The organism is Streptomyces europaeiscabiei (assembly GCF_001550375.1).
Classification (GTDB): Bacteria; Actinomycetota; Actinomycetes; order Streptomycetales; family Streptomycetaceae; genus Streptomyces; species Streptomyces europaeiscabiei.
The window spans coordinates 1-57,149 of the sequence record NZ_LRTR01000877.1 but is presented as its reverse complement, the minus strand read 5'-3'; the positions used below and the strand labels follow the sequence as shown (position 1 = coordinate 57,149).

The 57,149-nt window shown below is 69.7% G+C and carries 49 protein-coding genes and 2 pseudogenes (1 of these 51 running past the window's edge); 20 read left to right on the top strand and 31 right to left on the bottom strand.

The genetic code is table 11. From position 1 onward, the window contains the following. From kdpB to AWZ10_RS44775, 7 genes are all read right to left on the bottom strand, one after another. Positions 1–1,808, bottom strand: partial view of a potassium-transporting ATPase subunit KdpB gene (gene kdpB / locus AWZ10_RS44805; RefSeq protein ID WP_060894086.1) — the 5' portion only. Its footprint begins 331 nt before the window's first position; only the first 1,808 of its 2,139 coding nucleotides appear in the window; the start codon lies at positions 1,806–1,808; its stop codon lies off the left edge, out of view. Then, positions 1,805–3,469: a potassium-transporting ATPase subunit KdpA gene (gene kdpA / locus AWZ10_RS44800; protein ID WP_060894085.1), complete on the bottom strand. Its 1,665-nt coding sequence runs from the start codon at positions 3,467–3,469 to the stop codon at positions 1,805–1,807. Before kdpA ends, kdpB begins: the two co-directional genes overlap by 4 nt. 8 nt (positions 3,470–3,477) lie before the next feature. Next, entirely contained in the window at positions 3,478–3,567 is a 90-nt protein-coding gene (gene kdpF, locus AWZ10_RS44795) for a K(+)-transporting ATPase subunit F (RefSeq protein ID WP_060894084.1), read from the bottom strand. Positions 3,568–3,840: 273 nt separating this feature from the next. Continuing rightward, a complete protein-coding gene (locus AWZ10_RS44790) occupies positions 3,841–4,563 on the bottom strand; it encodes a potassium channel family protein (RefSeq protein ID WP_079104707.1) in 723 nt (240 codons plus the stop codon). Next, entirely contained in the window at positions 4,556–5,929 is a 1,374-nt protein-coding gene (locus tag AWZ10_RS44785) for a TrkH family potassium uptake protein (RefSeq protein WP_060894083.1), read from the bottom strand. The genes AWZ10_RS44790 and AWZ10_RS44785 overlap by 8 nt, the downstream gene beginning before the upstream one ends. A 153-nt stretch (positions 5,930–6,082) precedes the next feature. Beyond that, on the bottom strand, positions 6,083–6,853 hold the full coding sequence (locus AWZ10_RS44780) for an ABC transporter permease (protein ID WP_060894082.1): 771 nt from the start codon (positions 6,851–6,853) through the stop codon (positions 6,083–6,085). Positions 6,854–6,908: 55 nt separating this feature from the next. Next, a complete protein-coding gene (locus tag AWZ10_RS44775) occupies positions 6,909–7,832 on the bottom strand; it encodes an ABC transporter ATP-binding protein (protein ID WP_060894081.1) in 924 nt (307 codons plus the stop codon). Positions 7,833–7,915: 83 nt separating this feature from the next. Between AWZ10_RS44775 and AWZ10_RS44770 the strand changes: the two genes are divergently transcribed. The 3 genes from AWZ10_RS44770 to AWZ10_RS44760 all read left to right on the top strand — a co-directional run bounded on the left by AWZ10_RS44770 (position 7,916) and on the right by AWZ10_RS44760 (position 9,955). Next, on the top strand, positions 7,916–8,431 hold the full coding sequence (locus AWZ10_RS44770) for a GbsR/MarR family transcriptional regulator (protein WP_244172777.1): 516 nt from the start codon (positions 7,916–7,918) through the stop codon (positions 8,429–8,431). A 163-nt stretch (positions 8,432–8,594) separates the two neighbouring features. Beyond that, entirely contained in the window at positions 8,595–9,074 is a 480-nt protein-coding gene (locus AWZ10_RS44765) for a GbsR/MarR family transcriptional regulator (protein ID WP_060894080.1), read from the top strand. Next, positions 9,071–9,955: an SAM-dependent methyltransferase gene (locus AWZ10_RS44760; RefSeq protein ID WP_060894079.1), complete on the top strand. Its 885-nt coding sequence runs from the start codon at positions 9,071–9,073 to the stop codon at positions 9,953–9,955. Before AWZ10_RS44765 ends, AWZ10_RS44760 begins: the two co-directional genes overlap by 4 nt. A 366-nt stretch (positions 9,956–10,321) precedes the next feature. Here the strand turns inward: AWZ10_RS44760 and nhaA are convergent, their stop codons facing one another. Next, positions 10,322–11,644: a Na+/H+ antiporter NhaA gene (gene nhaA / locus AWZ10_RS44755; RefSeq protein WP_060894078.1), complete on the bottom strand. Its 1,323-nt coding sequence runs from the start codon at positions 11,642–11,644 to the stop codon at positions 10,322–10,324. 235 nt (positions 11,645–11,879) lie between these two features. Next, positions 11,880–12,950: a PucR family transcriptional regulator gene (locus AWZ10_RS44750; protein ID WP_060894077.1), complete on the bottom strand. Its 1,071-nt coding sequence runs from the start codon at positions 12,948–12,950 to the stop codon at positions 11,880–11,882. Between the two features lie 317 nt (positions 12,951–13,267). Between AWZ10_RS44750 and AWZ10_RS44745 the strand changes: the two genes are divergently transcribed. The 4 genes from AWZ10_RS44745 to AWZ10_RS44730 all read left to right on the top strand — a co-directional run bounded on the left by AWZ10_RS44745 (position 13,268) and on the right by AWZ10_RS44730 (position 16,358). Further along, positions 13,268–13,549 carry an STAS domain-containing protein gene (locus AWZ10_RS44745; protein ID WP_060894076.1) on the top strand — a complete coding sequence of 94 codons (282 nt, stop codon included), beginning with the start codon at positions 13,268–13,270 and terminating at the stop codon, positions 13,547–13,549. A gap of 173 nt (positions 13,550–13,722) precedes the next feature. Further along, positions 13,723–14,964, top strand: coding sequence for a cation:proton antiporter (locus AWZ10_RS44740; protein ID WP_060894075.1), 1,242 nt, complete (start codon positions 13,723–13,725; stop codon positions 14,962–14,964). Positions 14,965–15,123: 159 nt separating this feature from the next. Next, positions 15,124–15,537 (top strand): GNAT family N-acetyltransferase, encoded by a 414-nt coding sequence (locus AWZ10_RS52075; protein ID WP_063809860.1) that lies wholly within the window; start codon positions 15,124–15,126, stop codon positions 15,535–15,537. Between the two features lie 227 nt (positions 15,538–15,764). Then, a complete protein-coding gene (locus tag AWZ10_RS44730; protein WP_060894073.1) occupies positions 15,765–16,358 on the top strand; it encodes an Rv1733c family protein in 594 nt (197 codons plus the stop codon). Positions 16,359–16,420: 62 nt separating this feature from the next. On the opposite strand, the gene AWZ10_RS44725 is transcribed toward AWZ10_RS44730, so the two are convergent. The 7 genes from AWZ10_RS44725 to AWZ10_RS44695 form a co-directional block, all read right to left on the bottom strand. Then, positions 16,421–16,774, bottom strand: a complete 354-nt coding sequence (locus AWZ10_RS44725; RefSeq protein WP_060894072.1) for a hypothetical protein — start codon at positions 16,772–16,774, stop codon at positions 16,421–16,423. Positions 16,775–16,901: 127 nt separating this feature from the next. Beyond that, entirely contained in the window at positions 16,902–18,335 is a 1,434-nt protein-coding gene (locus tag AWZ10_RS44720) for a flotillin family protein (protein WP_060894071.1), read from the bottom strand. 110 nt (positions 18,336–18,445) lie between these two features. Beyond that, a complete protein-coding gene (locus AWZ10_RS44715; RefSeq protein WP_060894070.1) occupies positions 18,446–18,961 on the bottom strand; it encodes a hypothetical protein in 516 nt (171 codons plus the stop codon). A gap of 263 nt (positions 18,962–19,224) precedes the next feature. Next, the gene (locus AWZ10_RS44710; RefSeq protein WP_060894069.1) at positions 19,225–21,135 is read right to left on the bottom strand and encodes a potassium channel family protein; all 1,911 of its coding nucleotides are present in this window, start codon (positions 21,133–21,135) and stop codon (positions 19,225–19,227) included. A gap of 535 nt (positions 21,136–21,670) precedes the next feature. Beyond that, positions 21,671–26,611, bottom strand: a complete 4,941-nt coding sequence (locus tag AWZ10_RS44705) for a DNA repair ATPase (RefSeq protein ID WP_060894068.1) — start codon at positions 26,609–26,611, stop codon at positions 21,671–21,673. A gap of 86 nt (positions 26,612–26,697) precedes the next feature. Beyond that, positions 26,698–28,734 carry a flotillin family protein gene (locus tag AWZ10_RS44700; RefSeq protein ID WP_060894067.1) on the bottom strand — a complete coding sequence of 679 codons (2,037 nt, stop codon included), beginning with the start codon at positions 28,732–28,734 and terminating at the stop codon, positions 26,698–26,700. A 94-nt stretch (positions 28,735–28,828) separates the two neighbouring features. Next, on the bottom strand, positions 28,829–29,383 hold the full coding sequence (locus AWZ10_RS44695; protein ID WP_240439371.1) for a hypothetical protein: 555 nt from the start codon (positions 29,381–29,383) through the stop codon (positions 28,829–28,831). Positions 29,384–30,431: 1,048 nt separating this feature from the next. Here AWZ10_RS44695 and AWZ10_RS44690 point away from each other — a divergent pair. Next, positions 30,432–31,190, top strand: a complete 759-nt coding sequence (locus AWZ10_RS44690) for a DUF4142 domain-containing protein (protein WP_060894065.1) — start codon at positions 30,432–30,434, stop codon at positions 31,188–31,190. 574 nt (positions 31,191–31,764) lie between these two features. Here AWZ10_RS44690 and AWZ10_RS44685 read toward each other — a convergent pair. Together AWZ10_RS44685 and AWZ10_RS44680 are read right to left on the bottom strand one after the other, a co-directional pair. Beyond that, complete coding sequence (locus tag AWZ10_RS44685) at positions 31,765–32,298, bottom strand: MarR family winged helix-turn-helix transcriptional regulator (protein ID WP_060894064.1); 534 nt, start codon at positions 32,296–32,298, stop codon at positions 31,765–31,767. Positions 32,299–32,332: 34 nt separating this feature from the next. Next, positions 32,333–33,421 (bottom strand): PP2C family protein-serine/threonine phosphatase, encoded by a 1,089-nt coding sequence (locus AWZ10_RS44680; protein ID WP_060894063.1) that lies wholly within the window; start codon positions 33,419–33,421, stop codon positions 32,333–32,335. A gap of 162 nt (positions 33,422–33,583) precedes the next feature. On the opposite strand from AWZ10_RS44680, the gene AWZ10_RS44675 reads away from it, so the two are divergent. The 6 genes from AWZ10_RS44675 to AWZ10_RS44655 all read left to right on the top strand — a co-directional run bounded on the left by AWZ10_RS44675 (position 33,584) and on the right by AWZ10_RS44655 (position 39,512). Continuing rightward, positions 33,584–34,090 carry a nitroreductase family deazaflavin-dependent oxidoreductase gene (locus AWZ10_RS44675; RefSeq protein ID WP_060894062.1) on the top strand — a complete coding sequence of 169 codons (507 nt, stop codon included), beginning with the start codon at positions 33,584–33,586 and terminating at the stop codon, positions 34,088–34,090. Between the two features lie 92 nt (positions 34,091–34,182). After that, positions 34,183–34,623: a hypothetical protein gene (locus AWZ10_RS53310; protein WP_208618668.1), complete on the top strand. Its 441-nt coding sequence runs from the start codon at positions 34,183–34,185 to the stop codon at positions 34,621–34,623. Further along, positions 34,613–35,227, top strand: coding sequence for a uracil-DNA glycosylase (locus tag AWZ10_RS44670; protein ID WP_060894061.1), 615 nt, complete (start codon positions 34,613–34,615; stop codon positions 35,225–35,227). Before AWZ10_RS53310 ends, AWZ10_RS44670 begins: the two co-directional genes overlap by 11 nt. A 247-nt stretch (positions 35,228–35,474) precedes the next feature. Next, positions 35,475–35,780, top strand: coding sequence for an FAD-dependent monooxygenase (locus AWZ10_RS55400; RefSeq protein WP_319071753.1), 306 nt, complete (start codon positions 35,475–35,477; stop codon positions 35,778–35,780). A gap of 840 nt (positions 35,781–36,620) precedes the next feature. Further along, the gene (locus tag AWZ10_RS44660; protein WP_079104705.1) at positions 36,621–38,195 is read left to right on the top strand and encodes an AMP-binding protein; all 1,575 of its coding nucleotides are present in this window, start codon (positions 36,621–36,623) and stop codon (positions 38,193–38,195) included. Positions 38,196–38,297: 102 nt separating this feature from the next. Next, the gene (locus AWZ10_RS44655) at positions 38,298–39,512 is read left to right on the top strand and encodes an alpha/beta hydrolase (RefSeq protein ID WP_060894059.1); all 1,215 of its coding nucleotides are present in this window, start codon (positions 38,298–38,300) and stop codon (positions 39,510–39,512) included. Positions 39,513–39,753: 241 nt separating this feature from the next. On the opposite strand, the gene AWZ10_RS44650 is transcribed toward AWZ10_RS44655, so the two are convergent. The 7 genes and pseudogenes from AWZ10_RS44650 to AWZ10_RS44630 form a co-directional block, all read right to left on the bottom strand. Further along, entirely contained in the window at positions 39,754–40,218 is a 465-nt protein-coding gene (locus tag AWZ10_RS44650; protein ID WP_060894058.1) for a hypothetical protein, read from the bottom strand. A gap of 665 nt (positions 40,219–40,883) precedes the next feature. Beyond that, the gene (locus AWZ10_RS44645) at positions 40,884–42,116 is read right to left on the bottom strand and encodes an alpha/beta hydrolase (RefSeq protein WP_060894057.1); all 1,233 of its coding nucleotides are present in this window, start codon (positions 42,114–42,116) and stop codon (positions 40,884–40,886) included. A gap of 104 nt (positions 42,117–42,220) precedes the next feature. Further along, a pseudogene (locus AWZ10_RS56200) lies at positions 42,221–42,433 on the bottom strand (class I SAM-dependent methyltransferase); the annotation flags it as partial. 264 nt (positions 42,434–42,697) lie between these two features. Continuing rightward, positions 42,698–42,877 (bottom strand): hypothetical protein, encoded by a 180-nt coding sequence (locus AWZ10_RS44640; RefSeq protein WP_060894056.1) that lies wholly within the window; start codon positions 42,875–42,877, stop codon positions 42,698–42,700. 583 nt (positions 42,878–43,460) lie between these two features. Then, positions 43,461–43,604 carry a hypothetical protein gene (locus AWZ10_RS51265; protein WP_205576271.1) on the bottom strand — a complete coding sequence of 48 codons (144 nt, stop codon included), beginning with the start codon at positions 43,602–43,604 and terminating at the stop codon, positions 43,461–43,463. Between the two features lie 22 nt (positions 43,605–43,626). Further along, a complete protein-coding gene (locus AWZ10_RS44635) occupies positions 43,627–44,661 on the bottom strand; it encodes an SPFH domain-containing protein (protein WP_060894055.1) in 1,035 nt (344 codons plus the stop codon). A 4-nt stretch (positions 44,662–44,665) separates the two neighbouring features. Then, the gene (locus AWZ10_RS44630; protein ID WP_060894054.1) at positions 44,666–45,097 is read right to left on the bottom strand and encodes an NfeD family protein; all 432 of its coding nucleotides are present in this window, start codon (positions 45,095–45,097) and stop codon (positions 44,666–44,668) included. 375 nt (positions 45,098–45,472) lie between these two features. On the opposite strand from AWZ10_RS44630, the gene AWZ10_RS44625 reads away from it, so the two are divergent. Continuing rightward, entirely contained in the window at positions 45,473–46,603 is a 1,131-nt protein-coding gene (locus AWZ10_RS44625; protein ID WP_060894053.1) for a sulfite oxidase, read from the top strand. Positions 46,604–46,921: 318 nt separating this feature from the next. Here the strand turns inward: AWZ10_RS44625 and AWZ10_RS44620 are convergent, their stop codons facing one another. After that, positions 46,922–47,659: a flavodoxin family protein gene (locus AWZ10_RS44620; RefSeq protein WP_060894052.1), complete on the bottom strand. Its 738-nt coding sequence runs from the start codon at positions 47,657–47,659 to the stop codon at positions 46,922–46,924. A 1,659-nt stretch (positions 47,660–49,318) separates the two neighbouring features. Further along, positions 49,319–50,284 (bottom strand): pirin family protein, encoded by a 966-nt coding sequence (locus tag AWZ10_RS44610; RefSeq protein WP_060894051.1) that lies wholly within the window; start codon positions 50,282–50,284, stop codon positions 49,319–49,321. Positions 50,285–50,608: 324 nt separating this feature from the next. Here AWZ10_RS44610 and AWZ10_RS44605 point away from each other — a divergent pair, with 324 nt between their 5' ends. From AWZ10_RS44605 to AWZ10_RS44595, 3 genes are all read left to right on the top strand, one after another. Next, positions 50,609–51,097, top strand: a complete 489-nt coding sequence (locus tag AWZ10_RS44605; protein ID WP_060894050.1) for a MarR family winged helix-turn-helix transcriptional regulator — start codon at positions 50,609–50,611, stop codon at positions 51,095–51,097. Further along, positions 51,094–51,546, top strand: a complete 453-nt coding sequence (locus tag AWZ10_RS44600) for a MarR family winged helix-turn-helix transcriptional regulator (protein WP_060894049.1) — start codon at positions 51,094–51,096, stop codon at positions 51,544–51,546. Before AWZ10_RS44605 ends, AWZ10_RS44600 begins: the two co-directional genes overlap by 4 nt. Positions 51,547–51,627: 81 nt before the next feature. Continuing rightward, positions 51,628–51,975 carry a tetratricopeptide repeat protein gene (locus tag AWZ10_RS44595; RefSeq protein ID WP_037698938.1) on the top strand — a complete coding sequence of 116 codons (348 nt, stop codon included), beginning with the start codon at positions 51,628–51,630 and terminating at the stop codon, positions 51,973–51,975. A 187-nt stretch (positions 51,976–52,162) separates the two neighbouring features. Here AWZ10_RS44595 and AWZ10_RS53300 read toward each other — a convergent pair. Both AWZ10_RS53300 and AWZ10_RS44590 read right to left on the bottom strand, forming a co-directional pair. Continuing rightward, positions 52,163–52,354, bottom strand: a pseudogene (locus tag AWZ10_RS53300) (hypothetical protein); the annotation flags it as partial. A gap of 169 nt (positions 52,355–52,523) precedes the next feature. Then, a complete protein-coding gene (locus tag AWZ10_RS44590; RefSeq protein ID WP_046707191.1) occupies positions 52,524–53,933 on the bottom strand; it encodes a PepSY-associated TM helix domain-containing protein in 1,410 nt (469 codons plus the stop codon). A gap of 183 nt (positions 53,934–54,116) precedes the next feature. On the opposite strand from AWZ10_RS44590, the gene AWZ10_RS44585 reads away from it, so the two are divergent. Beyond that, complete coding sequence (locus AWZ10_RS44585; protein ID WP_046707190.1) at positions 54,117–54,773, top strand: peptide deformylase; 657 nt, start codon at positions 54,117–54,119, stop codon at positions 54,771–54,773. A gap of 42 nt (positions 54,774–54,815) precedes the next feature. Here the strand turns inward: AWZ10_RS44585 and AWZ10_RS44580 are convergent, their stop codons facing one another. After that, positions 54,816–56,276 carry a dihydrolipoyl dehydrogenase family protein gene (locus AWZ10_RS44580; RefSeq protein WP_060894048.1) on the bottom strand — a complete coding sequence of 487 codons (1,461 nt, stop codon included), beginning with the start codon at positions 56,274–56,276 and terminating at the stop codon, positions 54,816–54,818. Between the two features lie 127 nt (positions 56,277–56,403). Here AWZ10_RS44580 and trxA point away from each other — a divergent pair, with 127 nt between their 5' ends. Then, positions 56,404–56,790 carry a thioredoxin gene (gene trxA, locus AWZ10_RS44575; protein WP_063769872.1) on the top strand — a complete coding sequence of 129 codons (387 nt, stop codon included), beginning with the start codon at positions 56,404–56,406 and terminating at the stop codon, positions 56,788–56,790. Here trxA and AWZ10_RS44570 read toward each other — a convergent pair. Next, a partial coding sequence (locus tag AWZ10_RS44570; RefSeq protein WP_244172776.1) for an FAD-dependent monooxygenase occupies positions 56,784–57,149 on the bottom strand: 366 nt, incomplete at its 5' end. The genes trxA and AWZ10_RS44570 overlap by 7 nt on opposite strands.

Genomic DNA, 57,149 nt, shown 5'->3' with positions numbered 1-57,149 from the left:
GCGCCCCGGGTGATGAGGAGTTGCTTGCCGATCTCCACGATCTCGATGAGCTTGGTGGGGTTGGAGTCGAGGTCGACCATGTTGCCGGCCTCCTTGGCGGCCGACGTGCCCGTGTTCATCGCGACGCCGACGTCCGCCTGGGCGAGGGCCGGGGCGTCGTTGGTGCCGTCGCCGGTCATCGCGACGAGTTTGCCGCCGGCCTGTTCGCGCTTGATGAGGGCCATCTTGTCCTCGGGGGTGGCCTCGGCGAGGAAGTCGTCGACGCCCGCCTCCTCGGCGATGGCCTTGGCGGTCAGCGGGTTGTCACCCGTGATCATGATCGTCTTGATGCCCATGCGGCGCAGTTCGTCGAACCGCTCCCGCATGCCGTCCTTGACGACGTCCTTGAGGTGGATGACACCGAGTACACGGGCGCCCCGGTCGTCCTGGACGGCGACGAGCAGCGGGGTGCCGCCCGCCTCGGAGATGCGGTTGGCGAGGATGTCGGCATCCTCGGCAACCGTGCCGCCCTGATCCAGCACCCAGGTGATGACCGAGCCGGCCGCGCCCTTGCGGACCTTGCGGCCGTCGACGTCCACCCCCGACATGCGCGTCTGCGCGGTGAAGGTGATCCACTCGGCCTGGGCCAGTTCGCCCTGGTGCCGTTCGCGCAGCCCGTACGTCTGCTTCGCCAGTACAACGATGGAGCGGCCTTCGGGTGTCTCGTCGGCCAGTGAGGAGAGTTGGGCGGCGTCCGCGACCTCGGCCTCGGTCGTCCCGCGCACCGGCACGAACTCCGACGCCTGCCGGTTGCCCAGGGTGATCGTGCCCGTCTTGTCCAGCAGAAGGGTGGAGACGTCACCGGCGGCCTCGACCGCGCGGCCCGACATGGCGAGCACATTGCGCTGCACCAGCCGGTCCATGCCCGCGATCCCGATGGCCGACAGCAGCGCGCCGATGGTGGTCGGGATCAGACAGACCAGCAGCGCGGTGAGCACGATCATCGAGGTCTGCTTGTCCGCGCCCGCGTAGATCGCGAAGGGCTTCAGTGTCACCACCGCGAGGAGGAACACGATCGTCAGCGAGGCGAGCAGGATGTTGAGCGCGATCTCGTTCGGCGTCTTCTGCCGAGCCGCACCTTCGACCAGGTTGATCATCCGGTCGATGAAGGTCTCGCCGGGCTTCGTCGTGATCTTGATGACGATGCGGTCGGAGAGCACCTTGGTCCCACCGGTGACGGCGGACCGGTCACCACCGGACTCCCGGATGACCGGCGCGGACTCACCGGTGATGGCCGACTCGTCCACGGACGCGACGCCCTCGACGACGTCCCCGTCGCCGGGGATGACGTCGCCAGCCTCGCATACGACCAGGTCACCGATCCGCAATTCGGTACCGGGTACCTGCTCCTCACCCGTGCCGTCCTTGACGAGCCGGCGGGCGACGGTGTCGGTCTTGGCCTTGCGCAGGGTGTCGGCCTGCGCCTTGCCCCGGCCCTCGGCGACCGCCTCCGCCAGGTTGGCGAAGACGACGGTCAGCCACAGCCACACGGTGATGACCCAGCCAAACCAGTCGCCCGGGGTCGTGACGGCCAGCACGGTGGTGACCACCGAGCCGACCAGCACCACGAACATGACGGGCGCCTTGACCATCACCCGCGGGTCGAGCTTGCGGAAGGCGTCCGGCAACGACTTCACCAACTGCTGCGGGTCGAAGAGGCCGACACCGACGCGGCCCTCCTGGTGACTGGTCGGGACGTCCTGGTGCGGGGCCTGGGTGGGAGTGGCTGTGGACATCGCGTCCTCGTGCTTCTCGGTGTCGGTGGTCATGTCGCCAGCCCCTCGGCGAGCGGGCCCAGTGCGAGGGCCGGGAAGAACGTCAGACCGGTGATGATCATGATGGCGCCCACCAGCAGGCCGGTGAACAGCGGCTTCTCCGTGCGGAGCGTGCCCGCTGTCTCCGGGACGGGCTTCTGCTCGGCCAGTGAGCCCGCCAGGGCGAGGACGAACACCATCGGCAGGAACCGGCCCAGGGCCATGCACAGGCCCAGCGTCGTGTTGAAGAACGGCGTGTTGGCGCCGAAGCCCCCGAAGGCGGAGCCGTTGTTGTTGGAGGCGGAGGTGTAGGCGTACAGGACCTCGGAGAAGCCGTGCGCGCCGATGTTGGTCATGGCTTCCTTTCCGTCCGGCAGGGCCATGGCCACCGCAGTGCCGATCAGCACCAGGGCCGGGGTGACGAGGATGTAGCAGGCGGCCAGCTTGATCTCGCGGGTGCCGATCTTCTTGCCCAGGTACTCGGGCGTACGGCCGACCATCAGCCCGGCGATGAACACCGCGATGATCGCCATGATCAGCATGCCGTACAGGCCGGAGCCGACACCGCCGGGCGCGAGCTCGCCCAGCATCATGCCGAGCAGCAGCACACCGCCGGACAGCCCTTGGAAGGAGTCGTGGAAGGAGTTGACCGACCCGGTTGATGTCATGGTGGTCGAGACCGCGAAGAGGGACGACGGGCCCTCGCCGAAGCGCTGCTCCTTGCCCTCCATCGAACCGCCCGCGATCTGCGAGGCGGCGCCCGGGTGGGCGTACTCGATCCACGTCACCGCGACCACGCCCAGGAACCAGATGATGCCCATGGCCGCGACGATCGCGTAGCCCTGCTTGACGTTGCCGACCATCTTGCCGAAGGTGCGCGGCAGGGAGAACGGGATCAGCAGCAGGAGGAAGATCTCCAGCAGGTTGGTGAAGCCGTTGGGGTTCTCGAAGGGGTGGGCGGAGTTGGCGTTGAAGAAGCCGCCTCCGTTCGTCCCCACGTCTTTGATGGCCTCCTGGGAGGCGACCGCGCCGGGGCTGATGGCCTGTTTATCGCCGGTCAGGGTGGTGATGGTGTGGATGTCGCCGAAGTTCTGGATGGCGCCGGCAGCGATCAGGAGCACGGCGGCGACGAGGGAGAGCGGCAGCAGGATGCGGACGACGCCGCGTACCAGGTCCGTCCAGAAGTTGCCGAGGTCGCCGGTGCGGGAGCGGGCGAAGCCGCGTACCAATGCCACGGCGACGGCGATGCCGACGGCCGCCGACACGAAGTTCTGCACGGCAAGCCCGGCGGTCTGGGTGACATGGCTCATCGCCGTCTCACCCGAGTACGACTGCCAGTTGGTGTTCGACACGAACGAGACGGCCGTGTTGAACGCCTGGTCCGGGGTGATCGCCTTGAAGCCGAGCGACAGCGGCAGCTTGTCCTGGACGCGCTGGAGCACGTACAGGAAGATCACGCCCACCGCGGAGAAGGCCAGTACACCGCGCAGATAGGCAGGCCAGCGCATTTCCGCGTCCGGGTTCGCACCCACCGAGCGGTAGATCCACTTCTCGACGCGCAGGTGCTTCTCGGAGCTGTAGACGGCGGCCATGTAGTCGCCGAGGGGGCGGTGCACCAGGGCGAGCGCGCCGATCAGCGCGGTCACCAGGAGCACGTCGGCAAGGACTGGGCTCATGGGCGTGCTCAGAACCTCTCCGGGAAGATCAGGGCGAGGACGAGGTAACCCAGCAGGGAGACGGCCACGACCAGCCCTGCGATGTTCTCGGCGGTCACAGCTTCGTCACCCCCTTGGCGACGAGAGCCACCAGCGCGAACACCGCGATCGTGGCGACGACGAAGGCCACATCGGCCATCGTGAGCTCCTGGATGAGGTGCGGGAAATCCCCGTGAGGATTCGGACCGCTTCAGGAAACCCGACCGGCCGGCCGACGTCAGGAGCCCTTAACGCCTCCCTTACGGCGGCCCGCCCACTCTTGACGCGATCCATACGCCCGGCCATCTCTCAGAGACTGCCGGCCTGCCCGTCGCTTCCCGGCCTCACGCGGCTCAGCCGAGCTCGGCGAAGGTCTCCACCGCGTGGGTCTTGCCGGTGACGACGATGACGTCACCCTTCTGCACGACCGTTTCGGCCGTGGCGTAGGTGAAGTCCTCGCCGGGGCGTTTGATGCCGACGACCGTGATGCCGTACTTGGTGCGCACCTGGCTCTGGCCGAGCGGGACGCCGGTGGCGATGTCCGGGGCGACTGTCTTGACCAGGGCGTAGTCGTCGTCGAACTCGATGAAGTCCAGCATCCGGCCGGTGACGAGGTGGGCGACGCGTTCGCCCATCTCGTGCTCGGGCAGGACGACGTGGTGGACGCCGAGGCGTTCGAGGATCTGGCCGTGCTGACGGCTGATGGCCTTGGCCCAGATGTTGGGGACTTCGGCCTCCAGCAGATTGGAGGCGATGAGGATGCTGGCTTCGATGTCGGTGCCGATGCCGACGACGGCGCTGGTGAACTCGTGGACGCCGAGCTGGTGCAGTACCTCGGGGTCGGTGCAGTCGGCGACCGCCGAGTGGGTCAGGCCGTCGCTCATCCGCTGGACGAGGCGGGCGTCGGTGTCAATGCCGAGGACGTCCCAGCCGCGCCGCATCAGCTCGTTGGCGAGGGAGGAACCGAAGCGGCCGAGGCCGATGACCGCGACCCGCTGGTCGCCGACGGTCTGGGCGTGCTGGTCGGCCAGGCGCTTGCTGCGGCGCCGGCGCAGGGAGTGGAGGTAGTTAACCAATGACGGGTCGCTCCTCGGGCAGTTCGTAGCGGCGTTTGCGCTCGCGCAGGGCCAGTGCCGAGACCAGGGTGACCGGGCCCAGGCGGCCGATGAACATCAGCAGGATCAGGATCAGTTGCCCGGCGGCCGGGAAGTCGGCGGTGATGCCGGTGGACAGGCCGACGGTGGCGAAGGCGGAGACGACTTCGAAGAGGACTTGTTCGAAGGGCAGGTCGGTGGTGCTCAGCAGGGCGAGCGTGGCGGTCATGACCAGTCCGACGCCGAGCAGCGCCACGGTCAGGGCCTGGCGCAGGACATGCGGGGCGAGGCGGCGGCCGAGCACCGAGGAGTTGGGTTCGCCCCGCACCTCGGCGATGATCGCGACGGCCAGTACCGCGAAGGTGGTGACCTTGATTCCGCCGGCTGTGCCCGCGCTGCCGCCGCCGACGAACATGAGCATGCAGGTCATCAGAAGCGTGGAGGCGTGCATCGCTCCGATGTCGAGGGAGTTGAAGCCGGCGGTCCGGGTCATCGCGGAGTGGAAGAACCCGTTCAGAAGCTTCTCGGGCCAGTCGTACGCCCCCAGGGTGCCGGAGTTGGTCCACTCCAGCAGACACGTCAGCAACGTGCCGACGGCAAGCAGGACGACGGTGGCGGCCAGCGTCAGCTTCGTGTGCAGGGTCCAGTTGCGGCGGCCGGTGGTGCGGCGCCGGTGCCGGTGGCGCAGCAGCTCCAGCAGGACGGGGAAGCCGAGACCGCCGAGGATCACGGCGACAGCGATGGGCAGGGTGACCCACGGATCATCGGCATAGCGGGTGAGGCTGTCGGCGTGCAGGCCGAAGCCAGCGTTGTTGAAGGCCGACACGGCATGGAAGTACCCGAGATACACGGCCTCGCCGATGGAGTTGCCGTAGCCGAAGCGGAAACGCAAAGAGAGGACGGCGCCGACCCCGAGTTCCACGATCAGCGTCGTGCCGGCCACACCGAGCAGCACCCGGCGGACATCGCCGATGCCCAGGCTCTTGGTCTCCGCCTGCGCGGTGAGCTGCATCCGCAGCCGCAGTCTGCCGGAGACCAGCAGGGCGAGCAGGGAGGCCATGGTCATGATGCCGAAGCCGCCGACCTGGATCAGCGCGAGGATCACGCCCTCGCCGAAGCCGCTCCAGTACGTGCCCGTGTCCACCACCGCCAGACCCGTCACGCACACCGCCGAGGTGGAGGTGAACAGAGCGGTGACCAGCCCGGTGGCCGTACCGTCCTCGGCGGCGACCGGCAGCGCGAGCAGCGCGGTCCCGAGCACGATCACAGCGGCGAAGGCCAACACGACCGTACGGGCCGGATGGGCTGCGAACAGCGACCGGCCCACCCGCGCGGAACGTCCTGCCACCGACTGCCTTCCCCTGTACGTCCAGTCCGTCAAGGATTGGTATGGACTTCGTACGGAGCCCGTCAAACCCCGCGCGGCCGTCACCCTACCCCGCCGTGGCTCACACAGACCGTCCAGCCGAGACTCATTCCGGCCGTCGCCCGGAGCCGGATGTCAGGTGTTGATGTCACGGCGCGTGAATCGCCACGCGCCCAGGCCCACAAGGGCGCTCGCCGTCGCGGTGAGGATGCCCGTGTCGACCCACTGGAAGCCGTTCCGCAACGGCTGGCCGCCGATGTAGTGGTGGAAGGGCGAGAGGTAGGCGAGCTGGTCCGCGCCGATCTGCGCGGCGAAGGTGTGCGCGCTGTAGGCCAGGACCCCGATGGCGGCGGTACCGGCGAGGACGACGACACGGCGGCCGAAGGCTGCCCCGAGCCCGAGAGCGAGAGCTCCGAAGACGATGCCGAGCAGGGCCAGGTTCGCGCACTGGGCGAACAGTTCGCCCGGGGTGACGCTGGTGAGTTCGGCGCTGTCGCGGATGGCGAGCAGGGCGAGCCAGACCAGGAGGGAGATCGCGCCTGCTCCGGTGGCCAGCGCGGCGAACCGCTGGAGGACGAGCTGGGTGCGGGTGAGGGGGTGGGCAAGGACGAGGTCGAGCTGCCCCGACTCCTCCTCGCCCGCGACGGCCCGGGATCCGGTGGCGGCACCGTAGATCATGGCCAGCAGGGGCAGGATCAGGCCGAACACGCTGGCCTGAAGGTAGCCGGCGGCGGTGGCGTCGATGTGCAGGGACTCGCGCAGGACCTCGGGCAGGCTCGCGGTGTTGTCCTTCTGCGAGGGGTACGTGGAGGCGTACATCATGCCGACGGCGGCGGTGCCGAGCATCCAGCCGATGAGGCCGCGTCGGCTGTCGGAGAGGAACTTCGTGTAGACGGCCAGGTTCATGGCGGGGCCTTCCGGTGGGAGCGCAAGGGGCGGGGCAGCAGGCGGCCGACTCCGGTCAGGCGACCTGGGCGGTCGTGGAACGCGGGGCGGCTTCCGCACCCTCGTAGTAGGAGTAAAAGAGCTCTTCGAGCGCGGGTTCGGTGGCGCGCAGGCCGGTGACGGTGTGTGCGGCGAGAGCCTTGACGAGGGTGTCGGGGCTGCCGGTGATCTGGCCAGTGAGGGTGGTGCCGTCCGCGTCGAGGCGGAGCCGTCCGTCAATTCGCGCGAAGGCGGCTGCGGTTACGGGGTGCGCGAAGGTGACCTCGATGTCGCGGACAGCTCCGGCGCGCAGGGCGGCGACGGTGTCCAGGGCGACGAGGCGGCCGTCGCGGATGATGCCGACCCGGTCGGCGACGGCCTCGACCTCGCTCATGATGTGGCTGGACATGAACACGGTCTGACCGCCCGCGGCGGCCTCCGCAACCAGGTCGAGGAAGGTCTGCTGGACCAGCGGGTCGAGTCCGGAGGTGGGTTCGTCCAGGACCAGCAGCTCCGGGGTGTGCATGAACGCCTGCACCAGGCCGACCTTCTGCCGGTTGCCCTTGGACAGCTTCTTGATCCTCGTACTCTGGTCGAGGCCGAGCCGGTCGGCCAGGGCGTCGATGCGCTCCTGCGGCACGCCACCGCGCAGGGCGGCGAGGAAGCGCAGGTAGCCACGCACGTTCTGCCGCCCGTCACAGACGAAGTCGCCGGCCAGGTAACCGACCCGGGAACGCAACCGCAGGCCGTCGGCACGCGGGTCCAGGCCGAGCACAACGGCGCGCCCCGAGGTGGGGCGGATCAGGTCGAGCAGGAGCCGGATGGTGGTGGACTTGCCCGCACCGTTGGGGCCGAGGAAGCCGAAGACCTCACCGACGCGGACGTCCAGGGTGAGTCCGCTCAGGCCACGTCGGGTGCCGTACCTCTTGGTGAGCTCCCGGAGCTCGATCGCGTTATCCATGACTCGGAACGTACAGAACTTTCAGAGATATGTAAACGTACGGAGATATCTGAGCATTGAGAACTCTCGGTACGATGCAAGGCATGGACAGCGAGCAAACCCGCGAGACGGCACAGACCAGGGCCATGGACGACGAGCAGGGCAGGCAGCTGCGCGAGGCGGCGGAGCGGCTCGCGCTCACCCTGGCCCAGGGTGGGATGCAGAAGACCACCGCGCGCGTGATGACCGCGCTCCTCTTCAGTCGCCGGGAGACCATGACGGCCAACGACCTGTGCGACGAGCTGCAGATCAGCTCCGGGGCGGTGTCGGGAGCGGTAAAGCAACTCCTACCCATCGGCATGATCGAGCGGGTCCCTGCACCCGGCAGCCGACGCGACCACTACCGCTTCCGTGAATACGCCTGGGCCAGACTGATGAGCAACCAGAACGCGATGCTCGCCGTCATGGGTGACGCCGCCACCGAGGGCATCAAGGCTGCGGGCGAGGGCAGCGTCGCGGGACGGCGCCTGCACGAGATGCGGGACTTCTACGCCTTCTTCCAGCGCGAGATGGCCACCCTCGTCGACCGGTGGCGGGAAGAGTACGACGCGGGGCGCTGACCACGCCCCTTTCCCATGCAGGCCAGTTGCCGTCCATGCCATCGGCCTGCGGGAATCGGGCACGGTTCCAGCCACGGTCTTGCCGCAGGACAGCGCCAGCCCTAGTTTCAGTGGAAAGTGAAGTAGCTAGGCACTAATGAATCAGTTGAAGAGCGGTGCGCCTATGGCGGAGTCGAGCAACGAGGACGTGCTGGAGTGGGTCGAGCGGATCGCGAAGTACTGCGCGGATCAGGACGGTGTACCGCTGATCGCCGGCCGGGTGTTGGGCTGGTTGATGATCTGCGACCCGCCTGAGCAGTCCGCGGAGGAGATCGCCGCCGCGATCGGGGCGAGCCGGGCTTCGCTGTCGACCAACCTGCGGTTGCTGAGCTCAGTCGGCTTCCTGCGCCGGCTCACCAAGCCGGGAAGCCGCACGGTGTACTACCGGGTCGACGACGACGCCTGGGAGAAGGTCGTACAACGGCAGATCGCCTCGCTCGCTTCGCTCGGCCAGATCATGCGCGACGGCATGACGTTGGCTGGCCCCTCCACCACCCACGGCGCCCGGATCGGCGCCGCCCACGAGGTTTTCCTCTGGATGGAGCAGGTCTTCGCCGACGCGCCACCAACACCTTCCGCAGCCCGTTCGGCCAAGGAGAGATGACTGTGACGAAACGGCCCCCCGCAGCACAGACCGCATTAGGCCCGATGGTGATCGCGGCGTGCGAACAGCACCTTCCAGAGTCCCAGCGCGTGCTCAGCGACGAACTGGCCGTCCAGTTCCTGCCGCCCGGCCTGCGGCTCGTGACCGGGGCCTGCAGGTGGCGCCCCGTGCGCGATCTCCTGACCGGCGCGACGGACAAGAAGGCCCTTGGTCTTTGGGCGAGCGTCCTGTCCCGCAAACGGTATGCCGACGACAAGGTCTCCGAAGCCGTACGGGCAGGGATCGAGCAGTTCGTGTTCCTCGGCGCGGGCCTGGACACCCGGGCGTACCGTCTGGTGCCGCCGACGGGCGCGCGGGCGTTCGAAATCGATCTACCCGCCAACATCGCCCACAAGCGGCAGCGGCTGAACGCGGTCTTCGGCCGGGTACCCGATCACGTGTTTCTGGTCCCGGTCGATTTCCAAACCGATGACCTCGCCGACGTACTGCACGCCCACGGCTTCGCTCCGGAGATTCCGACGATGTTCGTCTGGGAGGCCGTGACGCAGTACCTGACGGAGGACGGCGTACGCAGAACCCTCGCCTTCCTCGCCAAGGCCGCCATCGGCAGTCGGTTGATCTTCACGTACGTCCGCAAGGACTTCCTCGACGGAATCGACTTCTACGGCGCCGCGCAGGCCCACCAGGACTTCGTCGTGGAGCATGCGATGTGGCACTTCGGTCTTGCCCCCGAGGACACCCGGAGTCTGCTTCAGGAGTACGGCTGGGCCGAGCGGGAACAGGTCGGCAGCCGGGAGTACCTCGCACGCTATGTCCGGCCGACCGGGCGTGACCTGCCCGTCTCCGAGATCGAGCGGTTCGTCAGCGGCGAGAAGGTGTGAGCCGGCCCGTGGCCGACATGGCCCGCGAGGGGGATGCCACGGCCAGTCGGCAAAGGGCACTCACAGCCTGCTCCGGGGACTGTCCCGGCGGATCCGATACAGGCTGAGTACGACCATCGCGCCTGCGATCATCGGCCACGAAGGCGAGGCGCCATGTCTGGTCAGCTCTATCGCCTTCAACAGCAGAGAACGAAGCCAGCACACCGAGCCATCCCATCGCGACGTCTACCGCACCACCTCGCCTGAATGGATTCCGCACCTTTGGCCCCATTTGCTCTGCGACTCGCGTCGCCAAAGTGTTGTCGAACGTAGTGGTGACCCCGCAGGAGCTATCACCCAAGTACGAGCTGAGTAGCAGGCACCGTTTCAGCTCGTGCCCTCGACCCCATCCCGGCCGGACACGGTGCGCTGGTAGATGTCGGGGATTCCGTCGGCGTCCTCGTCCCGGGTCTCGGCCTCCCACAGGCGGCGGTAGATCCCGTTGCGGCGTTTGATCAGCAATGCCGCGACGGCCGCAGCGATCAGGGAGCCGAGCAGGACGGCGGCCTTGATGTGCTCGACGTCGGCCGGGTCGGTGAAGGCGAGTTCACCGATCAGCAGGGCGACGGTGAAGCCGATCCCGGCCAGGACCGCCAGGGCGAACACGTCCGCCCACGCCAGGTCGGGGTTGAGGCGGGCCCTGGTGAACCGGGCCGCCAGGTAGGTACCGGCGAAGATCCCCACGGTCTTGCCCACGACCAACCCCAGCACCACGCCCAGCGGCTCCGGGCGCGTGAACACCTCGCCCACAGCGCCGGCCGACACGCTCACCCCGGCGGCGAACAGCGCGAACAGCGGCACCGCCACACCGGCCGACACCGGTCGCAGCAGATGCTCGGTCCCCTCCCCCGGGGAGGCGTCCTCGTCCTCGTCCTCGTCCCGGACGGTCCGCAGGATCAGGCCCATCGCCACACCGGCGACCGTGGCGTGCACGCCGCCGTTGTACATCAGCGCCCAGATCACCACGCCCAGCGGCACGTACCACCACCAGCCACGCACCCGGAACCGCTGCAACAGATAAAACACGACCAGCCCGGCCACGGCTCCGGCCAACGCGGCCGGGTTCAGATCGCTGGTGAAGAAGACCGCGATCACCAGAATCGCGCCCAGGTCGTCAACTACCGCCAGGGTCAGCAGGAAGGCTCGTAGGGCGGAGGGAAGGTGGGTGGAGAGGACGGCGAGAACGGCGAGCGCGAAGGCGATGTCGGTGGCCATCGGCACCGCCCAGCCCTGTGCGCTGCCGCCGCCGATCGTGGCGGTGGCCAGGTAGACGGCGGCGGGGACCGCCATGCCGCACAGGGCGGCGACCACGGGCAGGGCGGCCGTGGCAGGGGTCCGCAGCTCGCCGACGACGAGCTCACGTTTCAGTTCGATTCCGGCGACCAGGAAGAAGACGGTCAGCAGCCCGTCCGAGGTCCAGTGCCCGACCGACAGGTCCAGGCCGAGCGCGGGAATCCCGAAGTGGAAATCGCGGATCTCCTCGTAGGTGCCGCTCCACGGAGTGTTCGCCCACACCAGCGCCACCACGGCCGCCGCCAGCAGCACCAGCCCGCCGACCGTCTCCGTCCGCAGGGCCCGGGCCACCCGCACCCGCTCCGGCCAGGGCAGCAGGCCGAGGAACACAGAACGCTCACGCTGACCATCACGCATCCGGGAGAACCTCCACAGCATCGGATTTCGGGCACACGTGCCCCTTCGACGCCGACCAGACTTCCCGGCACACCCCGCGTCCCTTGACGCGTTCTTTACACACTATCCGCCGCTGCCGCCGGTATGCGTCCTGAGCACTCCCGTGTGCAGCGTCCCGCTGTGACTGTTGTCACGGCCGATGTCCGGACGACGAAGCCGCACGTAAGCGGGCGAGGTCACGTCCTCGTCACGGACCTCAACCGGGCTTCGTCGGCCAGTCCAGCAACCGGGCCCCGATCACCGCGGTCTGCAGGGTGTAGCGGTGGACGGGGTCGGAGGGGTCCGCGCCGGTGAGCTTGTGGATGCGTTCCAGACGGTAGGTGAAGGCGCGCACGCTCAGCGAGAGCCGCCGCGCCGCCTCCGCGGACACACAGCCGGAATCGAAGTAGGCGGTGAGGGTGTCCAGCATCGGCTGGGCGCCGCCTCGGGCTCCGCGCAGCGGACCGAGGGCGCTTTCCACCAGGTCGGCCATGGCCTGGCGGTCGCGGGTGAGGACCGGGTAGACGAGGAGGTCAGCTGCGTGCAGCACGGGTTCGTCGAGTTCGAGGCGTTCGCCCAGGTCGAGGGCGTTGAGGGCCTCTTCGTAGGACTGGACGACGCCGGCGGCGCCAGGTTGTGGGCGGCCGATTCCTACCTGGCCGCCGCCGGTGGCGGCGAACGCCTGCTTGGCGAAGTGGGCGAGTACCTCGCTCTGGTCACCCGGGGCGATGCACACCAGTCGGCCGTCCTTGGTCGTAAGCAGGATGCTGCGGTCACCGAACCGGCCGATCAGCGCACGCTCCACCTCCCGCAGAACCGCGTCCCCCTCTTCGTACGCGACCGTGCCACGGGCCACCGCGACCGCGTGCTCGTACGACAGCCGCAGCCCGTACCGTTCCGCGCGCTGGGCCAGCCGACCCAGGTCGCTGCGGCCGTACAGCAGGTCGTCGATGAACTCCCGGCGAGCGGCTTCCTCCTGGCGTACAGCGAGCCGCTGCGCCCGCTCATAGCCCTCGGCGAACGCGTCCACGGCCTGGGCCGCAGCGCCCAGCGCGTCGTCAACGGAAACACTCTCCCCGGTCGGCCAGTGCGCCCGGGTGGCCGCCATATAGGCGCTGACCAGGGCTCGCAGTCCGAGGCCGGCCTCCGCGGCCTGCTCACCCAGCGCACGGCGAGAGTCGAGTTCGTCCCTGGTCAGTCGGCGACCGGTCGCCGAGGCGTCCGCGAGGATGCGGGCATACCCCTCCAGGTACTCCTCGTAGTCCTCGGACACGTCCCGCCCCGCCATATGGGTCCCCCTGAAGTTGATGCGTCGTTGACGTCTTTCTAGCGCATGGCCGCGGGAATGACCCGGTCCGAGCCGGGTCATTGCCTGTCTCCGGCAGTTGTCCGAGGCGCTGCCATGCCGACCACTGGCAAGGTGTCAGCGCCGCGCCGAGGCAGAGACTCCGGCTGATCAGCGCATGCGCGCGATGGCCACCACCCGTACCCTGCTCACAGGTGTGCCGGGAAGTCTGGTCGGCGGACATATCCGTCTGCCTGGAGGCTCTGATGCACCTCTTCCGCCGCCGCCGCTCCGGTCCAATACCACCGTCCGGTCATAAGGTGGTCCGGCTGCGCGGTGACCTCGACGCCCGCAGTGCCGGACAAACGGGTCAGCGCCTCCTGCGGGTGATCGGGACAGGGCCGGAGGTCCTGGAGGTGGATCTGACGGAGTTGCGACACCTCAGCCCGGTCGGTTGTGCCGCGTTCTTCAATGCCCTCCGGGCCGCGCGGGTACAGGGCACACGGCTGATCATCACCCATCCCAGCGACCAGGCTGAGAAAGTCATGCGGCAGATCGGCCTGACCTACGCGTTGACACATGGGGACACGGAAACCACGTGAAGCGCGTGCCGAGCAGCGCACCATGCCCGATCACGGCAGTGTCGGACGAGCCAGAGTGCGCGAAAAGAGCCTGTCGGCACGACGTAAGAAACGTGTAAGGTTCCCCGCGGTGTGCCGGGAAGCCTGGTCGGCGGTTGTGGGAGAACTCTCTTCGCCGATCGGGGGTCGTGGTCATGGTGCTCGTCGTGGTTTTCGGGGTGGCGCTGCTCATCGCGGTGCTGCTGTCGGGGCTCGCCGCCCGGACCGTTCTGTCGACATCGCTTCTCTTCCTGGTCGGTGGCGCTCTCGTCAGTGACGGTTTCCTGGGGCTGATCCACATCACGCCGGACAGCGAGATCGTGTCGGTGACGGCCGATCTGGCGCTGTTCGCGGTGCTGTTCACCGACGGCATGCACGTCTCCTTCCCCAAGCTGCGTGCCAACTGGCGCAACCCCGCCCGAGCACTCGGCCTTGGAATGCCCTTGGCGTTCGTCGGCATGGCGCTGATCACGCACTACCTGGTGGGCCTGGACTGGACGACCTCGTTCCTGGTCGGTGCCGTACTGGCGCCCACCGACCCGGTGTTCGCCTCCGCGATCGTCGGCCGCAAGGAAGTCCCGGCGAAACTGCGGCAGTTGCTGAATGTGGAGAGCGGCATCAACGACGGGCTCGCGCTGCCCGTCGTGCTCATCCTGATCGCCGCGGCCGGGCCGAACTCCGGGCACGCCGAGGCGTCCCTGGGGAAAATCGCGCTGGAGCTGGTCCTCGGACTGGTCTTCGGTGTCGTCCTGCCGTTCGTGGTGGTCGAGCTCGTACGGTTCAGGCTGTTGGGCGCCGAGCCCAAGCTGCAGCCGCTGCTGCCGCTGGCGATCGGCGTGATCCTTTACGGGGTCTGCCACCTCACGCACGCCAACCCCTACCTCGCCGCGTTCTCGGCCGGTGCCGTGCTCACCGCCCGGTCGCTGGAGGCGAAGGAGGCGTTCGAGCCGCTCGGCGAGGCACTGGCGGAGCTGGCCAAGTTCGCGGCGCTGCTGGTGTTCGGCGCGCTGCTGACACCTCAACTGTTCGGTGATCTGTCCTTCGGTGGATACGTCGCCGTCATCCTCGCCATCGTGCTGATCCGCCCGGCCTCCCTGCTTATCTCCCTGGTCGGCACGCGGTTCACCCGCCAGGAGAAGCTGGTCGCGGCATGGTTCGGGCCGAAGGGTTTCGCGTCGGTGGTGTACGGGCTCCTCGTGCTGCAGGCCGGGATCCCGCAGGGCGAGGAGGCGTTCACCCTCATCGCCGTGTGCATCGCCTTCTCGATCATCGCGCACAGCTCCACCGACGTGCCGATCGCCCGCCTCTTCCACGTCGACGACCTCGCCGGAATCCCGGCCGGACGCAAGGACGTCGGCACACACTCCGAGGAGACCGTCGCAGATGCGCGCGCGTGAACGCCGTCGCGTCGGCCACTCGTGGGAGCGCCGTGCCGTGCGCTACGGCACGGACCGGCGCTGAGGGAGCCGGGAGACCTGACACGGAGGCATCGGGAACATGACGCCGGAGCCTGACCAGACCTGCTCACCCGGCGGAGACAGCGGGAGGTCCCCTCGGTGACCGGATTCTGGAACGTCGACGCCCCCGACGGTCAGCCGGTTCGACTGACCTACGTCACCACCGCTGCTCCGGGCGGTCCGGCCGAGCTCATCCTGCATGGTCCCTGCGGCCGTGTCGTCGGTCGGCTTCGTTTCCGTGCCTGCAGAACATGCCGTACGGGGCGCATCCTGGATCTCTGGGTCTGCGATACGTGGCAGCGCCAAGGACTGGGGCGAGGACTCGTGTGTTCCCTGTTCGCCCACCGTCGCGACTACCGGTGGACCACCACCTTGCAGAGCCGCCTGGGGCGGGCCTTCTTCGCTGCGATGACACGGGAAACGACGGTGATCCTGCCCCACGGCGGCCCGCTATGCCCCCACCTCATGGGCCGGTTCCGGCGCGCCTGGCGCCGCCTGCTGCACGCCCGCTGACGGCTTCGCTCAGCGCGGGCCGGGCTCGGTCACCACCTTCCGCGACGGGGTGCAGGCGGGATTCCTGTCAGGAACCGGCATGCGGAACGTGGGGAACACTGCCGGAACCTGGCAGTGCGACTGCCAGGGTTGTATGCGCAGGATGAAGGACGGGGACGGGGCAGCGATCCTCTCTCCGTAGCAGGCTGGGGAAGCGTGCTGCCGGTGCTCAGTAGGGGGTGTCGGCGATGGCGACGGCACGGTGTGCCAGGGTGCGGTGGTGGCGGTGGCGGCGTAATCCGTTGCGGCGGCTCAGCGACGTCATCGAAGCCTGGGTCATCCTCGTTGGATGGGTGCTGGCCCTGGTGGGCGGCCTGTTCGCGGGGCTGGCGGCGGCAGACGCGATCGAGCGGTCCGCCGATCGGCAGCGGGTGGAGCGCCGCGAGGTGTCGGCCGTACTCGTCGAGGATGCCAAGGGCAAGGTGCCAGCCCGGGCAGCGGGAGATCCCCGGGTGTGGGCGACGGTCCGCTGGACCGCGCCGGACGGTTCGACACGCACCGGTGAGGCCAGGGTGTCGGCCACGAGCCCCGCCGGCAACCGGGTGACCATCTGGATCGACGAGGACGGCCACCTCACCGCCGAACCCCTGACCGACGGGGAGGCACGATCCCATGCGGCCACTGGAGGAGTACTGGTCGCGTCAGGTGCGGGCGGCATCGCCCTGGCCGCTGTCTCCGTCACACGCAGGTACCTGAACCAGTGGCGTATGACGCAGTGGGCCGTGGAGTGGGAGCGGATCGACACGCGGTGGGGAGGAAGGCCGGCCGACCCGACGAGTTGATCAGCGAGGCCGAGCCGGGCGGCGGAGCCCGACCCCGCCCCCCATCCGGTCGGCCAGGATCATCACGGCCGTCCGCTGATGCCCTGTGCCTGATCGACAGTCTGTGCTCGTAGTGCCCGCCTGTAGAACCACTCGCTCAGCTGCGATCCGGCTACGAGCCCTCCCGCGAAGACAAGGAACCCGCCCTGCACCACGGAGGCGAAGAAGGTGGCGTCCTGGGAGTCCAGGTGGCTCCATCGCAGGAGCGGGCCGGTCAGACCGCCGATCCAGATCACCAGCAGTGCGACGCCCCGGACGCGGAGGCCCCACGGACTCGTACGGCTGCGGACTCGCTTCGGCGCCCAGCCCCGCAGCGAGGCGATGGCCAGGGGCAGTGCGAAGGCCGACCAGCCGATCAGCCAGAGCCACAGAAACACCGCTCGTACCTCCGTATGGAAAGCCGCCCCCAGTGGCGGGAAAAGCCTTCATGGGCAAAGCGCCTTCACGCACAGGCCCGGGCGGTTCCGGGCCGCCCGGGCTCGCTCCTCTGGTCGATTGTCGGCGTCAGCCGGTGATCTCGACCTTCCCGTTGGCCTCGGTGGGCGCCGTCGTCGCGGGCTGCGCACCGCCGACCCGGCCGGTGATGCCCTTCAGCAGCTCGGCGAGGTCGACTCCGGTGGTGGAACCGAGCAGTTCGAGGCCCTGGGCCACGTTGTCGGCGACCGTGCGCGAGAGCTGGCTCGCGCCGTCGGTGGAGATCACCGTCATCTTGTCGATCGCGCTGAGCGGCTCAGACGCCTTGGCGACGACCTGCGGCAGCACCTCCACCAGCATCTGCAGCACGGCGGCATCGCCGTACTGGGCAAAGGCGTCGGCCTTCTTGCGCATTGCCTCGGCTTCGGCGGAGCCCTTCGCGCCGATCGCGGCGGCCTCGGCCTCGCCCTCGATACGGACCGCGTCGGCGAGCGCGGCGCGGTGCGCCTTCTCGCCCTCACCGGTCAGCCGGGACCGCTGGGCGTCCGCCTCGGCCTCCTTGACCAGGGCGATACGGCGGGCCTCGGCCTCCTGCTCGGCCTGGTAGCGGGCCGCGTCGGCGGGCTTGCGGACCTTGGTGTCCAGCTCACGGTCGGTCAGCGCGGCCTGCCGCTCGGCCACCTTCTCCTGCTCTGCCAGGACCTCCTGCGACCGGGCGGCCTCGGCGAGCGGGCCGGCCGCGGCGGCGCGGGCGGCTGCCTCGTCGGTCTCGGCCTTGATCTCCGCGGTCTTGAGAGCGAAGGTCCGCTGGGCGATCGCGATCTCCTCCTCGGCCTTCAGCCGCGCCTGCTCGGCGGCGCGCCGGGCCACGGCCTCGGCGATGTCGGCCTCCTGCTTGGCACGCGCGGCCTCCGGACGGCCCAGGTCCTCCAGATAGGAACCCTCAGTGGTGATGTCCTGGATCTGGAAGGCGTCCAGCACCAGCCCCTGACCGGACAGGCTCGCCTCCGCCTCCTCCGCGACCTGACCGGCGAACGCGGCCCGGTCGCGGATGATGTCCTCCACTGACATCCGGCCCACGATGGAACGCAGCGCGCCGGACAGCACCTCTTGCGTGAAGCCGACGATGCCGTCCTGCTGCATCAGGAACCGCTGCGCGGCGGCCCGGATCGAGTCCTCGGTACCGCCCACCTTGACGATGGCGACACCTTCGAGGTTCGCCTTCACACCCCGCAGCGTGACCGCGCCGCGCACCGAGATCGGGATGTGCCGGCTGGACAGGTCGAGGGTGAACTTCTGCTGCACGAACGGCACGACGAACACGCCGCCGCCGACCACGACCTTCTGCCCGCTGTTGTCGGTGAACACCCGGCCGGTCTCCGGGTCGGTGGCCTGCTTGCCACGCCGGCCGGTGACGATGAACGCCTCGCTCGGGCCCGCCACCTTGTAGCGGGTGACCACGACGAGGCCGAGCAGGACAAGGAGTACGACGACTCCTATCACCGCGATGACAACTGGACTCATGACGTCCTTCCCCTCAGCCCTCCCAGGGGACGGCAGATCGATACGGGTTCATGTGGATGAAAGGGCGGCGCCGATGCGGCGGCGCCCGATGTGCGGAGCGGCGCGGCGGGTCAGCGCTCGACCGGGCGTACGGAGACCGCTGTCTGCGACAGCGTCTCCTCCACCCAGATCTCGGCGCCTCGCGGCACCGGGCTCGGACTCTTCGCCGCGAGCTTCACCGGCTGCCCGGCCCGGTGGACCAGCACCTCGCCGTAGCCGCCCGCCGGAATGGCCGTCACCACCGAGCCCGATACGCCGATCAGATCGTCGCCGCGCGGGGCGGCACCGGACCGGTCGTTCAACAGCGCACGGCTGAGACGGTAGGCGAGCCAGCCCGTGGCGGCTCCGGCGGGCACGCCGACCGCGGCGGCGCCGACCGCGCCGAGCCCGGTGGTGCCCATGACGATCGCGCCGGAAAAGCCGAGCATGGACACAAACCCTGCGATGACCGGAAGCGACAGCCAGCCGTCGAAGAGACCGTCGAGCGCGTCGACGCCGTCGAAAAGGCCCTCAAGGACACCGTCGAGGACGAGGGACAGGACGAGGAGTACGACTCCTGCGATGCCGAGACCCAGAAACCAGGTCATCCGCGTCCACCCGCCTTTCCCCCACTGTCACCGCGCTGGTGACGCAATACTCACACGTGCACCCCGACGAAGACACTGCCTGGTTCCGGCAGTCTTTACGCTCTCTTGATGCCGTACTCCGCACCAGTCCGGCCATCGCGCGGCAAGGCCCCGGGCCGGCGGCGGCCTCGATGGGCGGCCGTGTCCGCACCGGTCGCTCGCGTACCGCCACACCTGTCCATCCGAGCAACCGCGCCGACCGAGTCGAGCGCCATGAAGTGGTTCTACGGCGTGGCGGGATCGGCTGGCCGGGGATGGCGGCCGAGGAGTTCGGCGAGCCCCTGCCGGGTCGTCGCCAGCACAACCCGGTCCTCAGGCCGCAGGACGTACCCGGGGTGCAGCTCCCAGACCAGCCCGGGAAGCCGGTCGTCACCGTCGGCCGGATGGGCCTGAGCAAGGTCGGGGCGGCGGTCGGCGGGCGCGGCGGCGTCCAGGGCCAGAACACGCCAGGCCCCGGGGCGGAAGGCTTCGGCGACCGTACGGCCCTCCAGCTGCGGATGCCCTGCGACGACGAGGGCGGCGAAGAGGAGCACCTTGCGTTCGACGGGGATGGCGCCGAGGATCTGGCGGCCCATCATCGCGCCGGCGAACGCGGGGGCCGCGAGGCTGGAGACGCTGCGGCTGCGGGTGAGGGCCTGTGGGTGGGCGGCGCGCAGGGTGCGGTAGACAGCGGTGGCGAAGTCGTCGTCGTACAGCCGCAGCGCGACACGGAGGTCGGGCTTGACGGAGCGGGCGTACAGGGCGGCTTCGAGGTTGGTGGTGTCGGAGCTGGTCAGGGCGAGCAGGGCGTGCGCACGGTGGATCTTGGCGGACTCCAGGACGCCCTCCTCGGTGACGTCCCCGATCACGGTGGGGACGCGCAGCCGGCGGGCCAGCGGGACACCGCGCGCCTCGGGGTCCGACTCCACGCAGACGACGGGGATGTCGAGCTCCTTCAGCCGGGCCAGCACGCGAGTACCGATCTTGCCCAGGCCGAGCAGCACGACGTGCCCGGACAGGCCACGCGGCGGGCGGCGCAGGGCGGAAGCGCTGCGGAAGGTGCCCAGGCCCTCCAGCACGGCCGCGGTCATCACCGGCAGCAGCAACAACCCGGCCAGTCCGGAAAGGAGTTGGATGATCTGACGGCTCAGCGGCTCGCCCAGCGCCGGGTCGTCGATGGCGAACAGGTCGAGCAGGGTGAGGTAGGTGGCGTGCACCAGACTGTCGCCGGTGGTCAGCCAGGAGGCGACCGCGAGGCCGCAGACGCAGGCGATCAGGCCGAACAGCGACCAGCGCAGCCGACGCGAGAACAACTGTCCAAGCGAGGCACCCCGGTCGGCCAGCCGCCCGGTGGGCAGTACCGATCCGCTGTACGAGACCGCTTCCAGCACCACCGTGCCGTGTCCGTTGGCCGCGCTCACCGCCCCCTCGTCCGGCAGGAGTTGGGGCGCTTCTCTGCCACTGCGGTCCGAACCCTCCGCGCCGGCTGGATCGTTGGCGGTCGCCGACAGCAGGGCCAGGATGCACAGGCCGGGGTCGGCGGCCTCGCCGCGGCGCGGCGGCGTGCGCTCCACCGCCCGCAGCAGCAGGCCGTCCGCCTGCACCACTTTGCTGGTGCCGGCGACAGCGGTGGCGGCCAGCGCCGGTGCGGCGGTGTCCGCGTCGGACAGGACCGTGGTGGACGTGTCCAGAGCCACTGGGTCCAGCCCTGGGGAGGCGACGACGGCGGCCTGGTCCAGCAGCTCCTCCAGCTGCTGGCCGAGCTTGCGGTTGTACAGCCGGATCACCAGCCGCACCTGCGGATTGAGGCGGCGGGCGATCAATGCGGCGCGGATGTTCACCTCGTCGTCCTCGTACACCAGAGCGACCGCGGCTGCCCGTGCCACACCGGCCGCCGCCAGCGCCTCGTCGGTGAGCTCCGACGCCTCCAGCACCTGGCCGCCATCGGTGGCATCCGGCGCGGCGCCGGCAACCCGCGTCATCGCCGAGGACACCCGCCCGATGAGCGCCGTCGCCCGGGCCCGACCGGTGGGCACCGTGCCCGTCGCGACAACACCGCTTCGGGTGGGAGCGACGAGCGTGACATGTTCGCGGTAGACCTCTCGCAGCTCGCCGGACAGCCGATGGGCCAGCCCGTCATCGCCGCAGACGATCATGTGCCCGCTGGGGGCCGCAGTTGGCGCGGGAGGGTAGACATGAAAGATCACTTTGCCGCAGCCTGGCAGTTGTTTCCATGCCTACAGGACGGATGACGGCACTCGCTCAGCCTCGGCGTCCGGTCGAGCCGTACCGCTCCCGCAGCCACCAGGCACAGGACGCCGAGCAGCAGAACAGGAAGACCGGGCCCCGGCAGCACCCACATCACGGCGCCGCAAAGAGTGAGCACCACACCGGCAACCGCGAGCAACCGCACGGCTGTGCGGCTGGTGAAGGGTCTGAACATCAGGCGACTCCAGGAAAGGTGGCACTCCAGCCGACCAGATGTCCCGGCTCACCTGCAGCGGAGTGTAGCCACGTCAGGCAGGAACACGACAACCAGCCAGTGAGAGAACGAGCCGGACGGCACAGGGATCCAGCCGCTGCTGCACCCGTCACCCGTTCACGGGAGCGACGCGGACCCGGACCCACTCCCGTCGCGAACACGGCCGCCTCCGGCCGCAGCCTGGGTCGTGGCCCCCGGACGGCCTCGCGTCATTCCTCCCCTGCCCCCGGGAGCGAGCGGGCCGCGTGGCGGGCTGTGGGATCGGCGATGAGGTGGCGTGGGTCGGCGGCACGGTTGATCGCTGACTCGACTGCGGCGATCCGATCGGCAAGGAGACCGAGGGCGGCCACCGCTCGGGCGAGCGTGGCGAGATGGGGGTTTCCCCGGCCGAAGGCTGGGGGGTGGTCGTCCTCGGGGCCGCCGAGCGCCTGGGTGCGGACGTACGCTGCCTTCAGCTCGGTCCAGCGGGCCGCCTGTTCGGCCGTGAGTGTGCCGCGTAGTTCGGCGAGTTTGAGCAGGTTGGCCTCGGCGCCGGTGGTGAGGGTCTGGGCCTCGGCCCGGTAGTGGTCGTCGATCAGCGCCGACAGTTCGGTGGTGTTCATGACCGGCTGGACGCGCTGGGCGATCTTGTTCATGTTGCGGTACGAGCCCTGGAGCTGGAAGGGCGGCTCCGTGCGGGTGGCGTCGGTCTGCGCGGCGGAGGCGATGTACGCGGCGTTCACCGCGAGGACAGTCGCCCGGGCCGTCAGCAGGTGACGCAGGACGGCCAGGATCCGCTCCAGCTCGACGGGCTCATAGGGGTGGGTGAGCCGGTCGGCGCGGGCCGTGGCGTCGCCCTCGGCGAGGCGGATGAGCAGGTCGAGGTCAGCGCGGTCGCGGCCGGCGAGCGGGGCAAGGACCGGGTTGGCGGTGAGGGCGTTCTCGACGAAGCTGAGCGCGAAGGCGTCCACTTTTCCGGTGAGGACGTCGCCGAGGTTCCACACGTCGGCGCGGTTGGCGAGCATGTCGGGGACGTGGAAGCGGCTGCCGGACTCGGTGTAGGGGTTGCCGGCCATGCAGACCGCGAATCGCTTGCCGCGCAGGTCGTAGGTGCGCGGCTCGCCGTCCCGTACGCCCTCGATACGGCGCGTGGCGTCGCAGAGTGAAATGAACTTCTGCAGCAGTTCGGGTGAGGTGTGCTGGATGTCGTCCAGGTAGAGGAGGGTGTTGTTGCCCGCCTCCAGCGCGAAGTTGATTTTCTGGACCTCCTGGCGGGAGGTGACGTTCGGCGCCTCGGCCGGGTCGAGGGAGGTCACGGCGTGGCCGAGGGCGGGTCCGTCGACCTTGACGAGGAGCATCCCGAGCCGGTCGGCGACGTACTCCATGAGGGTCGTCTTGCCGTAGCCGGGCGGGGAGATGAGCAGCAGTAGGCCACCGGTATCGGTGCGCTTCGCTTGGCCCGTGGTGCCGAGCTGCTTGGCGAGGTTGTCACCGATGAGCGGGAGGTAGACCTCGTCGATGAGCCGGTTACGGACGAACGCGGACATGATCCGCGGCCGGTACTCGTCGAGGCGGAGGCGGGTGCGCTCGGCGGCCACCAACGCCGTACGGCGGCGCTGGTACGCGCGGTGGGCGGGAGCCTGGTGGGCGCGGAACTCGGCGGTGCGGGCAAGGAGTTCGTCGACGCGGATGGTGAGTGTGCGGCCGGTGATGCGCGGGTGGGTGCCGAGCAGCCCCTCGACGGTCTCGGTCAGGGACGCGTCGGACTCGTAGCGGGCCAGGTCTGGGCAGAGCTCGGCGGCGACCGCCTCCGCCAGGTCGCCGGGGGTGGTGTCCGACCCGGTCGCGGCTGTGTACGACGTCAGCCATGTCTCGACGAGCTGCTTGCGGGCAGCCGGGTCGATGAGGCTGGCGAGGTCGTCGTCGTAGGCCGATGTGCCCACCGTTCGGCGGAACTTGTCGAGCAGGGTACGGGTGCCGGCGCTGATGACGAAGCCGTCGGAGCCGCTGGTCAGCTCCTCGAAGAGGTAGACGGCTGCCGCTTCCGTGCCGATCGCCTCCGCCAGTTCGGCCACGAGGTCGTCGATGGCGGGCGTGCGACCGAAGGTGTCACGGGCCCTGGCCATCGACACCGCACGCCTGGTCCAGCTGTCGCGCTCCTCGGCCGTCGTGCCGTGCGCCCAGAAGAGCTGGGCGGCGGCGCGGGCGGCCGGCTCGTGGCGGAGCAGGCCGGCGTCCTCGTGCAGGCGCACGAGCGCGGTGAGGATCAGGGTCGCGTCGTGGTCGTGGACGCCGCGCTCGTATCCCTCGTCGTACGCCGCCTCCGCCGCCCGCCGGACCAGTGCGGGGAGGTCATCGGCCTCCGCGAGTGCGGCTGGTCCGTGCTCGTCGAGCAGGCGGGCGGCGAGGTGCTCGGCCCGGTAGACCTCGGGCGACTCCGAGGGCAGGGGGCGGTCCCAGTACGGGCGGGTGGTGCCGAAGTCGGGGTCGGTGACGGGAGAGCGGTAGTCGGTGCCGGTCAGCGCGAAGGCCAGGCCCTCGCCGTGCGGGACAAGGGTGAGGTCGAGGGGCTGGGTGTTGACGGCGAAGCGGTGGGTGCCGAGGCGGAGGGTGCGGCCGTGGTCGGCGTAGAGGTCAGTGCGGTCGCGGAGGGTACGCAGTGCTTCCTGGCGGGCGGACTTCAGGCGGCCGTCCAGCTCCTCCGCGCGGACCTGGTCGCCGAGTTCGCGCAGTTCGTCGGCGATGTGGCGGACCTTGCGAGGCATCGGGTCGGAGGTGAAGTACGTGGCGACGGCGTCCGTGTCGGTGAGCGTGGCAGCGCGACGGGTGACCGACTGAAGGACGCGGGTCGCGGAGTCGAAGAGGCGTTCGGCGCGGCGGGCTCGGGTGTCGGTGACGGTTTGCCTGCGGGCGGAGAACACCTCGTGGATCTCGTCGCGTTTGTCCGCCAGCTTGTCGAGGAAGTCGTCGAAGTCGGCGAACCGGGCCTCCAGGTTCTCCACCTGCACGAGCAGGCGGGCGAGCTGCTCATCGCATGCCTCGGGGCTGTCGGTCGCCGCGAGGGCACCGGCGATCGCCTGGGCGAGCAGGGCGGACTCGGCGGCGAACTCAGCCCGTCCCTCGCGGTCCTGGAGTTCGCGGCGGCGGCCGTCGAGGGTGGCGCGGGCGCGGTTGACGCCGCCGAGGACCTCGGCGATGCGCTCCAGGACGGACGTACGGACGGTGGCGTCGCCGATGTCGAGCCCGGCGACGACCTCGGTCACCGTGCGCAGTTGGTCCGTGAGGTCGTCGAGGCGGGCGGCGAGGGGTGCGGCCTCGGCGACAGTGGTGATCGCCCGGCCGTCGATGGCGAGTTGCTCGATGTCGGCTCGGTGGTCCGCGAAAGCGTCCTCGCGGGCGAGGTGGGTGACAGTCCGCTGCCCGAAGACGGCGAGGTCGGCTTCGACGTCCTCGGCGAGCTCGTCGAGGCGGGCGGTGTCGGCGTAGCGCATGTCCTTGAGGGTGAGCAGGTGGCCTTGCGCGTGCCGGAGTTCGGTCAGGCCCTCTACCCATGCTGCGGCGTCTCTCGGGGCCTCGCCGCGCAGTCGGCGCACCACGGTGGCGAGGCGCGTCGCTGCCTCGTCGAGCGCGTCGGCTGCCTGTCGCGTGAGTGCCTGGACGGTCTCGAACTCGGCCAGCACCTGCTCGGCGGTGGCCCGGACCTGCGCGAGCGGCTCGTTCAGATCGCCAAGTTCGGGCTCGCGCAGCCAGTGGTAGGAGTCGGCGGCCCGGACGCAGGCGGCGGCCAGGGCCTCGTACACGGCGCTCGTCGGGGTCGTCTCGGCGACGGCGCCCGTGATGGACAGGCAGTCGGAGATACCACGGACAAGATCGGCGTTGCCGACCCGGGCCAGCGGGCCGGTGCCCACGGGCCGGGCAGCGGCGTAGGTGTCGGAGACGTACGGGGAGTGCCAGAGCTGAAGCGGGTGGACGCGTTGCGGCTCGTCGCTGTCGGCGCGCAGCACCATGAGCCTGCCGTCGTCGAAGAGGGCCCAGCCGTGGCAGGACAGCGGGGTCGCGACCTCCTTGCGGATCATGTTGTACGGCAGCAGCAGGCTGCGGCCTTCCACACGCGCGTGGAAGGCGAAGAGGACGTCCTCGCCGTTGGGCGAGCGGACCACCCGCTCGAACTCCAGGCCGTCGGTGTCGAGGCCGTCGAACGTCTTGTACGCCCCCGTCGCCAGGCAGTACCCGCCGGGGAAGACGATGCCCTGGTCCTCGGGCAGGCGGCGGCACGCCTGCCCGATGCCGTCGAGGCGGACGACCGTCCTGGTGAGCGTGTTGAAGACCAGGTAGCGATGGGCCTCCTCCTTGTAAGGGAGGACATCCAGCAGGATGAGGGCGCCCACGCGCGCGTACGCGATGTAGGCGTCGGCGAGGGACTGCAGCGGCTCGGCGACCGGCTCGGCGTAGATGCCCTCGCCTGTCTCGGGGTCGTCCTCGATCTTGACCGTCAGAGTCCCGCCGATCGTCTCGACGAAGACCTCGCCCTCGATGGAGACGTGCGGGTGACGGCCCAGGACGTGGTCCTCGCGGGTCGTCTCCGTCCACACGAAGTCGTGGGAGGCCGGGAGGACGTGATCGCGTTCGCCGCGCGCGTCCAGGAAGGCCGCCCCGCCGTCCTCCGTCATGGCCCAGCGCAGGACGCGGATGTCGCCGACCTTCTCGCCGGTCTGGAAGACGGCCAGCACCTTGCCGTCGACGCTGCGGAGCTGGAGGAGGTGTGCCTGGCGGTAGTAGCGGTAGAGGGCGGTGAACTCCCGTACGAAGGCGGGGTCGTCGAGGAGGCCGGGAACGGCGTCGTCGGGCAGCCGGTTCAAGTCGCGGTCGTACAGGGCGAAGACGTCGCGGACGGTCGTCTCCGGCTTGAGGCCGAGGAAGACGTTGTGACCGAAGAGCAGTGTGTCGCCGACGGAGACGATGTCGCGCGGCACGCGGCTGTGCTGAGTGCGCAGCCGCTGGGTGACGGCTAGTTCCAGCCGGGTGCCGCCAAACTCCTCGGTACGGCGGACGTTGAGCGCCCCGGCGCGGCGGGAGAGCTCGGCGGCCTGGGCGGTCAGCCGGTCGCGCAGCACCTCGTACGTACCGGCGTCGAGCGCCTCCTGTGTACCGGTGTCCGGGCCGGTCATCATGGGATCCCTCTCAGGAAGTCGGGTGGAACACGGTCCGGAGCTGCTGTCCCCTGTGCGGCAGCTCCGGACCGTGGATCATGGGCCGGTCAGACCTTGGCGACGCTGCCGTTCAGAGCGGTGAGCGAGGTGTCGGCGAGGCCCAGCTCGCCAGCCCTGTCGAGCAGCTGCCGCAGCGCGGCCGAGTCGACACCGCCCGTCTTCATCAGCTTCATCAGCAGGGCGGAGACGGTCAGGTCCCGCACGTCGGCCGTGGACACCGAGCCGAGAACGCGGCCCAGGTCGTCGGTGAAGCTGGAGGTGCCGTCCAGCCAGGGCTTCGCGAGAGCCTGGGCGGTCTCGGAGTGCTGGACGAAGCCGTCGAAGCCCTTGCCGAGCGCGATCGAGGACACCAGACGGTCGAGGAAGACCGACTCCCCGCCGACGATGCTGATGTCGGCGTTCTCCAGCCCGGTGGCCAGCACCGTGGCCTGCGCCTCGGCGACCTGCCGCTGCACGTCCAGCCCGGCCAGCCGTACGTCCTTCTCCGCCGCCAGCCGCAGCCGGAACTCCTCGTGGCCCCGGGACGCCTCGTCCAGCGCGGCCATCGCCGCCGCCTTCTCCGTCAGCCCGGCCGCCTCCGCCTTCAGCTTCTCGCCGATGGCCTCCGCCTCGGCGAGCGCCTGCGCCTTGACTCCCGCGGCCTCCGCCAGCATGCGCGCCTGCGTCGCCTCGGCCTCCGCGCGGCCGGCCTTCTCGATGACCTCGGCCTCCTTGTCGCGGACCTGGACGCCGGCCAGCCCTTCGGCCGCGGCCTCCGCCTGGACGCCCTCGGCGAGCCGCAGCTTGGCCCGGGCGTCGAGGTCGGCCGTCTTCAACCTCGCCTCGGCCAGGGTCAGTTCCTCGGCGGCGCGGTGGGTGGCGGCCTGCTCGGCGGCTTCGGCGGCCTTGATGTCCTTGACCAGCTTCTCCTGCGCCTGAGCCTCGGCGGCGATGATCACGGTCTGGCGCTGCCGCTCCGCCTCCTCCACGGCCCGCAGCTTCTTGATGGACTCCTCCTGCTCGGCGACCGTGCGGTCCACGGCGACCCGCTCGCGGATGACCTCGGCGATGTCCCGCTTCTCCGCCTCGACCTCCTTGGAGGCGGCGATCCGTGTCAGCTCGGTCTCCCGCTCCCGTGCGATGACTTCGAGGAGACGGTCCTTCTCAATGCGCTCGCTCTCGATGGCGATGACCCGCTCGCGGTTCTTGGCGGCGACCGCGACCTCACGGGCCTGGTTCTCCCGCTGCACCCCGAGCTGTTCCTCGGTCTTCAGGAACGCGGACTGCGCCCGCAGCCGCTCCTCCTCCACCACCCGAGCCGTCTCGGCCTCCTCACGAGCCCGTACGGTGCCGATCTCCCGCCGCTGTTTGATCTCAGCGTCCGTCTGCCGCCGCTCCAGCTCCAGAATGGCCTCGCGGGCGTCGACGTTCTGCCGTGTGATCTCCTTCTCCTCGTGGCGCTGCGCCTCGTTGGTGCGCACGTGCTCCACGGCCGTCAGCTCGGTGATCTTCCGAATGCCCTGCGCGTCGAGCACGTTGGCGGGGTCGAGCTGGGTGAGCGGCGTCTGCTCCAGGTAGTCGATCGCCGCGTCCTCCAGGTGGTAGCCGTTGAGGTCGACACCGATGACCTCGATGATCCGGTACCGCAATTCTTCGCGCTTGGTGTACAGGTCGGTGAAGTCCAGCTGCTTGCCGACGGTCTTCAGCGCCTCGGAGAACTTCGCGTGGAACAGCTCCTGCAGCGTGTCCCGGTCACTCGCCCTCGCGGTACCGACAGCCTGGGCCACCTTGATGACGTCCTCGACGGTCTTGTTGACCTTCACGAAGAACGAGATCCGGATGTCCGCACGGATGTTGTCCTGGCAGATCAGCCCCTCCTTGCCGGCCCGCGTGATCTCGATGGTCTTCACCGAGATGTCCATCACCTCGGCCTTGTGCAGCACCGGCAGCACGACCTGCCCGGTGAAGGTCACATCGACCTTCCGCATCTTGGAGACGATCAGCGCCTTGCCCTGCTCCACCTTGCGGAACAGCTGGGAGACGACGAGTACGGCGAGCAGGCAGACGGCGACGAGCACGCCGACACCCACGGTGATGACATCCATGAGAAACGTCCTTGGGAGTTAAGGAGATCGGAGCCACGCAGAGCCCCGGAAGTCGAAAGGCCGAAGTGGGCCTTGAAAAGTCGAGCCGCGCCGCTCAGGCGGCTCGACCGTGCGGATGGAGTTCCGCCTCGCGGCGGGCGATCCAGAAGAAGCCGTTGGTCTCGTCGTAGGCGCAGAGCAACTCCGCACCCTCGCAGGCGAGATCGTCGGTACCGCGTCGGCGGACCTTGACCACTGCGGTGGAGCCGTCCCGGGCCACGACTTCGGCCCGACCGAAACCGTCGTCCGCCCGCTCCGAACGGACAGTGCAGGTCAGCCCGACGAAGTCCGGCCAGGACGGCCCGGGTTCATCGGGGTGGAGGCGGCGCAGCAGTCGTACGAGCACTCGGGTCACTCGCCATGAGGCCAAGGCGGCGGCGACGAACGCAGTGAGTCCGGTCAGTGCGCGTGTCGGCCCCGAGAAGGCGACCGGATCCAGCAGGACGGTCAGGCCGAGGCTGCCGGACCAGGCGAACCCCGTCCAGAGAGAGATGGCGACCGCCACCGGTACCCCGCCCATCCCCCAGGCATCAAGGTTCGCGTCCCTGTCGAAGGTGTCGGAATCGGCCGCGCCCACCGCGACCATCAGCCAGAAGCCCAGGGCCGCCAAGAGGGAAACCGTGAACAGGAAGGTCGGAAATCCTGTGGCAGCCTCGAAGAACGTCCGCATCCCCAACCCCCGATCACACCCGTCCCGCGACGGCTTCTGCGCAAGCTCAGAAGTCGGATGCCGGACACCTGCCGGTGTCCGGCATCGAGACCTCCTTCGCGTGCTCCCCTCAACCCCTATCCTGCCTCCGTCGGCTCTCCCGCGCATTGCCGACTTCCGGCAGTCTTCGCCAGGTCGTGCATGCCGGTCCCCCGCTATGAACGCGTCAACGGGTCAACGGGATCAAGGGACTGGTCCTCAGCTGGGCCGCGACAGGCGGCTGGTGCGTGCCGGTTCCGCCCGGCAGGGTTCGAGCAGCTGGGCCAAGTGCCGCCAACGCCTCACAGTTGCCAGGAGGCGCTCCCCATGTGGGCCACGGCCCGCCGCTGATACCGCCCGGCCCGTGCGGCTGAAGCCGGCGAATGCGTGCGTAGCAGACAACGCCCCCAGGGCAAGGCCAGGTTGCGCACACCAGACAGCGGGCGGCGCGGACGGAATCCACAGCGGCGCGAACCCCCTCCCGCAGCCGGTGCGCCGTGGGGCCGGGTCAGCCGATGGAGATCTCCAGCGGCCGCGGCTCTTCGCGCGGGACAGCCGGCTTCATACAGCGCATCCGACCGGAATCAGCCACCCTCACAAGGGACTTCGCCCAGCGCTCCGTCGCCCTCGTCATCGAGGAACGGGGAAGCGGTTCGCTCACCGTACGCGTGTCGGATGACGCGGTGCCCCTACCCGTCGAACTGGTGCATGACTCCGCCACCGACGCACGGCGCGCCTCTCTCCCAGGCCGACCGGATCCAGCGAAAGAGCGTCGCCTACTACATTCTCGCAGGTCAGCGCGGACCGCACTGAATCACCGAGGCACCCCTCCCGGGCACACTGCAAATTTTACCCAGCGCAATGATTGATTCGCCGTTCTCATCCGTACCCCCTGGCGACCCAGCCGCACGGCGAGTCCGGCGCACCACGTCGGACTCGCCGGTACGGCCACCCGCTGCCAGGAGTTGCCATGAGTCGTACGTGGAGCATCGGAACGATCTTCGTGAGTGGCGGTCTGCTGCTGACCGTCGCCGCGCTCGCCTACCCCGCCCTGCTGGGCGTCGAGAAGGCGGCCACAGGCACGGAGCGGATCATCGCCAACACCCAGTACGGCCCCCTGACGGAGGCCGACCGGGACTTCGTCATCAAGGTCCGCTCCGCCGGACTGTGGGAGTACCCGCTCGGCGAGATGGCCATGGAACGCGGCACGACACCGGAGATGAAGGAGGCCGGAGAACACCTGGTCGTCGGGCACGCCGGCCTCGACGAGATGTGCCGCAAGATCGCTCCAGAGCTGAACATCACGCTCAACAACCAGGCGAGCCCGCAACAGCAGCAGTTCGTGGCGACCGTCGACGCGGCGACCGGCAAGGAGTTCGACTCCACCGCGGTACAGATCATGCGCGTCACGCACGGCCAGATCTTCCCGGCCATCGCCAAGATCCGCGCCAGCACGAGGAACACCCTCGTGCGCCAGCTGGCCGACCTCGCCAACGACACCGTGCTCGACCACATCACCGTGCTGGAGAAGACCGGCCTGGTCAACCACGACCAGGTCAACTACCAGCAGACCAACCCGCCTAAACTCCCCAGCGAGCAGGCCACCCCGCCCGTGCCCCAGCAGGGAGCCCCGATGGTCGTCCTGACCCCTCGCCCGGACCTGAACGTGCAGACCGCCGCCCCGACGGCCAGCCCGACAGCCGGCGCGTCGCCGTCGCCGTCGGAGTGACACGGCCACCGGTTCACCGCGCCGGCCTCGTCCTCAATCGGCGTGAGGACGAGGCCGGGTCTCGGTCGCCGTAGGGGCGGGGGCCAGCTGGAAGGAGCGCACGACCGCGAGCGCGCACCCGGCGACCAGGGCGCACGCCAGGGCCGCCAAGTCGGCCAAGCGGCCCCGCGGAGGCCAGAAGCCCCGCGACCAGCCCCTCGGCGAGAAGCCACCGCGGCGGCAGGCCGACGAACTCCGCGGGCCCCCACGCGGATGTCCTCAGATGGGACATCAGTCCCGCTTCCGCCACGGGCGGTTGCCGACGCAGCCTGGGCACCCGCTACTCCACTCCCGGTTGTCCCCTGTCCGCGAGTCGCAACGCCCCCATGGCGGCACCACGCCCCACAGCCGCACCACCTTCACCCGCATATGGGGAAACGGCGCGCACTGCCGGGCTTCGGCAACCGAACCCGCGTCACCACTCCCGCCGTCACTCTTCACGACTCTCTTGCGTCATGCGAAACCTGGCAAGGGTGGCGCAGTGCAGCCCAGCACTCGCGACCGCGGCAGGAGCCACGGACCATGACGGTCACCCTCAGGCGCCGCGCCCGGCCGCCGTATCCACCCATCCCAGCGGATACAACTCCGGATCGTCCGACACCGGGGCCAGGGGCTCTCCACCCGCCTCGTTGAACGCGGTGAGCGCCCCGACGAGTGCCGCCCGTTGATCCGACCCGAGCCGCCCGACGATCGCCGCGATCTCGGCACGCCGCCTCGCGGTGACGTCCGCGACCGTGCGCCGCCCCTCGTCCGTGAGCTGGAGCATGGTCTCGCGGCGATTGTCCGGGTTGACCTGACGGTCGGCGAGCCCGGCGGCGATCAGGCGGTCCACCATGCGCATCGCAGTGGAGGGCGCCACCTGGAGCAGGTCCGCGAGCACGACCAACTTCGTGGCACCACGAGTGGACAGCACCACCAGCATGCGGAACTGCGGAAGCGTCACCCGTTCCTCGACCTCGGCCAGGGAACGCGCCGAGACCGCCACGAGCAGCCGTGACGCGGTCAGCACCGCACGCGTGACCGCATCAACATCATCCATGTCCCCCGCGGGGGCCCTGTGTTCCGCCATGCCTCCCTTTCTACGCGCCGAAGCACCCGCACGCTCAATCGGCCCGAGCAGATTTTCCCATTCCATGACCGTGATAGCGCAGCAGGAGCATCGCGGCGTCGTCGTGCGGCGGCCCGGACGCGTGCCGCACCACGTCCTCGCGCAACGCGTCCAGCGCACTGTGCGGGTCGGCGTCCTTCAGCAGGTACGCCCGGTCGGCGAGCCGGAAGAATGAACCGTGCTCGTCGCGGGCCTCGGTGACACCGTCGGTGTACAGCAGCAGCTGCTCGCCCGGGTGGAACGCCACCGGGTACGGCTTGGGGCCATCGCTTCCATGGGCGCCCAGCCCCAGGGGCAACGCGTAGGAGGGCGGCTGGGGGAAGTCGGCGGTACCGTCCCGGCACAGGCGCATGGGGGCAGGATGGCCGTAGTTGAGGAACACGGCCTCGCGGTCGGAGCCGATCTCGGCGAGGATCGCGGTGACGAACTTCTCGCCCTCCAACTCCCGGGCCACACTGCGCTCCAGACGCTCGCCGAGCCTCACCAGGTCGGGTTCGTCATGTGCGGCCTCCCGGAAGGCGCCGAGCACCACCGCGGCGGTCTCGACCGCGGTCAGCCCCTTGCCCTGGACGTCGCCGACGATCACTCGGACGCCGTGCGGGGAGGCGACCACCTCGTAGAGATCTCCCCCGATCCGCGCCTCGGCGACGGCAGAGGTGTACGAAACCGCCACCTGCAGCGGGCCCGCCGTCAGGGGCACGGGCCGCAGCAGCACCCGCTGGGCGACCTCGGCGATCGAGCGGACACCGGCCAGCTCCGCCTCCCGGCGCGAACGCATCACGGCCGCCGCGATACCCACACCGGTGACACCTGCCACCGACCCGATGGCCGCGAAGCCCCGGCGTTCCTCGAACAACCCGTTGTACAGGCCGAGCCCCACGCACAGCAGCAGAGCCACCACGCCGATCACGGCAGTACGCCGCCATCCCCCGACCAGCCCGGAGAAGGCCGGCCCGAGCGACACCAGCGGCAACAACCCCACCCCGGGCCCGGCCACTACGTCCACGCCCGTCACCACGGCCATGACCGCGACCGGCATGCAGGACAGCAGCGTGCCGTTCGACGGCGGCTCTTTCATGGTCATGGCGCACTCCAGCGGTGTCGCGACACTGGAGAGCCGCCTTGCCCAGACACCCCTCCCCAACCTTTATACTATGCAAGGGTTGCCGCGACGGCACGGCTCTCGCTCCGGCCCTTTACCCAATCGATGCCGAGAGCCGGCATTCCCCAGCCCTTGGAGGCGACGATGCGGCGACCGGACACCACTACCCCACGGCTCCCTCAACACCCCTCCGGATGGCGACGCTTCGCTCTACGGCTGCCGATCCTGCTGTTCCGTGCGGGTCTGGGACCGGTCCTCGGCAGACGGTTCCTGCTGCTGCACCACACCGGTCGCGTCACCGGAGCCGACCGCCACGTGGTCCTGGAGGTGGTGGCCCGCGATCCGGCAGGGGGCAGTTGGACGGTGGCGTCCGGCTTCGGACCGAAGGCGGACTGGTACCGCAACCTGCGCCGCCAGCCGCAGACCGTCGTCCAGATGGGGAATCGCCACTACGCGGTCGACGCGCGGTTCCTCCCCCCTGAAGAGGGGGCAGAGGTCATGGCCCACTACGCGGTGCGGCATCCACGGTTCGCCCGCCGCCTGTGCGCGTTCATGGGCCTGACCGTGGACGGCAGCGCGGCATCGTTCCAGGGGGCGGGCAGAACAATCCCGTTCGTACGACTCGACGCCGCTGGACATCACCTGCCCTGAACGGCGCGTCCGCCCTGCGCGCACATATGACCCCACGCTCCTCAAGGACTTGGCCCATTCCGACATGGGAGCCCACCCCCGGCAACCAGTCCGTGTTCAACGCCGCGTGGAACGCCATGGTCGATTCCGCGGCTGCGGAATCGACCCGCCGGACGATCGAATACCTTCTCCACGGGCCAGACGACGTTCCGCGCGAGGACCGGCTGCAGCAGGCCCTCGACGGCACGAAGTCGTTCGCCATGACAGGCTTCAACGAGGCCCTCCTCACGAGTGTTCTCTGCGTGGTGGAGCCCGAGCGGTTCCTGTCGATCCTCATACGGCATCTGAGGCGACTCGCATATCAAGCGCTGGAGGCGCCGACGGCACCACGGACGCCATCGCTGCTTGCCGCCCCCTGGGCCGGGCCATCCGAGAACCTGCGTCGGCTCCGGCAGCAATCCGCCTCCGCCATTGTCAGTGGGCGCAGTTACTGTGGCCGGCCAGGACAGCTGAGCAGCACTGGAGGCCAATGTGGTGAGACGCATGGCGGATGAGGCGTTTCGTACGGAGCAGGAGAAGGACCTGTACGCGCCGCACGTCCGTGCCGTCAACGAGATGGTCGACGAGTTGCGGGACCAGGACGGCCGTGGCTGGATGCCGTACGTCGCGCCGTGGCATGGAGGCGTGGAGGCACGCGTGCTGTGCATCCTGCGCGATCCCGGCCCCAAGACACAGAACGGCACCGGCTCAGGGTTCTTGTGTGTGGAGAACGACGACGCGACCGCCGAGCGTCAGTGCAGTGGTTTCGCGGAGGCCGGCATTGAGCCTCGCGACACCGTTCCGTGGAACGCCTACCCCTGGTACATCAACCGCGCGCCCAACGCGGAGGAGCGGCAGGCAGGGGTCACGGTGCTGGCTCGGCTCCTTGGTCTGCTGTCCCGCATCGAAGTCGTCCTCCTGCAGGGAGGGGATGCGCAGGACGGCTGGCGACGGCTGGAGAGGACACATCCCGAGCTGGTGCGGCAAGGCCAGTACGAGGTCGTCAGCACCTATCACCCCAGTCGGCAAGCGTTGTGGTCACCCGACCCGGATGTTCGTGCCGCCAGGGAACAGCATCGGCTGGATGCCTACCAGCGCGTCGGGCAGGCGCTGCAGTAGGAGCAGGTGCCGGAATACGGCGTCGTCGCCGTGCTGTGCTGTGCTGGATGAGGGGGTGGGCTGTATGCCGTTACGGCTCGGCCCTGCCCGCTCGGGCTGCATCCCATGCGCCAAGCAGGGTCTTCCGTGAACATCCTCTTCCGGGCTCCCGAGCTCAGGGAGCGTCTCGGCGACCGCGCCGCCCTCGTGTTCTTCCTCATGCTGTCGTCCACGCTGCGCTTCCCGATGCGTTCACCGAGCGGCAGTAATCTGTACAAATTGGTCGTGGGCGTGGACGACTCCGCCGTCGACCGATACTGGGCCCAGGCGAAGCTTCCTCACCGACGACGCCGCACACACCCTGGCGCCCTCCTGCGGCTTCGGGCTCAACACCAGCACCGGAAACGTCGCCGCCCTGGGAGGGAAGCTCGCCACCACGCTCAACAGCTGGGCCGGGCGCGGGCTGCTCGACAGGTACGGCACCGAGCGCAGGCCGATAGCCGTGGGCCTGAACGAGGCCAACCGCAGCCTCCAGCGCACCCTGCGCAGGCAGGTGCCGCCCGAAATCACCTGAACGGCCGGAGGGCGAGCGGGCCCGTGCGGAGATGGCACAGCGGCTGGAGAGCAGCGGCGTACAGCGGGAGTTCGATGCCTCGGAGATCCACTTCGGGCTGCGCTACCGCTCGCCGACCGTCATCGAGGACCCCGATGCGGCGATGCGCCCCGGCAAGCCGAACGCCGACTGGCGCCCGGCAGCGAGCCCGGCTACTGCGCCGCGCACGCGTGGTGGGACGCCAGCACTTCCACACTCGACCTGTTCGGCCACGGGTCCGTCCTGGATTCTCCGCAGTGCCGCCAGATCGGCGTCCTGGTTGCGTCGCGGCCGTCCGCGTCGAGGTCGGCCGGGCGGGTCACACGGCCGGCCGCAGCGTGCGGGGATCTCGGTGTGGCGACAGGTGCCGCACCGCGCCCGCTGTACGGCGCGGTCCACGCCACTTGTCCGCCTGCTCATGCCGGACTCTCCCCACAGCCAGTTGGACCGGTGTTGGCGACACCACGGCCGGACCGTGCGGACACAGAGCCTCGTAGCGTCCGCGGCGGTGGCGGCCACGGCGCTCATGGTGCCGCCGACGCCTCACATCCGAAGTCCCCGAAATGGTTGCCTACTCAACCAGCAGACACCCGGCACGGCGGCAATGGCCGGGCCGGGGTCGCAGTCAGCCGCTCCCCGCTCCTCAGAAAAGCCTCAGGTTTCCACCAAGCTCCGGTGTGGTGGCATGCCCGATGGTTGAGCGGACCCGGTCCCTCCCGCCTGTGCCCCGGCAGACCGTTCGGTTCCGGGGCCGTCGTCGCCCGCCCTCAGAACCATCGGCTGTTCTGACCGGCGCAGCGAGAACCGAGATACGGAGACGTCATGATCTTCAAGAGCAAGTACCCGGATGTCGCCCCCGTCGATCATCCCCTCCACAAGTGGGTGCTCGGCGATGCGTCGCGGCGCGGAACTCGGCCGGCCTTGGTGGACGTGGCCAGTGGACGGACGCTCACCTACGGCGAACTGGCCGCACTGGTCCGCGGGATCGCGGCGGGCCTTGCCGCCGAGGGCATCGGCAAGGGCGACGTGGTCGCGCTGCACTCGCCGAACACGGTCCTGTTCCCCGTGGTCCTCTACGCCACCACGACCGCGGGCGGGACGGTGACCACACTGTCGCCGCTGGCCACGCCGGCCGAGATCGCCAAGCAGCTGATCGACGCCGAGGCGCGACTGATGGTGAGCGTGTCGGCCCTGGTCGAGACCGCGCGGGCCGCGGTCGAGCTGGTACGGCGGCAGACCGGCCGGGACACCGAGATCCTGGTATGTGACAAGGCGGAAGGTCACCGTTCGGTGCTGGGGTTGCTGAGCGACTGCGATGTGCCGGCGTTCGAGAGCGATCCGGCCGTGGACGTCGCCGTGCTGCCCTATTCGAGCGGCACCACGGGCGTACCCAAGGGCGTGATGCTGACCCACCGCAACCTGTGCACCAATCTCGAACAGATGAACGCGCTGCATCGGGTCGACGAGAACGACCGCGTCATCGCGATCCTGCCCTTCTTCCACATCTTCGGGCTGACCGCGTTGGTCAACAACGCGCTGCGCCGTGGCGCGACCGTCTATGTGCACGCGCGGTTCGACCTCGACGCGTTCCTGACCAGTCTGGAGCGCGACCGGATCACCCACGCGTACGTCGCCCCACCGGTGATGCTGGCGCTGGCCAAGCACCCCGCGGTGGGGAAGCTGGACCTGTCGCACCTGCGGCGCGTCATCTGTGCCGCGGCCCCGCTGGACGCCGGGGTACAGACGGCGGTGGCCGAGCGGCTGGGTGTGGAGATCGGGCAGGCGTACGGCATGACCGAGCTGTCCCCCGCCTCGCATCTCCACGCCGACGGCAACCGCGACGAGCCCGTGGCGTGCGTGGGGGACTTGCTCCCGTCGACACAGGCGCGGCTGGTCGATCCGGTCACCGGGCTGGATGCGGCGGCGGGCGAGCCGGGCGAGGTGTGGATCCGGGGGCCACAGGTGATGAAGGGCTACTTCGGCCGCCCGGAGGACACCGACGCACTGGTCGACGGCGACGGCTGGCTGCACACCGGTGACATCGCACGGGTCGACGAGAACGGCAACTGGTTCATCGTCGACCGGGTCAAGGAACTGATCAAGTACAAGGGTTACCAGGTGGCGCCGGCCGAACTCGAAGCGATCCTGGTGAGCCACCCGGGTATCGCCGACGCGGCGGTGATCGGCGTCTACGACGAGGAGGGCAACGAGGTGCCCAAGGCGTTCGTGGTGCCGACACCCGGGGCGTCGCTCACCGCCGACGAGGTGATGGCGCACGTCGAGGGCCAGGTCGCCCCGTACAAGAGGATCCGCCGGGTCGAGTTCATCGAGGCGGTGCCGAAGGCGGCCTCCGGCAAGATCCTGCGACGTCGGCTGCGGGAGCGGGCCCGCCCCTGACCCGTGCCGGTCCAACTTCCGCGTCCGGTCGGTCTGTTGGAGCGGGCGCCGTGGGCGCGCCCGTCTCCCTCAGGTCCGCACGGAGGCTGTACAGTCACGGCTGTGGGCGGCGCGGTTTACCACTTCGGGCAGTACGAGTTGGATACGGCACGTCGTCGGCTCAGTCATGACGGGCGGCAGGTCCATGTCGAGCCTCAGGCCCTGGATCTGCTCTGCCATCTCGTCGAGCACCGCGATCGCGTCGTCCGCGCGGAGGAGCTTCTCGACGCGCTGGGGCAGTCGACCACGGTCAGCGAGGCCGAACTCGCCACCTGGTTGCGCGCGGCCCGCTCAGCCATCGGTGACAGCGACACACGGCAGCAGTTCATTCGTACCGTGGCTCAGCGCGGCCATCGGTTCGTCGCGCGTGCGACGGCTGTCTCCACGACACCGCCCGCCACGCCCACCGGCCCGGCCACCGGGGCAGTGTCACACGCGGACCACGAGGTCATCAGGTTCTGCCGCTCCGCCGACGGCACTCGCATCGCCTACGCCACCACGGGCGAAGGCCCGCCGCTGGTGAAGACCGCAAACTGGCTGACCCACCTCGACCTCGATCGGACCACACCGATGTGGGCGCACTGGTTCGACGGCCTCACTCGAGGCAGGCAGCTCATCCGTTACGACGAGCGGGGCTGCGGCCTCTCCGAGTGGACGGTGCCCAGCTTCACCCTCGACGACCTGATCGGCGACCTCGACTCCGTGGCCGATGCCGTCGGGCTCGCCCGCTTCCCGCTGCTCGGGGTGTCACAGGGCGGCGCGGTGGCGGTCGCCTACGCCGCGCACCGACCAGAGCGGGTCAGCCACTTGATCCTCACCTCGGCCTACGCCCGGGGACAGCTGATCCGTGCCGGCAGCGACACCGAGCGCGATGCCGCAGAGGTCGATCTGAACATCGCCCGCGCCGGATGGCGCTCCCAGGACAGCAGTTTCCTTCGTTACGTCGCCTCGCAGTACCTCGCCGACGCCACCCCCGCGGAATGGGACGCGTTCGCCGCCTACCAACGGCAGACGACCTCGCCCGCCAACGGCCTGCGTTTCCTGGAGGAGTTCGCCCGCATCGACGTCTCCGACATCGCCCACCAGGTGGCATGCCCCACGCTGATCATCCACTCCCGCGACGACGCACGAATCCCCGTCACGCAGGCCCTGGAGCTGGCCACTCTCATCCCCGACAGCCGACTGATCCTGCTCGAAGGCCGCAACCACCTGTTCACCGCCGACGACCCTGCCTGGCCCACGTTCCTCTCCCACCTGGACAACTTCCTCGCCGAGTAGCGCGTCGGGCAGGGCGCATCGGTCGACGGAAGTTTGGGCACGGGTCCCCGAACCGGCCGGTTCCGAGGCCGCCCGCGCCCACCCGCCACACGCTCCGGGCGGTCGGCGAGGCCCGGCATCAGCCGCGGCCGAGGAATCCGGCCCGCCCTGCGGAACGCGCGAAGGGCCGCCCGGCCTGCCGCCGGACAGCCCTCGCAAGATCATTGCCGCGGTTCCGGGAGTGTGCCGGAACCCGCTCCTGCTAGCCGATGACGATGTCGCAGTCGGCCCTGCCACGGGCGACGATGTCGGCGAAGTCCGCCTGGACGTTGGGGTCGTACGCCGCCGAGCTGATCGTGCGGGTCTTCTTGCCCGGCACGGCCTTCTTCCCAGTCGCGTGCGAGACGGACGCCGCGTCCCACGTCAGGTCACAGGTCCAGTGGAACGTGCGGACGAGGAGGTGCGAGTTCTTCCCGGTTCCCGTGATCTGCCAGTTGCCGGCCGCGTTCACCACGAACGAGACGTTTCCGCTGACGCCCCGGCTGCTGTCGCTGGTGGCGAACGTGATCGACTGGCCGTCCACGGCGACCTGCTTGGTGGTGTCGTTGGCCTGCGCGGGAGTCGTTGCCAGCAGCAGGGAGCCCAGCGCGGTCCCTGAGGCGATCAGCAGCGCCAGCCCCCGACGAGTCCGGATCCGACCGGACGTCCTGGTGTTGTCGAGTCGCATTGTGTTTCCTTCTCTCATGTCCTGTGTCGGTGTGCTCGATGTGAGCGCCGGGCCGGAGGAAGTCCGCTCGACAGTTCCTCTCCCGGCGCTGTTCCAGCATCGGGCTCACCGCCGTGCCGGGGCTTGACGGAGGTCTGAGGCTTTCCTGAGGGGGAGTTGAGGGCGTCGGCCCTCAGGTCGGCGAAGTGCCCGTGGAGAACCCCTGCCGCCTGCGCCGGAAGGCTTCGGTGGACAGCGGCTGTGGCGTTCTGCCTCCCCCGCCCAGTCCTGGGAGGGGCCGATGCGGGATGGCGCGTCTACGGAGGCGCCGGTAGGGCGAACAGCCGTCGACCAGCGAACAGCGTCACATGGAGCGGCTGATCAGACCCGCAGGGGCCTCCCGGTGCTGCGGTAATCCATCCGAGGCTTCGGCGCCTTCCACGTGCGGTCTGCGGCTTTGCGGGCCCGATCCCGACGGTCGTCAAGGTGGTCTATTCGCCGTGGGAGAGCGCACGGCGGACCGACTCCGCGGAGCCGCACATCAGTTGGCCCCAGCCGGTCGGGGAGGCGGTGGCCCGCCGGACGACGCGGGTTCAGAAGCTGCCGGTTCGGTTGAGGTCGCCGATGACTACGGTCGGTGCCGTCCAAGTGCCGTTGGTCGGCCGTTTGCTCCTGGGTAGGAGGCGTCACTCGGCCAGGAAGTCGTCGATGCGGGCCAGGAACTCGTCCCACGCCGGTTCGAACGCGGTGAGCAGGTGGTTGCGGCTCTTGAGCAGGACCAGTCGACTATCCGGAATGAGAGCGGCGAGCTCACCGGCCTGCGTGGCCGGTACCCGCTCGTCGTCGCGCGAGTGGAGGATCAGAGTCGGGCACTGCACCAGGTGGGCAATGCCGGACACGTCGATCCGGGCGAACTCCTCCAAGAAACGCACCCCGTTGGCCGGTGAGGTCGTCTGCCGCTGGAACGCGGTGAACCCGTCCCAGTCCGCGGGCGTGCCCTCGGGCAGGAACTGGGAGGCGAAGACCCTCAGGAACTTGGGGTCCTGGTGCAGCCACCCCACGCGAGCCAGATCCAGGTCGAGGGACGCCTCGTCGTGCTCGGTCTCGTTGCGGGCCCGGACCTGCCGCCCTCGGGCGTACGCCCCGGCAAGGATCAGCCGGCTGACCCGCTCGGGATGGCGCACGGCATAGGCCACCGCCACCGCGCCGCCCTGCGACACCCCGAGCAGGGGAAATCTGTCCAGTCCCGCGGCCTCGACCACGGTCTCCAGGTCGTCGACCCAGTCGTCGAACGTGAAGCCGGGTACCGCCCAGTCGGAGAGGCCGCAACCGCGCTCGTCGTAGCGGATCAGTCGGCGGTCACGGGCAAGACCGCCCAGCCAGTGAGACCACACCGGAGTCGTCCACTCGAGGTCGAGGTGACTCATCCAGTTGGCGGCCTTGAGCAGCGGCGGGCCCGAGCCGACCGTGGCATAGGCGATACGGGTGCCGTCGCCGGACCTGCAGAACCGAATGGTCTGACGGTCGGCGCCACTCGCTCCGTCGGCTGTCGCTGGCCTGACACCGGATTCTCGGCCGGATCCGATGGCCGGGCCGCCTCCCGTGACCGTAGTCGCAGCCACAAACTGGTAGCCCCGCCGGTGCGCCGTGCGGATCAACTGCTGCTGACTGCCGGTATCACCCACGGCCAGACGCGCGGTCCGCAGCGCCGTGGTGAGGGCCGCCTCGCTGACGAAGCGATCACCCCACACCTCGTCGAGCAGCTCGTTCTTCGGCACCACACGGTCCCGGTGCGCGACAAGGTGGCACAACAGGTCCAGGGCCCGAGGCTCGACGTGGACCGGTACGCCGGCCCGCCGGAGCTGGTGTCGAGCCGTGTCCAGCTCGTACTCCCCGAAGCGATACGTGTCCCCCTCCACCTTTGCAGCGTACAACTCCCGTCTACAGGCGTACACATGGACGATTCACACAGCGTGTCGGCACAGCATCGGCGAGGCGCAGGCATGCCCGTCGCCCTCATCCGGCCCTCGGAGTGGGCGATCGTCGGCTCCGCGTTCGCCCGGGCGCGTTCCACCTGCCCCGGGAAGTTGTCGAACCCCGTGAAGCGGGAGCGGGGAAACCTCTTGGCGAGCACGATCAGAGCGCGGCCCGCACCGCAACCCGCGTCCGCGACGTCGATGCCTCGCTCCAGCTTTTCGACGACGTGAGGGAAGGTGCTCAGCCAGTCGTCGACCATCACGCTCTCGAACCAGCTGCCTGTGAAACGGCTCATGCCGTCCCACAGGGTGTCCGGGTAGTCGCTGCGCCTTACGCCTCCCCCGTTCCGGAGCGCCTCGATCAGTCGTTCGTACGGCGCCAGGGCAGCGGGCATCATCTGGTGGACGCCGCCGAGAAACATGGGGCCCTTCTCGTCAGCCAGGGCGGGAATGTGCTCGGCGGGAAGTGCGAAGCTCCCGGGCTCCAGTTCCTCCAGATAACCCGCAGCCGTCAGACCGCGCAGTCACTCGCGTACGTAGCGCTCGTTCAGGTCCAGACGGTCCGCGAGTTCCTGGCTTCCGACAGGTCCGCCCGCCGCGAGGGCGTCGAACAGGCCCAGCCGGTCGCCCAGGTGACACAGACCGACGGCCATCATCCCGCTGATGTCCCCGAGCGCCTTCTCCATGAAGGCTTCGACTTTCACTTCGTCCGGTCCCTGCTGCGGCGCCGCCGTGGTGTCCCTCCTGACCGAGCACGATCGCGGCATTCGACGGGCCCGGCAAGCCAAACACCGGACTGCTCCCTCTCATCGCCGCCACGGCGAGCGGGGGCACTCGGGCCGATTCGCCTCACCCGGTCCGAGTAGCGAACGCGCACCCTGCGACCCACCGGACGACGCCACGTACACCTTCTGCCCGGAAGCGTACGTGCCGTACTGCAGCTGATACGAGATCCGCGTCCAGGGACCCGCCGGTCCGGGATCGGTCGTCGACGCAACCGGCGCCGTCGCGCGCGTCGGCGCGTAGTTTCTGGAGGCCCTCGGACCCGCGACCGTCACATTCTTCTTCGTCGTACTGCTGCTCCTGGCGGCAGCCATCACCGGGCCGGCGGCGGGCCATCCGGTCGCGCGCTACGCAAAACCGGCGGCCGACGCCAGCCGCTCCTCCTGACGAGCGATCGGCGAGAGTGCTTGTCACCAGGGCCTGCCGCCTGCTCCGGCTCGGCCGTCGATGCGCCCCCCGTGCCGCGAACACCCGACGAGCCGAGCCGGCGAGATGACCGAGGCGTCAGACGGCGATGGTCGTGCCGTCGAACCGGCTGAGGGTAAACACCGCGTCCTCCAGGGTGACTTCCTTCGCCTCGCGCAGCACGCCGATGGCGATCTCCTCACCAAGCCGCAGCGCCTCCGTGAAGTCGGTACGCCAGTGCACACCGGCTATGTTCCGCCCGCCGTCAGCGAGGCGGGGGAGACGGGAGGCCGGGGGTGTCGGCCTCGGCCTTGGCTGCGTCGGCGAGGGCCGCGGCAGCGGCTTCTTCCGCCTGAGCCTTGTCGTTGGCGGCCTGGGCAACCATGTCGTCCGGGGGCCTCTCGCGGGTGGCGGGCGACTGCGGCAGGACCTCGGTGAAGGCGCGGGACATGCTTTGGAGTGCGGAGGTGATCTCGCTGGGGATGACCCAGAAGTTGTTGCCCGAGCCCTGCGCGAGTAGGGGCAGCGTCTGGAGGTACTGGTAGGCGAGCAGCTTGGGGTCGGGGTCGTTGCGGTGTACGGCCTGGAAGACCTCGTCGATGGCCCGGGACTGGCCCTCGGCCTGGAGGATCGCAGCGGTACGGTTGCCCTCCGCGCGCAGGACTGCGGCCTGTTTGTCGCCTTCGGCGGTAAGGATCTGCGACTGGCGCTGCCCCTCGGCGCCGAGAATCGCGGCCCGCTTGTCCCGCTCGGCCCGCATCTGCTTCTGCATCGCGTCCTTGATGGACTGTGGAGGGTCGATGGCCTTGATCTCCACCCGGTTGACCCTCAGCCCCCACTTTCCGGTGGCCTCGTCCAGCACACCGCGGAGCTGGCTGTTGATGGTGTCCCGTGAGGTGAGCGTCTTTTCCAGGTCCATGGAGCCCACGACGTTCCGCAAGGTGGTGACGGTGAGCTGTTCGACCGCCTGAAGGAAGTTCGCGATCTCGTAGAAAGCCGCTCGTGGGTCGGTGACCTGGAAGTACAGCACGGTGTCGATCTCGACGACCAGATTGTCCTCGGTGATCACCGGCTGCGGTTTGAAGGAAACGACCTGCTCGCGCAGATCGATCACCGGGTGAACGCGGTCGATGTAAGGGATGACGAGGCTGAGGCCGGGATTCAGGGTCCGGTGGTAGCGGCCGAGCCGCTCGACATTACGAGCGCGCGCCTGGGGCACGATACGGACCGCCCGCACCACGGTGAAAACCGCGATCAGCGCGACGATCAGGCCGGCAATGAGGAACGCCGAGGTTTCCATGGCTTCAGTCCCGGGGGTAGACGACCGCGGTGGCGCCGCTGATCTCCATGATGTCGACGGTCTTTCCAGCAGGAATCACCAGCGTCTCGTCGTAGGCGCGGGCCGTCCACTCCTCACCGTCGATACGGACCCTGCCGCCCCGGCCCGTCACCTCCGAGACGACATACGCACCCTTGCCGACCAGCGCGTCTACGCCGAACCGCTCCGCTTGGGGCTGGAGGACGTGGCGCAGCGCAATGGGGCGCACGAAAAGCACGGTGACGGTAGCGACGACGGTGAACACCAAGAATTGCCACGGCAATGGCACCCCGACCGCGGCGGACCCTGCCGTGACCAACGCGCCCGCACTCAGCATTCCGAGCGCAGCGGTAAGGGTGAAGATCTCCGCCACAGCCAACACGCCTGCGATGATCAACCAGATCAGCCATGGATCCATTGCGTGCCTCTTCTGACCGGTGCGGACGCGAAGGGCCTGACTCTCTATTGGACCCCGATACGGAACAGTCGCGATACCCCTGGGAGAGGAAACCCTGCCGAACGATCGGATAGGTACTGGTGCGATGTGCGCCCCGAAAAAGCCACTCCAGACCTTTACGGCGATTTTACCCATAGGGGGAGATCCGCTAACTCCACAGCGCGGGCCATGCGGCGTGCGAGCAGGGCGCGCATCTCGTCGAGGGTGAAAGCCGAGCGGCTTCATACGGCGGATGACCACACACGGGCGACGCCGGCCTTCGGTGGAGCGGCGGAAACCGCCCCGCGCCCCTGGGCTGCCGATGCGCAGCCGGCAAGGGAAGAGGAAAATCAGGGTATGAGGCGTCGACTCGCCGACGTGAGCCGTCCCGCCCGGCTGGCCTCGCCGGGCGAGGGCTTGGGGCAGGACGAACTGGCGCTGGCCGCCCGCAATCACGGCCTGCCGCTGGAGGCCATGCGCCACGACGTCACCCCGCCCGGCCTGCACTACGTGCTGACGCACTACGACATCCCCCACGTACCGGACGAAGCCGCCTGGCGGCTGACGGTGAGCGGTCGCGTACGGCGCGCGCTCAGCCTCTCCCCCGCCCAGGTGCGCGCCTACCCCGCGGTCACTACGCGCGTGACGATGGAGTGCGCGGGCAACGGCAGGGCTCTGCTGTCGCCACGGCCGGTGAGCCAGCCGTGGCTGGTCGAGGCGGTCGGCACGGCTGAATGGACGGGAGTGCCCCTGGGTCTGCTCCTCGGCGAGGCCGGGGTCGAGTCCGGCGCGGTCGACGTCGTGTTCACCGGGGCGGACCACGGCGTGGAGCGCGGTGTCGAGCAGGACTACCAGCGCGGCCTTCCCCTCGACGTCGCCACGGGCGACGACCCGGAGGTCCTGGTGGCCTACGCGATGAACGGAGCACCTCTGCCGCCCCAACACGGCAGCCCACTGCGCCTCGTGGTGCCCGGCTGGTACGGGATGGCCCAGGTGAAGTGGCTGCGGGACATCACGGTCGTCGACACACCGTTCACCGGCTTCCAGCAATCCGTGGCCTACCGGATCAGACGGGTACCCGAGGAGGCGGGTGAGCCGGTCACCCGCATCGCTCCCAGAGCGCTGCTGATCCCGCCGGGCTTTCCCGACTTCATGTCCCGAACGCGGGTGGTGGCGCCGGGCCCGGTCCTGCTGGAGGGACGGGCCTGGTCGGGACGCGCCCCGGTGACATCGGTGGAGGTGAGCACGGACGGCGGCCTGACATGGCACAGAGCCCGACTCGAACCGGATCAGGGACACCGGTGGACCTGGCGCCGATGGTCCTCCATGTGGTCCGCCGCCCCCGGCGACCATGTCCTGAGCGCCCGTGCCCACGACGAGGCGGGGAACACCCAGCCACTGGAACAGCCCTGGAACCTGGGCGGGTTCGCCAGCAACCTTGTCCAGCGGGTGTCGGTCTTCTGCCCCGATCCCCCTGCTACGGCATGACCGCACGGCCCAGCTACGCCCCCCCCCAGCGCTCATGGGCCGCGGTCACGGTCCCCGTCAGGTTCCCGGCCTCGGCGCCCGCACGGGAGCGCAGATTCACCCCGTAGGCGAGCAGGGCCAGAAGATCGGCCACCGCCCCGCATGGTTTCGGGTTTACGCTGCCCCTTGGCCTCGGCGGCGACGAATGCCGTGCGCAGCGCCTCCCGCAGCTGCCGGTGGTGCCGATGGTGCCGATGGTGCCGGTCGAGGGCGGCCCGGACCTCGGCGGTCAATGCCTTTCGCACGCGCCCCATCCCGGCTCGCCTCCTGCCCTCCCGCTCAACGGTGCTCCGGGTTGTCCGCCCCCGGCCGGCAGCCGGCATCCCACTCCGTGCGCTGGTTGCCGTGGGCCGGAACACCTCCGGCCCGTTTGAGCATGGCCGCCAGATGCATCAGGTTCCAGGTCATGAAGCTGGTGTTGCGGTTGGTGAAGTCGTTCTCCGGGCCACCCGAACCGGGGTCCAGGTAGGAGGGGCCGGGACCCGCGGCGCCGATCCAACCGGCGTCCGCCTGCGGTGGGATGGTGTAGCCGAGGTGCTGCAGACTGTAGAGGACGTTCATCGCGCAGTGCTTGACGCCGTCCTCGTTGCCGGTGATCAGACACCCTCCGACCCGCCCGTAGTAGGCGTACTGTCCCTGAGGGTTGAGCAGGCCGGAGCAGCTGTACAGGCGCTCGATGACCTGCTTGGTGACGGAGCTGTTGTCGCCCAGCCAGATGGGCCCGGCCAGCACCAGGATGTCCGCCGCCATCACCCGCTCGTACAGCGCCGGCCAGGCGTCCGTGGCGAAGCCGTGCTCCGTCATGTCCGGGTACACGCCGGGGGCGATGTCGTGGTCGACAGCACGGATCTCGTCCGTGGTCACCCCCTGCGTGTCCATGATCGCCCGGCTTTTGTCGAGGAGCCCCTGGGTGTGGCTGAGTTGGGGGGACGGTTTGAGCGTGCAGTTGATGAAGAGCGCGCGCAGGTCGTCGAAGCGGTAACCGTCCTCCGGGGACGGGGCCGGTGGTGCTGCCATGGCGGACTCCGGGGAAGTGAGCGGACAGAGGCGAGGGGTGGTGCCTGCGGCAGCGTCTCGCGGAAATCGCGCGCTGTCCCGTTACGACGCACCGGCACAGGGTGGGGTCCAGAGGGGTGCCCGACCGCTCGTCGTGCGTCGGCCTCCCGCCTCCCGGATCCTGGAGGCACCGGCCGGGCCCCGGATCCCGGCCGGCCAGCCGAGGACAAGACGGCAGCGCCATGACGATCGATGTGTCCGCGGAGCGCGTGATCCCGCTCCCGCCCGAACGCGTGGCCGAGTACGCCATGGACTGGCGCCACGACGCCTGGGGGCACCTCCCATGCCCGTTCAGGGCCATGGGGGAGGACGCAGGGCATCCGCGTCGCGGAGCTGACCCGGGAGGCGGACGGGGGCGGCTTCGGTGTGGGCGCCGAGGTCACCCGGACGGCGTACTTCCTCGGCCGGCGCATCGACTACGTCCTTCGCGTGGCCGCGAACGAGCCGCCCCGCCTGCTGGACATGATCTCGTGGCCGGCCCGATGCCCATGCACGTCACCTACGCCTTCGAGCCAGATCCGCGTGGCTGAACCGCTCCGGGCCTGATGGAGGTGGTATACCCCGGTTCTGATGGAGTCGGGTTGCTGAACAGTTGACGATCCAGCAGTCTTCGGAGGCCATGATGCCCCGCAGCTATCCGCCCGAGTTCCGCCGTAAGGTCCTCGATCTCGTCGCATCCGGCCGGAAGGAAGGTCGTCCAACGCCTCGGCATCAGCGACCAGACGATCTATGTCCGGCGTCGCCAACACCTCATCGATATGGGGCAGTTGCCCGTCAGACTGCCGCATGCTGCCGGACTCGCGTGAGCTCGGATGCGACTGCGCTCCCCGCACCTGCGGGAATTATTCAGTCTTCGTTCTGACCTCACTGCTGTCGAACGTGTGCTCCTCGCATCCGCAGAGGGTGATCCTCACACTCCGCCGCCGCGATCGAACGGTGCCCGCCCCTGCAAGGGTGATCCCTACGAAGGCGAACAGCAGAAGCTCGCTGCCTCACGCTTCCCCTGCTTGCGGGATTGGTTCCGGGCGACGTACCAGCTATCCAGCCCGTCCAAGACGGAGGCGACACGGATGGCAGACCAAGATCCGGACCACACGTGGGCCAGCACGCCGAAGAGTCCGCTGACCCGAGCTGTTTCAGCTGGTCAGAACTGCGCGAAGCGTGTACCACCAACAGACGAAGAACTTGCTGACTCCCCCTGAAACGCCATCGCCCTCAGCGGAGCAAGACCAGGGCGCTCATCACCACGGCCAGCCGCCACTTGTCGATCTTCCACAAAACGACGGGGTGAAGCCGAACATTCTCGCCGAGGCACGGCTCAACCGCCCGCCAGGTCAGCACTCGGCCGCCGCCGTTCCGAACCAGTAGAGACCGCTGCGCGCCACGAAGCGGCGGCAACGAGAGACGGCGACACCTGACGCAGCATCAGAAAAGTTAGCATTGAGTGAGCAAGAGTCCTGCCACAGCTGCCCACACACGGCCAGACCGTGGGCTCGCCCAGCCCTCCACTGCGGGCCTGCGGCCAGCGCTGCCACCCTCCCGTAATCGGTCGAAGCGCGGGAGGTAGCACCACAGGACAGCTCACCCACCCATCACCAACATGTCAGCAATTTCCCCAGGTCAACGGGCCCTTCCCCGCGGCTTCAGAGGCGTCGCCGGCAGTTCGGGGGCCGGCAGCGGATCCCCGTTGTACCCCTTCACCTCCCCGAATCTTGCCCCTTCCATCCAGTCCCGACGGGCTTGTACGATCTCCTCCTGCGACCGTCCGATCCAGTTCCAGAACATGATCAGCTCCTCCTCGAACGGCTCGCCGCCGAGGAGCATGAGGGAGGCGTCCGAGTCGGCGCGGAGGGGGAGTTCGGTGCGGCCGCAGCCGAGGTAGAGCATGGAGCCGGGGAGGACGGGGACGCCGTCGACGTGGGCCTCGCCGGACATGGCGAGGACGGCGTATTCGAAGTCGGGTTCGAGGGGTAGGCGCAGGTCCGCGCCGGAGGCCAGGGCGAGGTCGGCGCCGACGATCGGTGTGAAGGTCGTGCCGGGGGACGTCGTGCCGTCCAGGGAGCCGAGAATCAGGGTGGCGCTCAGGCCGGCGGCCGTGACGACGGGCAGGTCGGCGTGGTGCTCGAAGCGCGGGTCGGTGTGCCGGTGGCTGTCCGGCAGGGCCACCCAGAGCTGGGCGCCGTGCAGGAGGGGGGCGTGCGACTTCGGGCTCTCCTCCGAGTGGCTGATGGCCCGCCCGGAGGTCATCAGGCCCAGCTCGCGGGGGCGGATCGTCTGGAGGCTGCCCGTGGAGTCGCGGTGCAGTACCTCGCCCTGGTGCAGCCAGCTGACCGTCTGCAGGCCCATGTGCGGGTGCGGCGGCACCTGCATGCCCGGCTCGTCGGCGATGTCGTCGGGGCCGTAGTGATCGACGAAGGCCCAGGCGCCCACCATGCGGCGGCCCAGGTTGGGCAGCAGACGCCGCACCTCGGTGGACTCGCCGAGCTTCACCCGGCGAGGGCTGAGAAGTTCACGAACCGGTTCGGCCACCACGAAGCCCCGGCCGCCGCACACCGCCGGCACCGCCTCGCGATCAAGATTGCTCATGCTGCACAACCTAGACCCGTCCGGCTCCCGCCGTCAGCCATCCTCCACCCGCCCCGGGGCACTTGACTCGGAACCGGCGCGGAGCCGGTCACCGAGGACAGGTGACACACACCCGTACGGCACACCCGTACGACCCATGCGCCTCGCGGCACCCACCCGGCCCACCTTCACCTGCCCCCGTCGCCCTATCGCTCCGCCGCTTCTTCGTTCCGTCACTCATCGCTTCCCCCCTCGTCTCGCCATCGCCTGATCTCCCGATCCGCGCGATCCCGGCGCCCCAGCAGAACAGTAGCCATGGCCATAGTAGCCATGTACCGTATCTGCATGAGTTCGGCTTTCGAGGGCGCGACGCCCGGTTTTCTCGTCTGGCGGCTGTCCATGAAGTGGCGGGTCGCGGTGGACCGCGCGGTCGCTCCGTTGGGGCTGACGCACGCGCAGTACGCGCTGGTCGCGTCGCTGTACGGCATGCACCGGGCCGGACAGCAGCCGAGTCAGCGTCAACTCGCGGACCACACCGGCCTGGAGGCCCTGTACGTCTCCAAACTGGCCCGCGCCCTGGAGACCGCCGGGCTTCTGGAACGCGCCCGCGACCCCCGTGACCCCCGCGCCGTGCGGTTGGCACTCACCGAGCAGGGGCGCGACGTGACCCGGCGGGCGATCGAAGTCGTCCAGGGGCTGCTGCGACAGCTGCTGGAACCGCTCGGCGGCCTCGACGGCGCCCGCACCGAGCAGTTCACCCGCGAGCTGACCACCTTGCTCGACGTACCGCTCACCCCTTCCACCGAGCACACACACGAGAAGGAGCAGCCATGACGACCCTCGCACCCGCGGTCGACCCCCGGGTCATCGCCCTCGCCCACTACGCCGGCCGCGCGATCCTGGAGAAAGTGCTGACCGGCTACGACCTGACGTTCCAGCAGTCGGTGACCCTGCGGGCCGTCGCGGTCGCCGACGGACCCGTCGACCGCGCCGGACTCGTGGATCAGGTCGTCGAGTCCCTCAAGGTCGAGCCGGCGGACATACGAACCGTCGTCGAGGAGTTGGTCTCCGCGGAGCTGGTGGAGCCGGACCCGGGAGCGCCGGCCCGACTCAGGATCACGGACGCCGGACGGGAGTCCTTCACCAGGTCCGCCGCCGAGACCGCGCCCGTCACCGCCCGGATCTACGCCGGGATCCCCGCCGAGGATCTGGTGGCGGCCGGTCGTGTGCTGACCCTCATCACCGAGCGGGCCAACGCGGAGCTGGCCGCCCTGAAGCCGTAGAAGCCGTAGAAGCAGAAGAAGCAGAGTGGTGGAATATTCAACAGCCAGTACGGGTTGTGGGCCGTCGAAGGAGGTCCACCAGTGGACACGACGTACTACGACCACGGAACACCCGCCGAGCGCTGGGAGCGCGCCCGGATGTTCTTCGACGCCAGGGACTACGCCGCCGCCGCGCGCGTCCTCGGACCCCTGGTCGAGGAGGTCCCGGAGCAGACCGGCCCACGGCTGCTGCTGGCCCGCGCCTACTACCACTCGGCTCAACTGCGCCGCGCCGAGGCCGAGTTGCGCGTCCTCGTCGAGCGAGACCCGGTGGAGCATTACGCCCGGCTGATGCTGGGCCGCACGCTCGAACGCCAGGCCCGGCACGACGAGGCGGAGTCCCACCTGCGGATCGCCTCGGCACTCGCGGGCGACTTCGAGCGGCTTTGACATGCTCCTCGCCCTGAAGGGCGAGGATTCCGGCCTTCCTTGACTGGTAACCGTGGCTTCCTGTGTCCTCGCGCTGTGCCGGGATCGCTCCTGGTCCTACCGGCGCTCCGCAGGCCGATACCGCCAGCCCAGCGGCCGTCGTCACGTTGATCGCGGCATTGTGGTCCCGGTCGAGGACGGTACCGCAGGCGGCACAGGTCCATTCCGGACGTTCAGCGGTTTGGGTTCGGCTTCTTCTCCGCGCGCCGCAGCAAGCGCGGAGAGTCGATCTTCGTGCCGTCGGACAGGACAGCGAAATGCGTGAGGCGCACGAGCAGGGTCCGGCTCCGCCGGAACGACACCGCGACGCTCCGCGTCGCGACCACGAGATTCGCTTCACCTCCGGCCCGAAGGCCGGAACACTACGAATGATGTCCGGTAGCGGGCGGAGCAGCGGCGAGCCTGTGGCAGGCGGAGCAGCGGCGAGAGGGGTGCGCCCCGTGGGACGCACCCCTCTCGCCGCTTCGCCTCCCTCAGGAGGCCGGCGCCACTTCCGCCCGGCCGCCGACCTACTTCGCCTCCACCCGGCCGCCGTACGACCGCTTGCCGCGTCGGTGCGCCAGCTCGCCCAGGACGACGTCCACCACGATGAACACGGCGAGCGGAATGCCGAGCAGGGGCACGAAGTAGCCGGTGACCGCGATGAGGGCCAGGGCCGGGACCAGAATCTGGGGCGGCACGTGCTGCCAGGCGCCGCGCGGGATCGGGCGACCGAAGGACGAGGCACGGCCGCGCTGCCACCACATGCGGTAGCCCCAGAGGATCAGCACGACCAGAGAGGCCGCGAGGGCCATCAGGAGGAGCTGGTTGGCCAGGCCGAAGAGGACGCCGGTGTGGCCGTCGATGCCCCAGCGGGAGAGCTTGGCGAGGATCGGGAAGTCGGCGAACCGGAGCGTGTCGGTGACCTCGGCGGTCGCCGGGTCCACGGCCACCGCGTCCTGCTTGGTGGGCCAGCTGCGCTGGACCTGCTTGACCACGTACGTGGAGGACGCGTCGGCGGGCGGCACGATCTCCACCGGGTCGCCGAGGCCCTCGGCGCGCGCGGCGGCGAGGATCTTGTCCAGGTCGCCCTCCGTGGCGGCCCCTCCGTCCGCCGAGGCGTCGTCGTGGCCCCCGTGGTCGCCCGCCGTGGCCGAGATGGCCGGGGTCGCCTGGTGGAGCTCGGTGCGCAGGACCTCGATGTTGGCGCCGGCGTACGTCGACCAGGTCAGACCCGTCGCCGAGAGGAAGAAGAACCCGGCGGCGGCCCAGACGCCGACCGTGCCGTGCAGGCCCAGAGTGCGACGGCGGCCGCTCGTGCCGCGCACCTTGCGCTGGGCGCGGCGGCGGGCGAACCAGAGCACGAGGCCGCCGCCCGAGATGACCCACAGCCAGCTCGCGGCGAGTTCGCTGTAGAGGCGGCCGGGCTCACCGAGCTGGAGGTTGGCGTGGAACTTGTCGATCCAGGTCCGCACCGGCAGCGCGCCCGTCGAGCCGTACTGCTCCAGGGCGCCGCGCACCTGAGCCGTGTACGGGTCGACGAACACCGCGAGCGTGTTGCCCTCGTCGATGCCCTCGACGCCCGTCAGCATCACCCGGGTCGTGGCGTCGTCCTCCGGCGAGGGGCGTACGGCGGAGATGGTTCCCTCGGGGTGTTTCTTGCGGGCGGCGGCCACCTGCTCGGAGATCGGCAGCTTCTCGTCGCCCACCTTGGCGACGGTCGTCTGGTCCGCGTAGACGATCTTCTCGATCGAGAACGAGGCGGCGTACAGCCCGCCGGTCAGGGCGGCGACCAGCAGGAACGGGGCGACGAGGACGCCCGCGTAGAAGTGCAGCCGCAGCACGAGCGGCCTGAGCGAGGCCCAGCCCCTCGTGGCGCCGTCGGGATTGGCGACGGGTTTCTGGGGCTCGTCCGTCTCGGTCGAGGGGGCGATGGTCATCGGCGGATGCTCCGGGATACGGGGACGTCGTGGCGGTTCAGTAGTCGGGGTGCAGGGGCTTCGAGTTCCCGACACTTCATGTGAGGTGGGTCACACCATCTGCCCATGGTCCGCTCCCTCTCGGGGGCGTGCCTCCGCGAGAGCCGTCTCGCATCGCTCGACCGCGGTTGGCATCCTGGCCCGATGGCTTCCGAACGTGACCGCACCGAGTACCAGCCCCTGAGCGACCGGGTCGAGGAGCTCCTCGCCCACGAGGGGCCGCTGCCGATCGTCGCCGCGGGCGATCCGGTCCTGCGCCGCACCGCCGAGCCCTTCGACGGCCAGCTCGCCCCCGGCCTCCTGGCCCGCTTCGTCGCCGCCCTGCGCGCCACCATGCACGCGGCTCCCGGCGTCGGCCTCGCCGCGCCCCAGGTCGGGGTGCCCCTGCGCATCGCGGTGATCGAGGACCCCGCGCCGGTCCCGGACGAGGTACGGCTCGCCCGGGGCCGGGTTCCGCAGCCGTTCCGCGTCCTGGTCAATCCGGCGTACGAGGCCGTCGGGTCGTACCGTGACGCGTTCTTCGAGGGCTGTCTGAGCGTGCCCGGCTGGCAGGCCGTGGTGGCCCGGCACGCCAAGGTGCGGCTACGGGCGCTCGACGAGCGGGGGCGGGCGGTGGACGAGGAGTTCTCGGGGTGGCCCGCCCGTATCGTCCAGCACGAGACGGACCATCTGAACGGCACGCTCTACCTCGACCACGCCGAACTGCGCTCGCTCTCCTCGAACCAGGCGATGGCCGACCGCTGGAACGATCCGACTCCGGCCAACGCCGCCCGGACGCTGGGCTTCCTGCTGCCCGACTGAGCGAGCGCCTGGCTCTGAGCCCGAGCGCCCGGACCGGCCGGTTCAGCCCCGGTACGCCTCCAGCAGCCGCAGCCACACCTCGCTGATCGTCGGGTACGAGGGCACCGCGTGCCAGAGGCGGCTGATCGGGACCTCTCCGGCGACGGCGACGGTGGCGGAGTGGATGAGTTCACCGACGGCGGGGCCGACGAAGGTGACGCCGCGGAGGATCTCGCGGTCCAGGTCGACGACCATACGGGCCCGGCCCCGGTAGCCGTCGGCGTACAGACCCGCCCCCGCGACGGAGGAGAACTCGACGTCGACCGCGCGGACCCGGTGGCCGGCCTGTTCCGCCTCGGCGAGGGAAAGGCCCACGGCGGCGGCCTCGGGGTCGGTGAAGACGACCTGGGGGACGGCGGCGTGGTCGGCGGTGGCCGCGTGGGCGCCCCAGGGATCGCTCTCCAGGAGCGGGACCCCGGCCGCGCGGGCGGCGATGGCGGCCCCCGCGATCCGGGCCTGGTACTTGCCCTGGTGGGTGAGCAGCGCCCGGTGGTTGACGTCCCCGACCGCGTACAGCCAGTCGCTGCCCGTCACCCGGAGGCTGTCGTCGACGGGCAGCCACGAGCCGGATTCCAGTCCGACGGTGTCGAGACCGAGGTCGTCGGTGCGCGGGGCGCGGCCGGTGGCGAAGAGGATCTCGTCGGCCTCCAGACGGTCGCCGCTGTCGGTGAGGGCCACCACGGTCCCGTTCTCGCGGGACACCGCCGTCACCGACGTACCGGTGCGGACGTCCACGCCCGACGCGACGAGCGCCTCGGCGATCAGTTCACCGGCGAAGGGCTCCATGCGGGGCAGCAGGCCCTTGCCCCGGACGAGGACGCTGACCTCGGAGCCGAGGGACCGCCAGGCGGTGGCCATCTCCACGGCGACGACACCGCCGCCGACGACGATCAGCCGGCCGGGGACCGCCTGCGCGCTGGTGGCCTCGCGGCTCGTCCAGGGCTTGACCTGCGCGAGTCCCGGCAGGTCGGGCAGGAGGGCGCGGCTGCCGGTGGAGACCACCACCGCGTGCCGGGCGGTGAGGACGTGACGCCCGCCGTCGGGGGCGTCCACGACCACGCGGCGGGGCCCGGCCAGGCGCGCGTGGCCGCGGTAGAGGACCGCCCCGACGCTCTCCAGCCAGCCGACCTGGCCGTCGTCCTTCCAGTGGGCGGTCTCGTAGTCGCGGTGGGCGAGCACCTCGACGGTGTGCAGCGGGCCGTCGACCAGGTGGCGCAGGCCGGGTACGCGGCGCGCGTCGGCACGGGCGATCGCGGGGCGCAGCAGGGCCTTGCTGGGCATGCACGCCCAGTACGAGCACTCGCCGCCGACCAGTTCGCTCTCCACGATCGCGGTGGACAGGCCGGCCGCACGGGTGCGGTCGGCGACGTTCTCCCCCACGGGTCCGGCACCCAGCACCACGACGTCGTACTCGGTCGGCGTCGGGTCGCCCGCGGCGCCTTCGGGGTTTTCCGTATCCGTCATGGGGTCAGTCTGGTTGGTGGCGTGCGCGGTGGCCAAACGGGTACGCGCGCGGAATACGCCACAGCGCGGCGGCGTTGTCCAGTGCGGCTCGCGCCGAGCACCGATACCGGGAAGAGGGATGCACGCCATGAGCAGCACCGTGGAGCTCACCAAGGAGAACTTCGACCAGACGGTCACCGAGAACGAGTTCGTCCTGATCGACTTCTGGGCGTCCTGGTGCGGGCCGTGCCGGCAGTTCGCCCCGGTCTACGAGAAGGCGGCGGACGACAACCCCGACCTGGTGTTCGGCAAGGTGGACACCGAGGCGCAGCCGGAGCTGGCCGCGGCCTTCGGTATCCAGTCGATTCCGACGCTGATGATCGTCCGTGACCAGGTCGCCGTGTTCGCGCAGCCGGGCGCGCTGCCCGAGGCCGCGCTGACCGACGTCATCGGGCAGGCCCGTGGGCTGGACATGGACGAGGTCCGCAAGGCCGTCGCCGAGCAGCAGGCGCAGGTCGAGCAGAACGGTCAGTGAGCCGGCCGGTTCGCCGAGCCGACGGCAGTCCCGTGCAGGGGCGGCCGGTTCGGCGGCCGTCTGCCGGGGCGCAGTGATCCGGCGCAGCCGGGCGGTCCTGAGACCGTGGCCGAAGGCGCGCTCTCCGGCCGGATGCGCGGCATCCTGGTCGTGTCGTACGAGAAGCGGGCCGGTCGCCGGACCCGGTCGAGGCACAACTCCGAGTAGCGGTCGAGGAGTTGCGCCGTTCCGCTTTCGTGCGGGTCGATGAACGCGCGGGCCGGGACGCGAACGTCGGACACCGCGTCGTGGAGGCCCTCGGCGCCTGCCGGCGGCACCATGCGGGCGGCGTCCCCGGCGAGCAGCGGCGCGCCCGTGGC

What these genes read in the sequence shown, in the direction of transcription:
- kdpA (WP_060894085.1), bottom strand. Translation starts at nt 3,469, where the DNA reads ATGAGCCCAGTCCTTGCCGACGTGCTCCTGGTGACCGCGCTGATCGGC.
- AWZ10_RS44780 (WP_060894082.1), bottom strand. Translation starts at nt 6,853, where the DNA reads ATGAACCTGGCCGTCTACACGAAGTTCCTCTCCGACAGCCGACGCGGC.
- AWZ10_RS44775 (WP_060894081.1), bottom strand. Translation starts at nt 7,832, where the DNA reads ATGGATAACGCGATCGAGCTCCGGGAGCTCACCAAGAGGTACGGCACC.
- AWZ10_RS44770 (WP_244172777.1), top strand. Translation starts at nt 7,916, where the DNA reads ATGGACAGCGAGCAAACCCGCGAGACGGCACAGACCAGGGCCATGGAC.
- AWZ10_RS44765 (WP_060894080.1), top strand. Translation starts at nt 8,595, where the DNA reads ATGGCGGAGTCGAGCAACGAGGACGTGCTGGAGTGGGTCGAGCGGATC.
- AWZ10_RS44760 (WP_060894079.1), top strand. Translation starts at nt 9,071, where the DNA reads ATGACTGTGACGAAACGGCCCCCCGCAGCACAGACCGCATTAGGCCCG.
- nhaA (WP_060894078.1), bottom strand. Translation starts at nt 11,644, where the DNA reads ATGCGTGATGGTCAGCGTGAGCGTTCTGTGTTCCTCGGCCTGCTGCCC.
- AWZ10_RS44750 (WP_060894077.1), bottom strand. Translation starts at nt 12,950, where the DNA reads ATGGCGGGGCGGGACGTGTCCGAGGACTACGAGGAGTACCTGGAGGGG.
- AWZ10_RS44740 (WP_060894075.1), top strand. Translation starts at nt 13,723, where the DNA reads ATGGTGCTCGTCGTGGTTTTCGGGGTGGCGCTGCTCATCGCGGTGCTG.
- AWZ10_RS44730 (WP_060894073.1), top strand. Translation starts at nt 15,765, where the DNA reads ATGGCGACGGCACGGTGTGCCAGGGTGCGGTGGTGGCGGTGGCGGCGT.
- AWZ10_RS44720 (WP_060894071.1), bottom strand. Translation starts at nt 18,335, where the DNA reads ATGAGTCCAGTTGTCATCGCGGTGATAGGAGTCGTCGTACTCCTTGTC.
- AWZ10_RS44715 (WP_060894070.1), bottom strand. Translation starts at nt 18,961, where the DNA reads ATGACCTGGTTTCTGGGTCTCGGCATCGCAGGAGTCGTACTCCTCGTC.
- AWZ10_RS44710 (WP_060894069.1), bottom strand. Translation starts at nt 21,135, where the DNA reads ATGATCGTCTGCGGCGATGACGGGCTGGCCCATCGGCTGTCCGGCGAG.
- AWZ10_RS44705 (WP_060894068.1), bottom strand. Translation starts at nt 26,611, where the DNA reads ATGATGACCGGCCCGGACACCGGTACACAGGAGGCGCTCGACGCCGGT.
- AWZ10_RS44700 (WP_060894067.1), bottom strand. Translation starts at nt 28,734, where the DNA reads ATGGATGTCATCACCGTGGGTGTCGGCGTGCTCGTCGCCGTCTGCCTG.
- AWZ10_RS44690 (WP_060894065.1), top strand. Translation starts at nt 30,432, where the DNA reads ATGAGTCGTACGTGGAGCATCGGAACGATCTTCGTGAGTGGCGGTCTG.
- AWZ10_RS44685 (WP_060894064.1), bottom strand. Translation starts at nt 32,298, where the DNA reads ATGGCGGAACACAGGGCCCCCGCGGGGGACATGGATGATGTTGATGCG.
- AWZ10_RS44680 (WP_060894063.1), bottom strand. Translation starts at nt 33,421, where the DNA reads ATGACCATGAAAGAGCCGCCGTCGAACGGCACGCTGCTGTCCTGCATG.
- AWZ10_RS44675 (WP_060894062.1), top strand. Translation starts at nt 33,584, where the DNA reads ATGCGGCGACCGGACACCACTACCCCACGGCTCCCTCAACACCCCTCC.
- AWZ10_RS44670 (WP_060894061.1), top strand. Translation starts at nt 34,613, where the DNA reads ATGGCGGATGAGGCGTTTCGTACGGAGCAGGAGAAGGACCTGTACGCG.
- AWZ10_RS44660 (WP_079104705.1), top strand. Translation starts at nt 36,621, where the DNA reads ATGATCTTCAAGAGCAAGTACCCGGATGTCGCCCCCGTCGATCATCCC.
- AWZ10_RS44650 (WP_060894058.1), bottom strand. Translation starts at nt 40,218, where the DNA reads ATGCGACTCGACAACACCAGGACGTCCGGTCGGATCCGGACTCGTCGG.
- AWZ10_RS44635 (WP_060894055.1), bottom strand. Translation starts at nt 44,661, where the DNA reads ATGGAAACCTCGGCGTTCCTCATTGCCGGCCTGATCGTCGCGCTGATC.
- AWZ10_RS44630 (WP_060894054.1), bottom strand. Translation starts at nt 45,097, where the DNA reads ATGGATCCATGGCTGATCTGGTTGATCATCGCAGGCGTGTTGGCTGTG.
- AWZ10_RS44625 (WP_060894053.1), top strand. Translation starts at nt 45,473, where the DNA reads ATGAGGCGTCGACTCGCCGACGTGAGCCGTCCCGCCCGGCTGGCCTCG.
- AWZ10_RS44620 (WP_060894052.1), bottom strand. Translation starts at nt 47,659, where the DNA reads ATGGCAGCACCACCGGCCCCGTCCCCGGAGGACGGTTACCGCTTCGAC.
- AWZ10_RS44610 (WP_060894051.1), bottom strand. Translation starts at nt 50,284, where the DNA reads ATGAGCAATCTTGATCGCGAGGCGGTGCCGGCGGTGTGCGGCGGCCGG.
- AWZ10_RS44605 (WP_060894050.1), top strand. Translation starts at nt 50,609, where the DNA reads ATGAGTTCGGCTTTCGAGGGCGCGACGCCCGGTTTTCTCGTCTGGCGG.
- AWZ10_RS44600 (WP_060894049.1), top strand. Translation starts at nt 51,094, where the DNA reads ATGACGACCCTCGCACCCGCGGTCGACCCCCGGGTCATCGCCCTCGCC.
- AWZ10_RS44590 (WP_046707191.1), bottom strand. Translation starts at nt 53,933, where the DNA reads ATGACCATCGCCCCCTCGACCGAGACGGACGAGCCCCAGAAACCCGTC.
- AWZ10_RS44585 (WP_046707190.1), top strand. Translation starts at nt 54,117, where the DNA reads ATGGCTTCCGAACGTGACCGCACCGAGTACCAGCCCCTGAGCGACCGG.
- AWZ10_RS44580 (WP_060894048.1), bottom strand. Translation starts at nt 56,276, where the DNA reads ATGACGGATACGGAAAACCCCGAAGGCGCCGCGGGCGACCCGACGCCG.
- trxA (WP_063769872.1), top strand. Translation starts at nt 56,404, where the DNA reads ATGAGCAGCACCGTGGAGCTCACCAAGGAGAACTTCGACCAGACGGTC.